Source organism: Streptomyces sp. NPDC047043 (genome assembly GCF_040644055.1).
In the GTDB taxonomy this organism is placed as follows: domain Bacteria; phylum Actinomycetota; class Actinomycetes; order Streptomycetales; family Streptomycetaceae; genus Streptomyces.
In genome coordinates this window covers 56,986-107,106 of sequence record NZ_JBEYVO010000042.1, presented here as the reverse complement: position 1 = coordinate 107,106, position 50,121 = coordinate 56,986, and the positions used below count along the sequence as shown (strand labels likewise).

Annotated in this window: 49 protein-coding genes and 1 riboswitch; of the genes, 25 read left to right on the top strand and 24 right to left on the bottom strand. The window is 71.2% G+C overall.

Translation table 11 applies throughout. The features are described from left to right. Positions 1–91 precede the first annotated feature (91 nt). Positions 92–562, bottom strand: coding sequence for a GNAT family N-acetyltransferase (locus ABZ880_RS46465; protein ID WP_361277014.1), 471 nt, complete (start codon positions 560–562; stop codon positions 92–94). A 77-nt stretch (positions 563–639) separates the two neighbouring features. Next, positions 640–1,224 carry a flavin reductase family protein gene (locus ABZ880_RS46460; protein ID WP_361277012.1) on the bottom strand — a complete coding sequence of 195 codons (585 nt, stop codon included), beginning with the start codon at positions 1,222–1,224 and terminating at the stop codon, positions 640–642. Positions 1,225–1,574: 350 nt separating this feature from the next. Between ABZ880_RS46460 and cdgB the strand changes: the two genes are divergently transcribed. Together cdgB and ABZ880_RS46450 are read left to right on the top strand one after the other, a co-directional pair. After that, a complete protein-coding gene (gene cdgB, locus ABZ880_RS46455; protein ID WP_361277010.1) occupies positions 1,575–3,233 on the top strand; it encodes a diguanylate cyclase CdgB in 1,659 nt (552 codons plus the stop codon). Between the two features lie 132 nt (positions 3,234–3,365). After that, positions 3,366–4,292 (top strand): CBM35 domain-containing protein, encoded by a 927-nt coding sequence (locus tag ABZ880_RS46450; RefSeq protein ID WP_361277008.1) that lies wholly within the window; start codon positions 3,366–3,368, stop codon positions 4,290–4,292. 58 nt (positions 4,293–4,350) lie between these two features. Here the strand turns inward: ABZ880_RS46450 and ABZ880_RS46445 are convergent, their stop codons facing one another. The 4 genes from ABZ880_RS46445 to ABZ880_RS46430 all read right to left on the bottom strand — a co-directional run bounded on the left by ABZ880_RS46445 (position 4,351) and on the right by ABZ880_RS46430 (position 8,185). Further along, the gene (locus ABZ880_RS46445; RefSeq protein ID WP_361277006.1) at positions 4,351–4,707 is read right to left on the bottom strand and encodes a peptidase inhibitor family I36 protein; all 357 of its coding nucleotides are present in this window, start codon (positions 4,705–4,707) and stop codon (positions 4,351–4,353) included. A gap of 258 nt (positions 4,708–4,965) precedes the next feature. Further along, the gene (locus tag ABZ880_RS46440) at positions 4,966–5,886 is read right to left on the bottom strand and encodes a 1-phosphofructokinase family hexose kinase (RefSeq protein ID WP_361277004.1); all 921 of its coding nucleotides are present in this window, start codon (positions 5,884–5,886) and stop codon (positions 4,966–4,968) included. 143 nt (positions 5,887–6,029) lie between these two features. Beyond that, on the bottom strand, positions 6,030–7,244 hold the full coding sequence (gene nagA, locus ABZ880_RS46435; protein ID WP_361277002.1) for an N-acetylglucosamine-6-phosphate deacetylase: 1,215 nt from the start codon (positions 7,242–7,244) through the stop codon (positions 6,030–6,032). After that, positions 7,244–8,185, bottom strand: a complete 942-nt coding sequence (locus tag ABZ880_RS46430) for an ROK family protein (RefSeq protein WP_361277000.1) — start codon at positions 8,183–8,185, stop codon at positions 7,244–7,246. Before ABZ880_RS46430 ends, nagA begins: the two co-directional genes overlap by 1 nt. Positions 8,186–8,352: 167 nt before the next feature. Between ABZ880_RS46430 and ABZ880_RS46425 the strand changes: the two genes are divergently transcribed. The 3 genes from ABZ880_RS46425 (at position 8,353) to otsB (ending at position 10,799) form a co-directional block, all read left to right on the top strand. Continuing rightward, a complete protein-coding gene (locus tag ABZ880_RS46425) occupies positions 8,353–9,570 on the top strand; it encodes an extracellular solute-binding protein (RefSeq protein ID WP_361277022.1) in 1,218 nt (405 codons plus the stop codon). 51 nt (positions 9,571–9,621) lie between these two features. Beyond that, positions 9,622–9,855 carry a DUF3263 domain-containing protein gene (locus ABZ880_RS46420; protein ID WP_266516752.1) on the top strand — a complete coding sequence of 78 codons (234 nt, stop codon included), beginning with the start codon at positions 9,622–9,624 and terminating at the stop codon, positions 9,853–9,855. Between the two features lie 74 nt (positions 9,856–9,929). Beyond that, positions 9,930–10,799, top strand: coding sequence for a trehalose-phosphatase (otsB, locus tag ABZ880_RS46415; protein ID WP_361276997.1), 870 nt, complete (start codon positions 9,930–9,932; stop codon positions 10,797–10,799). On the opposite strand, the gene ABZ880_RS46410 is transcribed toward otsB, so the two are convergent. Both ABZ880_RS46410 and ABZ880_RS46405 read right to left on the bottom strand, forming a co-directional pair. Beyond that, positions 10,787–12,262 (bottom strand): trehalose-6-phosphate synthase, encoded by a 1,476-nt coding sequence (locus tag ABZ880_RS46410; RefSeq protein WP_361276995.1) that lies wholly within the window; start codon positions 12,260–12,262, stop codon positions 10,787–10,789. The genes otsB and ABZ880_RS46410 overlap by 13 nt on opposite strands. A gap of 86 nt (positions 12,263–12,348) precedes the next feature. Further along, complete coding sequence (locus ABZ880_RS46405) at positions 12,349–13,293, bottom strand: glucosyl-3-phosphoglycerate synthase (protein ID WP_361276993.1); 945 nt, start codon at positions 13,291–13,293, stop codon at positions 12,349–12,351. A 161-nt stretch (positions 13,294–13,454) separates the two neighbouring features. Next, positions 13,455–13,610, top strand: a riboswitch (SAM riboswitch). Between the two features lie 18 nt (positions 13,611–13,628). On the opposite strand from ABZ880_RS46405, the gene thrC reads away from it, so the two are divergent. From thrC to ABZ880_RS46365, 8 genes are all read left to right on the top strand, one after another. Continuing rightward, positions 13,629–14,912 (top strand): threonine synthase, encoded by a 1,284-nt coding sequence (gene thrC / locus ABZ880_RS46400; RefSeq protein WP_361276991.1) that lies wholly within the window; start codon positions 13,629–13,631, stop codon positions 14,910–14,912. Positions 14,913–15,024: 112 nt separating this feature from the next. Beyond that, complete coding sequence (locus ABZ880_RS46395; RefSeq protein WP_189186171.1) at positions 15,025–15,300, top strand: MoaD/ThiS family protein; 276 nt, start codon at positions 15,025–15,027, stop codon at positions 15,298–15,300. A gap of 451 nt (positions 15,301–15,751) precedes the next feature. Further along, positions 15,752–15,958, top strand: a complete 207-nt coding sequence (locus ABZ880_RS46390; protein ID WP_019057200.1) for a cold-shock protein — start codon at positions 15,752–15,754, stop codon at positions 15,956–15,958. 377 nt (positions 15,959–16,335) lie between these two features. Further along, a complete protein-coding gene (gene groL / locus ABZ880_RS46385) occupies positions 16,336–17,958 on the top strand; it encodes a chaperonin GroEL (protein ID WP_361276988.1) in 1,623 nt (540 codons plus the stop codon). Between the two features lie 189 nt (positions 17,959–18,147). Then, on the top strand, positions 18,148–19,272 hold the full coding sequence (locus ABZ880_RS46380) for an NADH:flavin oxidoreductase (protein WP_361276986.1): 1,125 nt from the start codon (positions 18,148–18,150) through the stop codon (positions 19,270–19,272). Between the two features lie 154 nt (positions 19,273–19,426). Then, entirely contained in the window at positions 19,427–20,029 is a 603-nt protein-coding gene (locus ABZ880_RS46375; protein ID WP_361276984.1) for a GNAT family N-acetyltransferase, read from the top strand. A gap of 1 nt (position 20,030) precedes the next feature. Next, positions 20,031–20,900: a metallophosphoesterase gene (locus ABZ880_RS46370; RefSeq protein ID WP_361276982.1), complete on the top strand. Its 870-nt coding sequence runs from the start codon at positions 20,031–20,033 to the stop codon at positions 20,898–20,900. A 2-nt stretch (positions 20,901–20,902) separates the two neighbouring features. Then, positions 20,903–22,450, top strand: a complete 1,548-nt coding sequence (locus ABZ880_RS46365; RefSeq protein WP_361276980.1) for a carboxylesterase family protein — start codon at positions 20,903–20,905, stop codon at positions 22,448–22,450. 3 nt (positions 22,451–22,453) lie between these two features. On the opposite strand, the gene ABZ880_RS46360 is transcribed toward ABZ880_RS46365, so the two are convergent. From ABZ880_RS46360 to ABZ880_RS46350, 3 genes are read right to left on the bottom strand one after another with little or no spacing between them, the layout of a single operon-like run. Beyond that, the gene (locus ABZ880_RS46360; RefSeq protein ID WP_361276978.1) at positions 22,454–23,023 is read right to left on the bottom strand and encodes a hypothetical protein; all 570 of its coding nucleotides are present in this window, start codon (positions 23,021–23,023) and stop codon (positions 22,454–22,456) included. A gap of 56 nt (positions 23,024–23,079) precedes the next feature. Next, positions 23,080–23,295, bottom strand: a complete 216-nt coding sequence (locus tag ABZ880_RS46355; RefSeq protein ID WP_361276976.1) for a DUF397 domain-containing protein — start codon at positions 23,293–23,295, stop codon at positions 23,080–23,082. Continuing rightward, a complete protein-coding gene (locus tag ABZ880_RS46350; RefSeq protein WP_361276973.1) occupies positions 23,279–24,118 on the bottom strand; it encodes a helix-turn-helix transcriptional regulator in 840 nt (279 codons plus the stop codon). Before ABZ880_RS46350 ends, ABZ880_RS46355 begins: the two co-directional genes overlap by 17 nt. A 115-nt stretch (positions 24,119–24,233) precedes the next feature. Here ABZ880_RS46350 and ABZ880_RS46345 point away from each other — a divergent pair, with 115 nt between their 5' ends. After that, the gene (locus tag ABZ880_RS46345) at positions 24,234–24,632 is read left to right on the top strand and encodes a hypothetical protein (protein ID WP_361276971.1); all 399 of its coding nucleotides are present in this window, start codon (positions 24,234–24,236) and stop codon (positions 24,630–24,632) included. Between the two features lie 111 nt (positions 24,633–24,743). Here ABZ880_RS46345 and murQ read toward each other — a convergent pair whose 3' ends face one another. Both murQ and ABZ880_RS46335 read right to left on the bottom strand, forming a co-directional pair. Continuing rightward, complete coding sequence (murQ, locus tag ABZ880_RS46340; RefSeq protein WP_361276969.1) at positions 24,744–25,676, bottom strand: N-acetylmuramic acid 6-phosphate etherase; 933 nt, start codon at positions 25,674–25,676, stop codon at positions 24,744–24,746. A 41-nt stretch (positions 25,677–25,717) separates the two neighbouring features. Next, the gene (locus ABZ880_RS46335; RefSeq protein WP_361276967.1) at positions 25,718–26,641 is read right to left on the bottom strand and encodes a MurR/RpiR family transcriptional regulator; all 924 of its coding nucleotides are present in this window, start codon (positions 26,639–26,641) and stop codon (positions 25,718–25,720) included. A gap of 56 nt (positions 26,642–26,697) precedes the next feature. On the opposite strand from ABZ880_RS46335, the gene ABZ880_RS46330 reads away from it, so the two are divergent. Together ABZ880_RS46330 and ABZ880_RS46325 are read left to right on the top strand one after the other, a co-directional pair. Next, the gene (locus tag ABZ880_RS46330) at positions 26,698–27,081 is read left to right on the top strand and encodes a hypothetical protein (protein ID WP_361276965.1); all 384 of its coding nucleotides are present in this window, start codon (positions 26,698–26,700) and stop codon (positions 27,079–27,081) included. Beyond that, a complete protein-coding gene (locus ABZ880_RS46325; RefSeq protein ID WP_361276963.1) occupies positions 27,078–27,350 on the top strand; it encodes a DUF4031 domain-containing protein in 273 nt (90 codons plus the stop codon). Before ABZ880_RS46330 ends, ABZ880_RS46325 begins: the two co-directional genes overlap by 4 nt. Before the next feature lie 29 nt (positions 27,351–27,379). Here ABZ880_RS46325 and ABZ880_RS46320 read toward each other — a convergent pair whose 3' ends face one another. Next, positions 27,380–28,474, bottom strand: a complete 1,095-nt coding sequence (locus ABZ880_RS46320; RefSeq protein WP_361276961.1) for a GNAT family N-acetyltransferase — start codon at positions 28,472–28,474, stop codon at positions 27,380–27,382. Between the two features lie 9 nt (positions 28,475–28,483). Beyond that, positions 28,484–29,146 carry a hypothetical protein gene (locus ABZ880_RS46315; RefSeq protein WP_361276959.1) on the bottom strand — a complete coding sequence of 221 codons (663 nt, stop codon included), beginning with the start codon at positions 29,144–29,146 and terminating at the stop codon, positions 28,484–28,486. A 46-nt stretch (positions 29,147–29,192) separates the two neighbouring features. Between ABZ880_RS46315 and ABZ880_RS46310 the strand changes: the two genes are divergently transcribed. Both ABZ880_RS46310 and ABZ880_RS46305 read left to right on the top strand, forming a co-directional pair. Beyond that, complete coding sequence (locus tag ABZ880_RS46310; protein ID WP_361276957.1) at positions 29,193–29,870, top strand: maleylpyruvate isomerase family mycothiol-dependent enzyme; 678 nt, start codon at positions 29,193–29,195, stop codon at positions 29,868–29,870. Between the two features lie 118 nt (positions 29,871–29,988). After that, the gene (locus ABZ880_RS46305) at positions 29,989–30,699 is read left to right on the top strand and encodes a copper homeostasis protein CutC (protein ID WP_361276955.1); all 711 of its coding nucleotides are present in this window, start codon (positions 29,989–29,991) and stop codon (positions 30,697–30,699) included. On the opposite strand, the gene ABZ880_RS46300 is transcribed toward ABZ880_RS46305, so the two are convergent. Beyond that, positions 30,684–32,762 (bottom strand): ATP-binding domain-containing protein, encoded by a 2,079-nt coding sequence (locus ABZ880_RS46300; RefSeq protein WP_361277020.1) that lies wholly within the window; start codon positions 32,760–32,762, stop codon positions 30,684–30,686. The two genes, ABZ880_RS46305 and ABZ880_RS46300, sit on opposite strands and share 16 nt — an antisense overlap. A gap of 279 nt (positions 32,763–33,041) precedes the next feature. On the opposite strand from ABZ880_RS46300, the gene ABZ880_RS46295 reads away from it, so the two are divergent. Further along, positions 33,042–33,227, top strand: a complete 186-nt coding sequence (locus ABZ880_RS46295) for a hypothetical protein (RefSeq protein WP_361276953.1) — start codon at positions 33,042–33,044, stop codon at positions 33,225–33,227. A gap of 151 nt (positions 33,228–33,378) precedes the next feature. On the opposite strand, the gene ABZ880_RS46290 is transcribed toward ABZ880_RS46295, so the two are convergent. The 3 genes from ABZ880_RS46290 to ABZ880_RS46280 form a co-directional block, all read right to left on the bottom strand. Further along, entirely contained in the window at positions 33,379–35,022 is a 1,644-nt protein-coding gene (locus tag ABZ880_RS46290; RefSeq protein ID WP_361276951.1) for a DNA repair helicase XPB, read from the bottom strand. Between the two features lie 110 nt (positions 35,023–35,132). After that, positions 35,133–36,032 carry a UTP--glucose-1-phosphate uridylyltransferase gene (locus tag ABZ880_RS46285; protein WP_361276949.1) on the bottom strand — a complete coding sequence of 300 codons (900 nt, stop codon included), beginning with the start codon at positions 36,030–36,032 and terminating at the stop codon, positions 35,133–35,135. A 131-nt stretch (positions 36,033–36,163) separates the two neighbouring features. Next, positions 36,164–38,689 carry a helicase C-terminal domain-containing protein gene (locus tag ABZ880_RS46280; protein ID WP_361276947.1) on the bottom strand — a complete coding sequence of 842 codons (2,526 nt, stop codon included), beginning with the start codon at positions 38,687–38,689 and terminating at the stop codon, positions 36,164–36,166. Between the two features lie 189 nt (positions 38,690–38,878). Between ABZ880_RS46280 and ABZ880_RS46275 the strand changes: the two genes are divergently transcribed. Together ABZ880_RS46275 and ABZ880_RS46270 are read left to right on the top strand one after the other, a co-directional pair. Further along, complete coding sequence (locus ABZ880_RS46275) at positions 38,879–39,859, top strand: hypothetical protein (RefSeq protein WP_361276946.1); 981 nt, start codon at positions 38,879–38,881, stop codon at positions 39,857–39,859. A gap of 221 nt (positions 39,860–40,080) precedes the next feature. Beyond that, the gene (locus ABZ880_RS46270) at positions 40,081–40,722 is read left to right on the top strand and encodes an HAD family hydrolase (RefSeq protein WP_361276944.1); all 642 of its coding nucleotides are present in this window, start codon (positions 40,081–40,083) and stop codon (positions 40,720–40,722) included. Here the strand turns inward: ABZ880_RS46270 and ABZ880_RS46265 are convergent. Further along, positions 40,701–40,949, bottom strand: coding sequence for a hypothetical protein (locus tag ABZ880_RS46265; RefSeq protein ID WP_030941140.1), 249 nt, complete (start codon positions 40,947–40,949; stop codon positions 40,701–40,703). The two genes, ABZ880_RS46270 and ABZ880_RS46265, sit on opposite strands and share 22 nt — an antisense overlap. 164 nt (positions 40,950–41,113) lie before the next feature. Between ABZ880_RS46265 and ABZ880_RS46260 the strand changes: the two genes are divergently transcribed. Together ABZ880_RS46260 and ABZ880_RS46255 are read left to right on the top strand one after the other, a co-directional pair. Further along, on the top strand, positions 41,114–41,497 hold the full coding sequence (locus tag ABZ880_RS46260; RefSeq protein ID WP_126393065.1) for a cold-shock protein: 384 nt from the start codon (positions 41,114–41,116) through the stop codon (positions 41,495–41,497). An 18-nt stretch (positions 41,498–41,515) separates the two neighbouring features. Then, complete coding sequence (locus tag ABZ880_RS46255) at positions 41,516–42,010, top strand: hypothetical protein (RefSeq protein WP_361276941.1); 495 nt, start codon at positions 41,516–41,518, stop codon at positions 42,008–42,010. Between the two features lie 19 nt (positions 42,011–42,029). Here the strand turns inward: ABZ880_RS46255 and ABZ880_RS46250 are convergent, their stop codons facing one another. From ABZ880_RS46250 to ABZ880_RS46235, 4 genes are all read right to left on the bottom strand, one after another. Continuing rightward, entirely contained in the window at positions 42,030–42,878 is an 849-nt protein-coding gene (locus ABZ880_RS46250; RefSeq protein WP_361276939.1) for a 1,4-dihydroxy-6-naphthoate synthase, read from the bottom strand. Further along, positions 42,868–43,536 (bottom strand): futalosine hydrolase, encoded by a 669-nt coding sequence (locus ABZ880_RS46245; protein WP_361276937.1) that lies wholly within the window; start codon positions 43,534–43,536, stop codon positions 42,868–42,870. Before ABZ880_RS46245 ends, ABZ880_RS46250 begins: the two co-directional genes overlap by 11 nt. Positions 43,537–43,547: 11 nt before the next feature. Beyond that, entirely contained in the window at positions 43,548–44,063 is a 516-nt protein-coding gene (locus ABZ880_RS46240; protein ID WP_361276935.1) for a DUF2771 domain-containing protein, read from the bottom strand. 61 nt (positions 44,064–44,124) lie between these two features. Further along, positions 44,125–45,549 carry an MFS transporter gene (locus ABZ880_RS46235; RefSeq protein WP_361276933.1) on the bottom strand — a complete coding sequence of 475 codons (1,425 nt, stop codon included), beginning with the start codon at positions 45,547–45,549 and terminating at the stop codon, positions 44,125–44,127. Between the two features lie 323 nt (positions 45,550–45,872). Here ABZ880_RS46235 and ABZ880_RS46230 point away from each other — a divergent pair, with 323 nt between their 5' ends. Together ABZ880_RS46230 and ABZ880_RS46225 are read left to right on the top strand one after the other, a co-directional pair. Further along, positions 45,873–46,799 carry a DUF3027 domain-containing protein gene (locus tag ABZ880_RS46230; RefSeq protein ID WP_361276931.1) on the top strand — a complete coding sequence of 309 codons (927 nt, stop codon included), beginning with the start codon at positions 45,873–45,875 and terminating at the stop codon, positions 46,797–46,799. A gap of 133 nt (positions 46,800–46,932) precedes the next feature. Then, positions 46,933–50,055 (top strand): molecular chaperone Hsp90, encoded by a 3,123-nt coding sequence (locus ABZ880_RS46225; RefSeq protein ID WP_361276929.1) that lies wholly within the window; start codon positions 46,933–46,935, stop codon positions 50,053–50,055. Positions 50,056–50,121: the final 66 nt, after the last annotated feature.

Below are 50,121 nucleotides of genomic sequence, written 5' to 3'. Positions count from 1 at the left end.
TAGTAGCTCCGCTACGAGGGCTTCCGCCCGGCACGCCGAGAGCACGCACCGAACGCCGCTCCTTCTCCCACGGAGATCCATCAGAAGAGCCCTAGCCGAGGTCCAGCACCCCGACCGGCTGGCCGCCGCTCGTCTCCCCGGTCGTACGGAAGCCGAGGCCCAGGTAGAAGCGCTCGGGGCCGTCCGGGCCGGGGTGCCAGGTGACGTAGAGCTGTTTGCCGCCGCGACGGCGGATCTCGGCGGCCACGGACTCGACCGCGAACCGGCCGTATCCGCGGCCCTGTTCCTCGGCCGCGATGTTCAGGCGCCACAGGCCGGAACGGAAGTCGGTGCCGTCCTGGTTCCAGTCGATGTCGAGAAAGGCCATCAGGAAGCCGACGGGCCGTCCCTCGTCGACGATCAGGCGCGGCCAAGCGACACCCGGGGGACGGACGTACGCCTCGGCCAGCGAGTGCGCGACCGGCTCGACCGAGTGTTCCTGGTCGGGGCGGATGCGGATGCCGAGGGCGGCGTCGAGATTGCGGGTGGTGATCTCTTCGAGGCGGGGACCGGTCGTCGTCATGCGCGCACCCTAGGAGGCCACCACGCGCGCGTGCCACGGAATTGGCGCCCACGCGCGCGTGCACGGGAATCGCCGGCTCACCCCAACTGCCGGTACCGGCCCCGGAAATACGTCAGCGGCCCCCCGTCCGCGCTCGGTACCCCCGCCGTCAGGACCCGGCCGATCACCAGCGTGTGGTCGCCGGACGTCACGCGCTGCTCCGTGCGGCACTCCAGGGTGGCCAGGGCTCCGCCCACCAGGGGAGCGCCGGTCGCCCCGCCGCGGACGTACGGGATGTCCTCGAAGAGCAGCCGGTCGCTGATGCGGCCCTTCATCGCGAAGCGGCCGGCGATGTGGCGCTGGCTCTCGGACAGGACCGAGACCGCCCACAGCGGCTGCTCGGCGAGCAGGTCGTCCATGCGGGAGCCCTCGCGCAGGCTCACCAGGACCAGGGGCGGGTCCAGGGACACCGACATGAAGGACGTGGCCGTCATGCCGACGTCCTCGCCGCCCGGCGCGGACGGGTCGTCCGGGTCGAGCGGCAGCTCCTGTGCGGTCACCAGGACCACGCCCGCGGCCAGCCGGGACATGGCGGCGCGGAACTCGTCGTTGCTCACCCCCTCAGCATGCCGGGCAGCGGGCACGGGGACGGTGGGGGACGTGGCGGCAGGAGTGTTCAGCACGCCCGAAACGCTAGTGTCCGGCCCGCGCGGGGCGCATCGGGCCTCGGGCCGAGGCGCGACCTAGGACCACCGACCGAGTTTCTCGACGTATTGTTCTCGGTCCCCGACGTGCCCTTGTGCGGCATCTCCACATACCCACAAAGTTTGCGTTCAGCAAACGCACAGGGAAACCGCAGAAACACCACTCAAATGTTCATCTTTCGCTGTGACTTGAGTCACAAGGGCCATTAATTGTTGACCCTGTGTACCGAGTGGGCAGCGCGCTGTGATTCAGTGGCGGGGAAGCTGCTAGTGACGATACGCCGATGAGAACCCTTGATTCACTGCGAGGTCTCGGGGGGAGGGCGAGCATGGAGACCGAGTCGGAGCCCTACGTCCGTCTTGCGACCCTGCGGCAATTGCACCAGGTCATGGCTGACATGAACACGGCCCGCAGCCTGGCGGACACACTGCAGACCGTCGCCGACGGCGTGGTCAACGGTCTCGGGTACGAGCTGGCGTGCGTCAACCTGGTCCGCCCCGACGGCGACCTGGTCGTCGCCGCCTTCTCCGGCAACCCCGCTGCCGAGGCACTCATCACCGGCCGGGTCGGCTCCCGCGAGTCCTGGGAGCGCCGGCTGAGCATGGGCGAGCACTGGGGCGACCTGGTGTTCATACCGCACACCGAGGGCTGGATCCTCGACGACGACGACGTCCCGCAGTGGTACACCGACGGGCCGGCGCCCCGCTTCGAGGACGAGTGGCACCCCTCCGACCGGCTCTTCGCGCCGATGTACACGCCCGGCAACCCGGGCGGCTCCTGCGGCGAGCTGATCGGCGTGCTGTCCGTGGACCGGCCGCGCAACGGCCGCCGACCGGGCGCATGGGGTCGCGAGGCGCTTCAGATGTACGCGTTCCAGGGCGCGATCGCGATCAGCAACGCGCGTCTACGTGCCAACATGCAGCGCGCACTGGTCAGACTCGAAAGGGAGCAGCAGGCCCTGCGGGCGAGTGAGGAAAGCTTCAGGCAGGCCTTCGAGTACGCCCCCTCCGGCATGGCCATCGCCGAGATGGGCGGCGACCAGCACGGCCGGATCCTGCGGACCAACGACGCCCTGTGCCGCCTGCTCGGGCGCCCCGCCTCCGCGATGCGCCGGTACTCCTTCTCCGACCTCGTCCACCCCGAGGACATCGGCACACTGCTGCGTACGTCCGCCGAGGGCGGCCGCGCCGAGCTGCGCCTGGGGCGGCGTGACGGCACGTACGTCTGGGTCAGCCTGCGCAACTCCGTCGTCGCGGACGCCGCCGACGGCCCGCGCTTCCTGCTCACCCACGTCGAGGACATCGAGGACCGCAAGCGCCGCGAGCTGCAGCTCGCCCACCGCGCCTCCCACGACTCGCTCACCGGGCTGCCGAACTCCGCGGAGCTGCGCTCCCGCCTCTCGTCCCGGCTCTGTTCGCGCGCCACCCATCCGGGCGCCCTGGAGTCCCTGGACGCGGCCTACGGCCACCCCGCCTACGACGCCAACGGGCACGGCTTCGACTTCCGTCCGGGCGGCGGCGTCGAGGTCTACGACGGCTTCGATCACCATGTGCACACCGTCGCCCCCGAGAACGAGCGCGACGACGGCACCAAGGGCCTCGCGGTGCTCTTCTGCGACCTCGACGGCTTCAAGTCGATCAACGACCGGTTCGGGCACAACGCCGGTGACGCGGTCCTCATCGAGGTCGCCCGGCGGCTGTCCCGAGCCGTGCGCGACGGCGACACGGTCGCCCGGCTCGGCGGCGACGAGTTCGTGATCCTCGCCGACGGGCTCGGCCGTGCCGACGCCGCGGACCTCGCCGTACGTCTGCGCAACGAGATCATCCAGCCGATCCGGGCCGAGGGACGGGCCGTCCGCGTGGGCGCCAGCTTCGGCATCGGCTGGGCACACTGCGGCATGACTGCGGACGAAGTGTTGAAGTCCGCCGACGAGCGGATGTACGTAGAGAAACGATCTCGTCCCAAACAGCACAGACGGGCCGGTTGATTCCCTGGTCAGGGACCGGAGCCGCGGAACGATGCGATCCGAGTCACCCGTTTGGGGCAGCAGGAGCGGGTAGGCTCGCCATTCTGACCCCACGTATCGCACCCGACCCGCACCGCTGAGGAGTACCAAGGGATGACGTCCGGCAACAACGGCGCCAGCACGCCCGAGGACGACGACCCGTTCGGCTACCTCTACGCCGACGGGCAGGCCAACGGCGCCCAGCCGCCGTCCGGCGGCTACGGCTACCCGAACTCCGTCAACCGGGTCCGCTCGGTCGGCCAGCGGCAGTACGGCCAGCCCGCCCAGCCTCAGCAGACGGCCGCGTACGGCCAGATACCGCAGCAGCAGGGCGCGCACGGCCAGCCGAGCGCGCACTACGCCGCGCCGGAGACGTTCCCCGGCGGTCCTCCCACGGCTCCGCAGCAGCCGAGGTACAGCGGAGGCGGCGGTGGTCGCCGCGGTCCCAACACCAAGGGGCTGCTGATCGGTGCGATCGCGGTGGTCGCCGCGGTCGTGATCGGCATCGGTGTGGCGATGCTGGGCGGCGACTCGTCGGACGACAAGGCGGGCGGCGACGCCTCGACCACGCCGTCCACTTCGCAGAGCTCCGAGCCGAGCCAATCGGCGAGCGCCAGCGCGGCCAGCACCGACCTGCCGAAGACCGACGCCAAGGACCTCCAGCTGGGCGGCGGCGCGACCAAGGCCTCGGACGTCGAGGGGGCCAAAGCGGACGGCGGCGTCTATGTGACGGGCTTCAACAACGTCGGCGCTTCGATCACCTGGACCGTTGACATCCAGAAGGCCGGCTCGTACCGCCTGTACGTGCAGTACAGCATTCCCGCCGTGGATGCCAACGCGACGCTGACGGTCAACGGCAAACCCAACCAACAGCCGTTGGGCATGAAGAACTTCATCAAGTCGTCGGACACCGACCTCGCGAAGAACTGGCAGTCCACCTGGGCTCCGGTGAAGTTGACCAAGGGCAGCAACACGCTGACGCTCTCCTGCGGCCAGGGGAATCAGTGCAATGCCCTCGTGGACCAACTGTGGCTGCAGTAGAGGGCGGATAGCCGAACGGTCCGCCGGTCGTTACCGGCGGACCGTCGTAAGGCCGGTACTAACTTGCCCAGACCTCAATCCCCGTAACGGTGCCATGGGTGTTGTCCGAGTAGGTGTGCGGCTTCAGAGTGAGTAGCTTGGTGCCGACGCCGCAGCCGGTGCCGGGCGTGATGTGCCAGAACTCGATCCGATAGGACGTCTGGTTCGAGACGGACCGGGCAGTGGTGAACGGATAGCAGCCGGGCGTCACGGACATGACGGTCCTGGTTCCGGTCCTGTTCGCCTTGGACCATCCGCAGACCTTCCCTTGCGGGCAGGTATTGGGATCGGCCGCCGCTGCCGGTGAGGCAAAGGCGCCGCCCAGCAATACGCCGGCCACAGCCACTGTCGTCAGGCTTTTCCTGAGCATGCTCATATGAGGTTCCCCCTTTGTCTTTCGCTACTGGTCATGCAGCGAACGGGTGATCATCTGATCATCCGGCCCGGCGTGAAGGGAAGGGCGTTTCTCGGCCAAGCCGAGGACAGCGGTGTCGGCTCAATGTTGGAACGTCACGAATAGCCGACCATAAAGGCAAAGCATGCCTACGACCATCCCCCCCGGAAAAGACAAGCGAAACGGCGCGGCAAATCGGGTGGCGAGGGCGCCGGTTTTCCCGCCGTTTACTGCCGAGTGTCATGCCGACGCCCTCATGTCGACCTGAGGCAGTAGCTCCTCGTACGCCGCGCGCCTGAACTCCCCCGCCACCGGCGCCAGCACGGTCGCCGCCGACAGGGCCACCGCGCGGGCCAGGCGGTCCGGCCAGGGCAGGTCCTCGACCAGGCCCGACAGGAGGCCTGCGACTGCCGAGTCGCCTGCGCCGGTCGGGTTGCCGTGGACGTGGGTGGGTGGGGTGGCGCGCCAGCGGCCCTCGGGGGTCACCGCCAGGAGGCCGTCCGTGCCGAGGGAGGCGACCACCGCGTGGGCGCCGCGGCGGCGGGCGTCCTGGGTGGCGCGCAGCGGCTCGTGGGAGCCGGTGAGTTCGGCCAGTTCGTCGGCGTTCGGCTTGATGATGTCCGGGCGGGCGGCCACCCCGCGGCGCAGCGGTTCGCCGCTCGTGTCGAGGAGTACGGGGACTCCGGCCGCCCTCGCGGTCCGGACCAGGCCGGCGTAGGCACCGACCGGCACGCCAGGTGGCAGGCTGCCGCACAGGGCCACCGCGTTGGCCGACGGGAGCAGGTCCTCGTAGGCCTCCTGGAAGGCTGACCACTCGGTGGGGGTGACGACCGGGCCGGGCTCGTTGAGCTGGGTGGTGTCGCCGGTCCGCTCGTCGACCACCGCGATCGTGCGGCGGCTGGCGCCGGTGACGGGGACGAGGGCGTCCACCACCTGCGGTACGGCGGCGAGTTGTTCCTGCACGGCGCGGCCGGTGGCGCCGCCCGTGAAGCCGGTGACCGTCACCTCGTGGCCGAGGGCCGCGAGGACGCGGGCCACGTTCAGGCCCTTGCCGCCCGGCCGTTCCGTCACCTCGGTGACCCGGTGGGTGGTATGCGGCCTGAGCGCTGCGACCCGATAGGTGATGTCGAGAGCGGTGTTCAGCGTGACCGTGAGGATCACCTGGGCCGACCTCCCCCGAAGAAAGTTCCAGCGACAGTACGGAATGCGCTTGCTGTCTGTCCGCTCGGAAGGGTGATCATGCCAAACGGACGACGGCCGTCCCAGTTTTGCAGGACAACCGCCGCCCTCAACAGCCGGACAGATCACCCCAGTTGGGGATCGACCACCCATTCACCCCGGCGCATCACGCCCTTGAGGGCGAATTGATGGTCAAGAACCACCAGGTCGGCGTCCTTTCCGGGCTCCAGGGAGCCGATCCGGTCGTACATGCCGAGCAGCTTGGCCGGGTTGGCCGAGATGGCCGCGACCACGTCCTCCACCGGCAGTCGGTCGATCGTCACCGCCCGCTTGAACGCGCGGTCCAGCGTGAGCGTCGATCCCGCGATGGAGCCGCCGTCCACCAGGCGGGCGACGCCCTCGCTGACCTCGACCTCCAGCGGTCCGAGCATGTACCTGCCGTCGCCGAAACCGGCCGCGTCCATCGCGTCTGTGATGAAGGCGACCCGGCCCGCGCCCGCGTGATGGAACGCCAGCTGCAGGGAGGCGGGATGCAGGTGGGTGCCGTCGTCGATCAGCTCCACGGTGATGCGGTCGTCCTCCAGGAGGGCGGTGATCGGACCGGGGGCGCGATGGCCTATCTGCGGCATGGCGTTGAAGAGGTGCGTCGCGACCGTGGCGCCGGCCTCGATGGCCTCCACCGTCTGCTCGTACGTCGCGTCGGTGTGCCCGATCGCCGCGATGACGCCGTGTTCGGCGAGCAGCCTCACGGAGTCGATTCCGCCGGGGAGTTCGGTGGCGAGGGTGACCATCTTCGCCCTGCCGCGCGCCGCGTCGATCAGTTTGCGGACCTCCGCCGGTTCGGGGTCGCGCAGCAGCTCCTCGGAGTGCGCGCCCTTGCGGCACGGCGAGATGAACGGCCCCTCGAAGTGGATGCCGGCGATGTCCCCCTGCTCGGCGAGCTCGCTCAGCAGCCCCGCCCGCTGGGCGAGGAAGTCCATGTCTCCGGTGACCGTCGAGGCGACGAGGGTGGTGGTGCCGTGGAGCCGGTGGGTGTGGATGCCCTTGAGAACGTCTTCGACCGTGCCGGACGTGAAGGAGGCGCCGCCGCCGCCGTGGTTGTGGATGTCGACGAAGCCGGGCACCACGTAGTGGCCGGTGACGTCGATGACCTGGGCGTTCTCTGGCGCGGAGCCGGCGATTCGGGTGCCCTCGACGATGACGCGACCGTCGGTGACCGTCCCGGTGGGCAGCACCACCCGGCCGCCGGCGAGTACCTGCGGGTGTGTCGTGGCTGGTCGCGCCAACGCGGCGGTAGCCGCAGATTCAACAGGGACCCGCGCCCCTGGGGGGGTTGCCATCAGGGCGTTACCTCCATGCGGTCAGTTGTGGTGAGGAGGTCCCAGGCCATCAGCCCGGCACCGAGACAACCCGCCGTGTCCCCCAGCGCCGCGGGGACGATCGACGGCAGCTTCTGGAAGGTGACCCGGCGGTGGACGGCCTCCCTCAGCGGTGTGAACAAGGTTTCCCCCGCCTCCGCCAGGCCGCCACCGATGATCAGGGTGCGCGGGTCCAGCAGGGTGAGGGCGGTGACCAGGCCGTCGGCCAGGGCGTCCACCGCCTCCTGCCAGACCCGGACGGCGTTCGGGTCGCCGGACACGACGGCCTTCGCGCAGTCGGCCGCGTCGGCGTCCGGGGCGCCGGAGGCCGACGCCCATGCCTCGCTGACGGCGGCCGCGGAGGCGTATCGCTCGAGGCAGCCGACCTGGCCGCACGGACAGGGGGTTCCCCCGGGCCGTACGACGATGTGGCCGATCTCTCCCGCGAAGCCGTGCGCGCCCGCCTCCACCCGGCCCGCGATGCCGATGGCGCCCGCGATGCCGGTGCCGAGGGGGACGAACAGGAAGCGGTCGGCGCCCTGTCCGGCGCCGATCCGGCCTTCCGCGAGCCCGCCGGTGCGCACGTCGTGGCCGAGGGCGACGGGGGCGTCCAGTACCGAACCCAGCAGGTCGCGCAGGGGTACGTCGCGCCAGCCCAGGTTGGCCGAGTAGGCGGCGACGCCGTGCTCCTCGTCGACGATGCCGGGGACCGCGACGCCGGCGGCGGACGCGGGCTCGCCGAAGTGCTCGGCGCCGTACGCGCGCAGTTCGGCGGCGAAGTCGAGGATGCCCTCGACGACCGCGTCCGGCCCGCGCTCGCGCCCGGTCGCACGGCGGGACTGGTACAGCAGCTCGCCGCCGGCCGCGACCAGCGCCGCCTTCATCCCGGTGCCGCCCACATCGAGGGCGATGACATGTCTCACGGATGACAGTGTGACCCCAGGACCCTTAAGAGGTCTAGTCCACTTACGTGGTGTAGACCTATGCTGTCCACATATTGAACGACGAGACAGCAAGGGTTGGGGCGGAAGCGGTGCAGCGGTGGCAGCGGCGTAGGACAGGAACGATCGCGGGAGTGTCCGTGCTGGGCATGACGGCGGTCCTCGGCGGCTGCGGCCTCACCGGCAGTTCGGGAGACGTCACCCTGAAGCTGGTCGCGGCGGACTACGGGGACTCGGCCGCCAACGGCTCCCAGAAGTACTGGGACAAGCTGGTCGAGGAGTACGAGGCCAAGCACCCGGGCGTGAAGGTCGAGGTCAGCGTCTACTCCTGGAACGACGTCGACCGCAAGGTCAAGGAGCTGGTGGACGCCGGCAAGGCGCCCGACATGGCGCAGATCGGCGCCTACTCCGACTACGCGGCCAAGGGTCTGCTCTACTCGGCCGACGATCTGCTCTCCATCACCACGCAGGCCGACTTCGCCTCCCAGCTGGTGACCGCGGGGCAGGTCAAGGACGTTCAGTACGGGCTGCCGTTCGCCGCCTCCACGCGGCTGCTCTTCTACAACAAGACCCTCTTCAAGGCGGCCGGCCTCACCCCGCCGAAGACCTGGAACGAGCTCGCCGCCGACGCCAGGGTGCTCAAGGCGCGAGGCGTGAAGTACCCGTACGCGCTGCCGCTCGGGCCGGAGGAGGCGCAGGCCGAGACGATGCAGTGGCTGCTGAGCGGCGGGGGCGGCTACACCGACACCGTCGGCACCTACGGCATCGACTCCGCGCAGAACGTCGCCACCTTCAGCTGGCTCAAGGACGACCTGGTCGGCAAGGGCCTGACCGGGCCGGTCGCACCCGGCAGGTTCAACCGCGCCGCCGCCTTCGCGGCCTTCGCCAAGGGCGATGTCGGCATGCTCAACGGGCACCCCTCGCTGATGAAGATCGCCGCGAAGAAGGGTGTGAAGTTCGGCATGGTGCCGATGCCCGGTGTGGACGGCGAGACCAAGAACTCCATGGGCGTAGCCGACTGGATGATGGCCTTCAAGAAGAACGGTCACGCCGAGCAGGTCGGCGATTTCCTCGACTTCGTCTACGACGAGAAGAACGTGCTCGCCTTCTCCCGCGAGTACGACCTGCTGCCCGTCACCAACTCCGCCTCGCAGGCCATGACCGACGACAAGCAGGACGCCGACCTCAAGCCGTTCCTCGAGGAACTGCCGGTCTCCGAGCTGTATCCGGTCGGCGAGACCTCATGGGCCGCGGTCAGCGCGGCCGTCAAGAAGCGCATAGGCCAGGCCGTCGCCCCCTCCGGCAGCCCCGCGGCCGTCCTCGCGCAGCTGCAGGCGACGGCGTCCACGGCGCAGAACGCGCAGTAGCCGCCCGCCGGTCGACGGCCGTTGTCGGTGCCGGGAGCTACGGTTCGGAGCATGGACCAGGAGCAGTTGGGCGACCGCGAGCAGGCCATCCTCGCCCTCGAGCGCCGGGGCTTTCCGGGCCCCGGCGCCAAGGAGCGCGCGATACGCGAGGAGCTGGGCCTGGCCCCCGTGCGCTACTACCAGCTCCTGAACGCCCTGCTGGACGACGAGCGGGCCCTCGCCCACGACCCGGTGACGGTGAACAGACTCCGCAGGGTCCGGGAGACCCGCCGGGCGGAGCGCTGAGCCGGGCGGAGCGCTGACGGGCATGCGCCGATGAGCCATGGGTGCGCCGGGCTGCTCGCGGTTAAGGTCGCCGTATGGGCACCCATACGGACACGGACTCGACGCACTCCATGGACCCCCTGCCGACACCCGCCACACAGGCCGGTCGTGACGGGCTCGCCGCGATCCTCGCGAACCCCGGGAAGACGGTGATCGGCCTCGACTTCGACGGCACCCTCGCCCCGATCGTCCCGGACCCCGAGCAGGCCCGCGCCCACCCGGCCGCGGTCCCCGCGCTCGCCGTCCTCGCCCCGAAGGTCGCCTCCGTCGCGGTGGTCACCGGCCGCCCGGCCGGCGTGGCCGTGCGGCACGGGGGCTTCGCGGGCGTCCCCGGCCTGGAGCACCTCGTCGTCCTCGGCCACTACGGCGCCGAGCGCTGGGACGCGGTCAGCGGCGAGGTCAGCGCGCCCGCCCCGCACCCCGGCGTCGCGGCCGTCCGGGCCGAACTGCCCGGTTTCCTCGACCGGATCGGCGCCTGGCAGGGCACCTGGATCGAGGAGAAGGGCCGCGCCGTCGCCGTGCACACCCGCAGGGCCGCCGACCCCCAGGCCGCGTTCGAGGCCCTGCGCGAGCCCCTCACCGACCTCGCCACGCGGCACGGCCTGATCGTCGAGCCGGGCCGCATGGTCCTGGAGCTGCGCCCGCCGGGCATGGACAAGGGCGTGGCCCTGCTGGAGTACGTCCGCGAGATCTCCGCCGAGGCCGTCCTGTACGCCGGCGACGACCTCGGCGACCTGCCCGCCTTCGCCGCCGTGGACAAACTCCGCTCGGACGGCGTACCGGGCCTGCTGGTGTGCAGCGGCAGCGACGAGGTGACGGAACTGCGGGAGCGGGCGGACATCGTGGTGGACGGCCCGGAGGGTGTCGTACGACTGCTGCGGGGACTGGCGGCTCAGGCGGGCTGATCGGTCAGCTCGCGCAGGGCCTGCAGCTGGTCCAGGAACCACTGTGCCGGCGGCAGCGCGGTCGCCGCTGCCGCCAGCCGCTTCGTCCGCTCCGCCCGCTCCTCCGCCGGCATCGTCAGCGCCTCGTGCAGCGCCCGCGCGGTGCCGACCACGTCGTAGGGGTTCACGGCGATCGCGTCCTTGCCCAGCTCCTGGTACGCCCCCGCCTCCCGCGACAGCACCAGCACGCACCCGTGGTCGGAGACGACCGGCACCTCCTTCGCGACCAGGTTCATGCCGTCCCGGATGGGGTTGACGAGGGCCACGTCGGCGAGCCGGTACGCGGCCAGGGAGCGCGCGAAGTCGTCCTTGACGTGCAGCACCACCGGGGTCCAACCCGGGGTCCCGTACTGGGAGTTGATCTCCTCCGCCAGCCGCTGCACCTCGGCCGTGTAGTCCCGGTAGACGGCGAGGTCCTGGCGGGAGGGGTAGGCGAAGGCGACGTGCACGACGCGCTCGCGCCACTCGGGGTGGTCGTCGAGGAGCTGCCGGTAGGCCAGCAGGCCGCGCACGATGTTCTTCGACAGCTCCGTCCGGTCGACCCGGACGACGGCCTTGCGGCCCTCGCCGATCTCCGCGCGCAGGGCACGCATGCGCTCCTGGACGTCCGCCTCGCGGGAGCGGGCCTGCAGGAACTCGGCGTCGGCGCCGAGGCCGTGGACGCCGATGTACGTGCGGCGGTCGATCCGCTCGTCCTTGAGGTGCTCGATCGACCTGGGGGCGCCCGACGGCCACGCCGAGAGCCAGCGACGAGTGTCGACATCTCCCGCGCACTCCTGGAACGCGGTCGCCCACGGCCAGGTCAGAAAGGCCACCCGGTCGGCCCCGAGCATGCCCTCCATCAGCCGCGTCCGGACATCGTCCGGCAGCATCCGGAAGTACTCCACCGGCGCCCACGGCGTGTGCGAGAAGTGGCCGATCCGCAGGTCCGGCCGCAGCTCCCGCAGCATGCCCGGCACCAGACACAGGTGGTAGTCCTGCACCAGCACCGCCGCGCCCTCGGCCGCCTCCTCGGCGAGCGCCTCGGCGAAGGCCCGGTTGTAGGTCTCGTACGACGCCCACTGGCGCCGGAACTCCGCGTCGAAGACCGGCTCCAGAGGCGTCTGGTACAGCATGTGGTGGACGAACCAGAGGACCGAGTTCGCGATGCCGTTGTACGCGTCCGCGTGCACGTCGGCCGGGATGTCCAGCATCCGCACGCCGTCCTCGCCGACCCCGCGCCGCACGGCCTCGCGGTCGCCGTCGGACAGCGCCGAGCACACCCACAGGGCGCCCGCGTCGGGCCCGATCGCGGACAGACCGGAGACCAGCCCGCCGCCGCCGCGCTTGGCGGCCAGCGAGCCGTCCTCCTGCACTTCGTACGAGACCGGGCCGCGGTTGGACGCGACCAGCACCTGATGAGCAGCGCCGTGCGTGGAAGCCATACGCCTCAACCTAGCCCGGCCCGGAAACGCTCAAACGTTTGGTCGCCCTCAGCGGATGCACCGTATACGGCACGTAACGTGCGCCCTCAGGCGACCTTCCGCGAGGCGTACTCCGCGATCTCCGCCATCGGCGGCCGCTCCTCCGTGTCCACCGAGTAGGTGCGCGGCTCGAAGCCGTCCTCGCCCCGTTCGAACTGGGTGAGGGAGGGGCGGATGAGGTGCCCGCGGGCCAGCCGCAGCTGGGCCGTGCGGTAGATCGCCGCCGCCATCCGGCCGAGCGCCTGCCCGTCCTGGTGGCGGTGCTTGCGCACGCCGACGTCGACCTGGGCGAGGGCGTCGAGGCCCACCAGGTGCAGCGCGTCGACGAGCATGCCCAGCTCGACGCCGTATCCCACCGGGAACGGCAGCTGCTCCAGCAGGCTGCGCCGGGCCGCGTACTCGCCGCCGAGCGGCTGCACGAAGCCGGCCAGCTGCGGCCAGTGCATGTTCAGCAGCGGGCGCGCCATGAGCTCGGTGACCCGGCCGCCCTGGCCCGCGGTGCCGGCCAGCGGGCGGTCGTACATGCCCTTGACCAGATCGATCCCGGGGTTCGTGAGCAGCGGGCCGACGATGCCGGAGACGAAGTCGGAGGAGAACTCCTTCAGGTCGGCGTCGATGAAGCAGACGATGTCCCCGCTCGTGACGAGCAGGGAGCGCCACAGGACCTCGCCCTTGCCGGGGACGGTCGGGATGCGGGGCAGGATCTCGTCACGGTGGACGACCCTCGCCCCGGCCGCCGCGGCGACCTCGGACGTACGGTCGGTGGATCCGGAGTCGACGACGACGATCTCGTCGACCAGCGGGACCTGCTGCATGAGGTCGTGACGGATGATCGCGACGATGTCGCCGACCGTCTCCTCCTCGTTGAGCGCGGGCAGCACGACACTGACCGACTGGCCCGTGCGCTGCTTTGCGGCCAGGATCTTGTGCAGCGGGCGATCGGTCAGCGACCAGGAGCGGGTGCTCAGCCAGCGCTCGACTTCTTCCAGCACGTAGGCGGCTCCTCTGCGTTCTCTCGGCGATACCGGATCATCATGTGATCCATCTCGCGGTTCGGACGGCTATCTCAACTGTCCTGGCCTTCGGTTACAGTCTTGAACAACGCTGGTGACCATCGCATGTCGGGGGTCGGCCCGCGTTTACAACCGCATACCGCTCATCCAGAGGGGCAGAGGGAAACGGCCCGATGAAGCCCCGGCAACCCTCCAGTCGGCTCTCGTAGATCAATGTTGATCATTCCGCGAGGCTCCCGGCTAGGGAAGGTGCCAAATCCGTCTCACGGCGAGATGCGTCGTGAGGAAGATGAGGAGAAAGGGCCTCGCCTCACATGGCTGTGCAGACTGTTGCAAGCAACACGGATTCCACCGTCGACCTCGGTCCCGCCGCGGCGCTCTCCTGCCGCGAGTGCGGTCACCGGGTACCCCTCGGACCGGTCTTCGCCTGCGAGGAGTGTTTCGGCCCGCTCGAGATCGCGTACGACTTCTCGGCCTACGACACCGAGGAGCTCCGCAAGCAGATCGAGGCGGGACCCGCGAACATCTGGCGTTACGCGCCGCTGCTGCCCGTCCCGGCGGACGTGGCCGACAAGCCGAACATCAACCCCGGCTGGACCAAGCTCGTCAAGGCCGAGAACCTGGCGCGCGAGCTCGGTGTCACCGGTGGTTTGTATGTGAAGGACGACTCCGGTAACCCGACGCACTCCTTCAAGGACCGCGTCGTCGCCCAGGCGCTGGAGGCCGCGCGGGCCTTCGGCTTCACCACCCTCTCCTGCTCCTCCACCGGCAACCTGGCCGGTGCGGTGGGCGCCGCGGCGGCCCGCGCCGGCTTCCGCTCCTGCGTGTTCATCCCGCACGACCTCGAGCAGGGCAAGGTCGTCATGGCCGCGATCTACGGCGGCGAGCTCGTCGGCATCGAGGGCAACTACGACGACGTGAACCGCTTCTGCTCCGAGCTGATCGGCGACCCGGCCGGCGAGGGCTGGGGCTTCGTCAACGTCAACCTGCGGCCGTACTACGCCGAGGGCTCCAAGACCCTGGCGTACGAGATCTGCGAGCAGCTCGGCTGGCAGCTGCCGGACCAGCTGGTCGTGCCGATCGCCTCCGGCTCGCAGCTCACGAAGATCGACAAGGGGCTGCAGGAGCTGATCAAGCTCGGGCTCGTCGAGGACAAGCCGTACAAGATCTTCGGCGCCCAGGCGGAGGGCTGCTCGCCGGTGTCGGTCGCGTACAAGGCGGGCCACGACGTCGTACGGCCGCAGAAGCCGAACACGATCGCCAAGTCGCTGGCGATCGGCAACCCGGCGGACGGTCCGTATGTCCTCGACATCGCGCGGCGTACGGGTGGTGCGGTGGAGGACGTCAACGACGAGCAGGTCGTCGACGCGATCAAGCTGCTTGCGCGGACCGAGGGCATCTTCGCGGAGACCGCCGGGGGTGTGACCGTCGGCGTGACGAAGAAGCTGATCGAGAACGGTCTGCTGGATCCGACGCTGACCACGGTCGTGCTGAACACCGGCGATGGGCTCAAGACGCTGGACGCGGTGGCCGGCACTGGGCTTACGGCGACCATCCGCCCCAACCTGGACTCGTTCCGTGAGGCTGGGCTCGCCTAGTCGTTTTCGTCTGCGGGCCGGTGGGGGCTGGTCGCGCCCACGTGGCGGTAGCCGCACATTCAACACAGCCCCGCGCCCCCGAAAGCCCGATACCTGACCCGGAGGTTCCATCGTGAGCGTCAACGTCCGCATCCCCACCATCCTGCGTACCTACACCGGTGGCCAGGCCGAGGTGACCGCCGAGGGTGGCACCCTCGCCGAGGTCATTGCCGACCTGGAGAAGAACCACACCGGGATCGCTGCCCGGGTTCTCGACGACCAGGGGAAGCTTCGCCGCTTCGTCAATGTGTACGTGAACGACGACGACGTGCGGTTCGAGCAGGGGCTGGAGACGGCGACTCCGGACGGTGCGGGCGTCTCGATCATCCCGGCCGTCGCCGGAGGCTGACGGAGCGTACCGGCCGCCCCGATTATTACCGTCGGTAACGCCGGTTACCAAGAGTTCACTGAATTGCCCCCTCCGTGAGAGAAGCGGAGGGGGCAATTCTGCATGGTTGAGCACGGTACAGTTGGGGAACCTGCTGCTTTCTGCATGCCGGATGCATATGAGTACTGACTTCGGATGCGATGAGAAGCAGCCAAAGTGTGCAGGTCTTTTGCGTCTTATGCTCCTTTTATGGGGCCCGACTTGCCCTGAATTCAGGCGAATTCTCCGTAAATTCCCGACCGGTCTTGCCCGGAATTCTCGTCCGATTGACCTGTTGCAGACGGCAGTTGGGCAGATACATTCAGCCGCGGTCGACGCGTTCCGGCGCACGCCCCCAACCGTGGGGGGTGAGGTCTGACCCGGATCCGCGAAGTGTGGATCTGTGCAAGGGCCAGTAATAGGGGAGTTAGGCATGGCTCAGGGCACCGTCAAGTGGTTCAACGCGGAGAAGGGGTACGGCTTCATCGCGGTCGACGGTGGTGCGGATGTTTTCGTCCACTACAGCGCGATTCAGATGGACGGCTACCGCACCCTGGAAGAGGGTCAGCGGGTCGATTTCGAGATCTCGCAGGGCCAGAAGGGGCCGCAGGCGGACATGGTCCGTCTGGCGACCAGCTGAAGCACGCGCCGGGTTAACTGCAGCGACGTTCTTCTTCGAGGGGCCCGCACCAGCAGGTGCGGGCCCCTCGGCATGTCCGGGGGCGGGTTGGGAGCCGAGCCCGGGGGTGGGCCCGGCCCGTGAGGGGCGCTTGCGCCCACCCGTCGCCCGACCACCACCCCTCAACGAGCCCGCTCCGCGGGCGCACCTTGCACTCGGGAGGGGCGAGTGCTAATCATTGGCGTTAGCACTCTGAAGGTGAGAGTGACAAAGAAGGACCGGGTCGGTGAGGCCCGCAGGCCGGGTGGGGCAAGGAACCACGAGGTGTGCGAGCCGTCCGTCGCGGGCGCGGGCGCGGTCCGAAGGAATCACCCCCAGTCCTGGAGGGACCACTTCACATGGCCAAGATCATCGCGTTCGACGAGGAGGCGCGGCGCGGCCTCGAGCGCGGCATGAACCAGCTCGCGGACGCCGTGAAGGTGACGCTCGGCCCCAAGGGCCGCAACGTCGTCCTCGAGAAGAAGTGGGGCGCCCCCACGATCACCAACGATGGTGTGTCCATCGCCAAGGAGATCGAGCTCGAGGACCCGTACGAGAAGATCGGCGCCGAGCTGGTCAAGGAAGTCGCCAAGAAGACGGACGACGTCGCCGGTGACGGTACGACCACCGCGACCGTTCTCGCCCAGGCCCTCGTGAAGGAAGGCCTGCGCAACGTAGCCGCCGGCGCCAACCCGATGGCCCTCAAGCGCGGTATCGAGAAGGCCGTCGAGGCCGTCTCCGGTGCCCTGCTCGAGCAGGCGAAGGATGTCGAGACCAAGGAGCAGATCGCTTCCACGGCCTCCATCTCCGCCGCCGACACCCAGATCGGCGAGCTCATCGCCGAGGCCATGGACAAGGTCGGCAAGGAAGGCGTCATCACCGTCGAGGAGTCCCAGACCTTCGGTCTGGAGCTGGAGCTCACCGAGGGTATGCGCTTCGACAAGGGCTACATCTCGGCGTACTTCGCCACCGACATGGAGCGTATGGAGGCCGTCCTCGACGACCCGTACATCCTGATCGCCAACTCCAAGATCTCCTCGGTCAAGGACCTGCTCCCGCTGCTGGAGAAGGTCATGCAGTCGGGCAAGCCGCTGCTGATCATCGCCGAGGACGTCGAGGGCGAGGCCCTGTCGACCCTGGTCGTCAACAAGATCCGCGGCACCTTCAAGTCCGTCGCCGTCAAGGCCCCGGGCTTCGGCGACCGCCGCAAGGCCATGCTCAACGACATCGCCATCCTCACCGGCGGCGAGGTCATCTCCGAGGAGGTCGGTCTCAAGCTCGAGAACACCTCCCTGGACCTCCTGGGCAAGGCCCGCAAGGTCGTCATCACCAAGGACGAGACCACCATCGTCGACGGTGCCGGCTCCTCGGACCAGGTCGCCGGCCGGGTGAACCAGATCCGCGCCGAGATCGAGAACAGCGACTCGGACTACGACCGCGAGAAGCTGCAGGAGCGCCTGGCGAAGCTCGCCGGCGGTGTCGCGGTCATCAAGGCCGGTGCCGCCACCGAGGTGGAGCTCAAGGAGCGCAAGCACCGCATCGAGGACGCCGTCCGCAACGCGAAGGCCGCCGTCGAGGAGGGCATCGTCGCCGGTGGTGGCGTCGCGCTCATCCAGGCGTCCACCGTCTTCGAGAAGCTGGACCTCGAGGGTGACGAGGCGACCGGCGCCCAGGCCGTGAAGCTCGCGCTCGAGGCCCCGCTGAAGCAGATCGCCGTCAACGCCGGCCTCGAGGGCGGTGTCGTGGTGGAGAAGGTGCGCAACCTGACCCCGGGCCACGGCCTGAACGCCGCGACCGGCGAGTACGTCGACCTGGTCAAGGAAGGCATCATCGACCCGGCGAAGGTCACGCGCTCTGCCCTGCAGAACGCCGCCTCCATCGCCGCGCTCTTCCTCACCACCGAGGCCGTCATCGCCGACAAGCCGGAGAAGGCCGCCGCGCCCGCCGGTGGCGGTATGCCGGGCGGTGACATGGACTTCTGATCGACCGGTTCGGTTGATCAACGTCCTTACCGAGGGCGGCACTTCCTGTCTGTCACAGACGGGGGGTGCCGCCCTCGGGCGTGTCCGGCCCGGCATGTGAGGCAGCGCATAGGCGGTTGCTTAAGAAGGTGCAACAATGCGTGTGCACATACCCCCCGGTTAACACTGCCTTCATGAGGAGTCCCCCAGGTGACCGTCACCACGCCCGCCTCCCGAGCGGCCCAGATCCTGTCCCGCCCGATCACGCTCGGCGGTCTCACCGTCCCGAACCGCATCGTGATGGCGCCGATGACCCGGATGTTCTCCCCGGGCGGCGTCCCCGGCGAGGACGTGCGCTCCTACTACGCGCGCCGTGCTGCCGCCGGTGTCGGGCTGATCGTCACCGAGGGCACGTACGTCGGCCATGACTCGGCCGGCAACAGCGACCGCGTACCGCGCTTCCACGGTGAGGAGCAGCTCGCGGGCTGGGCCAAGGTCGCCGAGGACGTGCACGCGGCGGGCGGCACGATCGTCCCGCAGCTGTGGCACATCGGCATGGTCCGCGAGCAGGGACAGGCGCCGTACGCCGACGCCCCCGCCGTCGGCCCCTCCGGCCTGGTGAACGCGGGCGCCGAGCCGACCGGCAAGGCGATGACCCAGCAGGACGTGGACGACGTCATCGGCGCGTTTGCGGAGGCCGCTGCCGCCGCCGAGCGCATCGGCTTCGACGGCGTGGAGCTGCACGGCGCCCACGGCTACCTCCTCGACCAGTTCCTGTGGGCGGGCACGAATCGCCGTACGGATGCCTACGGTGGTGACGCCGTCGGCCGCGTCACGTTCGCGGCGGAGATCGTCGCGGCGGTCCGTGAGGCGGTGTCTCCCGAGTTCCCGATCATCTTCCGTTACTCGCAGTGGAAGCAGCAGGAGTACACCGCGCGGCTCGCCGAGACCCCGGAGGAGCTGGAGGCGATCCTCACGCCGCTGGCCGCCGCCGGTGTCGACGTCTTCCACGCCTCCACCCGCCGTTACTGGCTGCCGGAGTTCGACGGTTCGGACCTGAACCTGGCCGGGTGGACCAAGAAGCTCACCGGCAAGCCGGTCATCACCGTCGGCTCGGTCGGCCTCGACGGTGACTTCCTCAAGGGCTTCCAGGGCGAAGGGGCGCCGGTCAAGGGCATCGACAACCTTCTCGACCGGCTGGAGGCGGATGAGTTCGACATGGTCGCGATCGGTCGGGCGCTGCTGCAGGATCCGGAGTGGGCGGCGAAGGTTCTTGCGGGGCGGGTGGATGAGCTGGCGCCGTATGACGCGGCAGCGCTGCGCTCGCTGAGCTGAAAATTGTGCGGGGCGGTGGGGGTTGCTGTCCCTGGGGGCTGCGCCCCCGGCCCCCCATCGGCCTTCGGCCTCGTCCTCAAACTCCCCCAGAGGGGGTATCCCCGGACGGGCTGGAGGGTGCCGGGCGGGTTGGATGAATGCGTACTGTGAGGCCATGCCTCACGTCTCCGCCCGTCTCGCCTCTCCCGCTGACATCGACTCCATCGTCTCCACTTTCACCAGCGCCTTCTTCCACGATCCGGTGTGGGGGTCCGCGTTCCCCGACGAGCGGCGGCGGGCCGCCCAGGCAGCCGTCATGTGGCGGGTCTACGTGACCTCCGCCCTGCGGTATCCGTGGACGTTCGTGACGCCCGACGCCGAGGCCGCCGCTCTTTGGATCCCGCCGGGTGGGGTCGAGCTCCTTCCGGAGGAAGTGGCCGGGCTGGAGCGGAACTTGGCGCGGGTCACGGATCCCGACACGGCTCGGGCGATCATGGCTGTCGGGGAGCAGTTCGAGGCGGTCCATCCCGCCGAGCCCTTCTTCTACCTCACCATCCTGGGCACCCACACCGACCACCGCGGCAAGGGGCTCGGCATGGCGCTGCTGGCCGAGAGTCTCGCTCGTATCGACGAGGTCGGCGCACCCGCGTACCTGGAGTCGACCAATCCCGCCAACCTCAAGCGGTACGAGAGCGTGGGCTTCGCCGTCCGTGACGAGATCGTCCTCCCCACGGGGCAGGTGGTGACGACGATGTGGCGGGCCGCTAGCGTTTCGTGACATGCGGATACTGCATCTGTCCGACACTCATATCGAGCGCACCGACACCCCCGACAAGCACGGCGTCAACGCGACCGACTCGCTCCGGCTCATGCTCCACGAACTGCGGCACCAGCGCGGTGTGGACGCGATCGTCGTCACCGGGGACCTCGCCAACGACGGGGCGGTGGAGGCGTACACGACCGTGCGCGACCTGATCGGCGAGTTCGCGAGGCGTATGGACGCGCCCGTCTTCTGCACCACCGGCAACCACGACGAGCGCGAGGCCTTCGCCAAGGTGCTCGGCAGCGGGCATCTCGCCGTCGACGGCAGCGACCGTGCGCACACCACCGGCGCCGAGCGGTGTGCGGTGAGCACGGTGGGCGGGTGGCGCTTCGTGACGCTGGACTCGCTCGTGCCGGGGGAGGTGTACGGGCGCTTGGGTGCGGCCCAACTGGAGTGGTTGCGGGGTGTGTTGAGTGAGCCTGCTGAGCGGGGCACCGTCCTCGCCTTTCATCATCCGCCGATCGCCCTCGGCATCTCGGCGACCCAGCCCGTCTTCGGGCTGCGCGAGCCGGGCGAGTTGGCGGAGGCGGTCCGGGGGAGTGATGTGCGGGTCGTACTCTCCGGGCACTACCACCTCCAGCTCTTCGGGCTGTTGGAGTCGGTGCCGGTGTGGGTCACGCCGGGGATCGTCAACCGCATCGACCTGACCACCGCGCCCGGGACCGAGCGGGCGGTGCGCGGGGCGTCCGCCTCGCTGGTGGAGCTCGGTGACGGGTCGGGCGGGCCGATGTTCCATACCTTCCACGCCCGTGACCCGCGCGCCCACGAGACCGTGTACGAGCTGGACGAGGAACGGACTCGGGACCTGATCGAGAGGCTGGGCTGAGGATGACGACAACCGAGGCGCGGGATTCGGCTGCCGAAAAGCTCGTCGTGCGCACCGCCGCCGGTGCCGTGCGCGGGCGGCGGGAGGACGGGCTGACGGTCTTCCGCGGTATCCCGTTCGCCGAACCGCCGGTCGGGGAGGCCCGGTTCGGGGCGCCGCGGCCCGTACGGGCCTGGGAGGGGACTCGGGAGGCGTACACCTTCGGACCGCCGCCTCCGCAGGAGTCCGCCTTCATGGGCAGGACGGGCGTGCTCGACGTGCCCGAGGGCGACGACTGGCTGACCGTCAACGTCTGGACCCCGGAGGCCGATTCGGCGTCGCTCCGCCCGGTGATGGTGTGGATCTACGGCGGCGCCTACAAGCTGGGCCACTCCGGCAGCCCGGGCTATGACGCCCAACGCATGGCTCGGGACGGCGACTTGGTCGTCGTCACCCTCAACTACCGAGTCGGCATCGAAGGATTCGCGCGTATCGACGGGGCGCCCGCCAACCGGGGGCTGCTCGACCAGGTCGCCGCGCTGGAATGGGTGCGGGACAACATCATCGCGTTCGGCGGCGACCCCGGGCAGGTCACGGTTTTCGGGGAGTCGGCGGGCGCGGGGTCGGTGGCCTCGCTGCTGGCGATGCCGAGCGCGCGGGGGCTGTTCCGGCGGGCGATCGCGCAGAGTGTGCCGGGAACGTACTTCTCCGACGAACTGGCCCGGGACATCGCCCGGGCGATCGCATCGCAGGCGGGTCTGTCGCCGACCGCGGCCGACCTGGCCACGGTCGATCCGCGCCGGCTCACGGCGGCGGGCGAGGCGGTGGGTGCGAAAATGCGGGCGTACGCGGACCGGTGGGGGCAGGTGGCGCCCACGGCCACTCCCTTCTCGCCCGTGGTGGACGGCGAGGTGCTGCCGGCCCCGCCCTGGCTGGCGGTGGCGGCGGGCGCGGCGAGGGACGTGGAGTTGCTGGTCGGGCACAACCGCGACGAGTTCCGGCTGTTCCTCGTCATGGGCGGGCAGCTCGGGAAGATCGGGGAGGAACAGGCGGCCTGGGCGCTCCGGACATTCGCGCCGGGAGGCGCGGAGGGGGAGCTGTCGTATCGTGCCGCCTTCCCGGAGGCGACGCCCGGTGAGCTGTTCGAACGGGTGCAGACGGACTGGCTGTTCGGGATGCCGACGCTCCGGCTGGCCGAGGCGCAGATCGCGGCCGGCGGCCGGGCGCACGTCTATGAACTGACCTGGCCGGCGCCCGGGAGCGGCGGGGTCCTCGGGGCGTGCCACGCCCTGGACGTCCCCCTGCTCTTCGGCACGTTCGAGGCGGATCTGGGGCTGCTGCTGTTCGCCGGGAGCGGGGTTCCGGCGGAGGCGGAGGAGCTGTCGGCGCGCTTCCGGGCGTCGTGGACGGCGTTCGCGCGGACCGGGGAGCCGGGCTGGCCGGCGTACGGGAACGAGGAGCGGCTGGTCCAGGTGCTGGATGCGAAGCCGGAGGTCAGGCCGTATCCGGAGGAGGCGTCGCGGCGGCTGTGGGAGGGGTACGAGTTCGGTGAGCTGCCGTTGCTGAAGTAGCCGCTAGAGATTGCCGAGGGGCTCGATGTCGACCTTCACCGGCGTACCCCAGACGCGCAGCACCTCGTAGTCGGTGAACTCATGGACGAGCCGGTACGCCATCGCCGGCCTCGGTCCACGCCTCTGCGCGGCAAGGTAGAGCTCGGCCTCGCGTCGGTCCCGGCGCGGAGTGCCGCACAGCTGCCACGCCTGGCCGTTCCACGCCTCCGGCAGCCAGCGCTGCTGGGGCTGGGGGCGGTCGGCGCTGACGCCGTAGCGGGAGGGGACGGTCTCGGTGGCGTGCGAGGGGACGGGACCGCCGTTGTACTCGGCGCGGCGGGCCGCGCGGCGGCGGGTCTCGCACAGCAGACAGAGGTCGTGGGCGTTCTCGTCGACCGGGCCGTTCGGGTGCTCGGGGCAGCGGGTGGCGGGCGCGGCGGAGGTGACGCTCTCGTCCAGCAGGTCCAGGGCGCGGCGGAGATCTGCCTTGACCTCGTGGAGCCTGGCGTCCGGGGTGTCGGCGGTGAGGGCCTCGCCGTGCTCGCCCAGAAGGCGGAGGGCGCGGCCCAGAGCGGTGAGCTGGGCGTGGTTCATGAGTATCAGTCTGCGTAATCCTCGAGCTTTTCGGTGCTCTGTAGGTCAAGCCCCCGTCATCGACTTGCCGTCGCCTTCACGCCCTCCACAAATGCCGACCAGGCCTCCGCCCGGAACGTGAGCTTCGGGCCGTGGGGGTTCTTGGAGTCGCGGACGGGGACGAGGGTGGGGTGGCCGTCGGACACTTCGAGGCAGTTGCCGCCGCTGCCGCCGCTGTAGCTGGACTTGTGCCAAACGGCCGCGTCCAGGTCGTACTCAGGAATGCTCCTCATGGGCGTAATCCTGCGCTATGGCCTCGATCAAGACCAGGGAGTTCTCCGGAGAGAGCGCGCAGGCCGCGAGGCGATCGAAGGTGTATCGCCGCTGCTTGACGGTAGCGGGGTCGTCCTCCAGGCGCCCGGTGCCGACACCCTCGAAGTAGACCAGTGGAGGGGCGGCCTCGAAGTCCATCAGTTTGATGGCGCCCTCCATTGCTGCGTGTGCTCCTGCCTCGAACGGCAGGACTTGCACGATGACCCGGTACAGGCGGATCAGACCGGCGATGTGGCTCAGCGTCTTCGTCATCACCCCGCGCCCGCCTGTCACTCGACGCAATGCCGCCTCGTCAAGTACCGCCCACAACAACGGGCATGTTGGACCGTCGAGGATGCGAGCCCGCTCCACACGGGCCGCCACGAGCTTCTCGATCTCCTCGTCCGGCGCTGTCGGCTGGTACGCCCGGCACACGGCCCTTGCGTACTCGGGCGTCTGGAGCAGGCCAGGGATGAGGAGTGGCGCGTACTCCCTGATCTCCGTGGCGTTCTCTTCTGCCTCCGCCGCCTCCGCGAAGTGCTCGGGGTACTTGGACTTGTTGGCTGCGCCGCAGTTCCGCTCGAAGAAGCCGTCCGTGCCGAGGAGCTTGTCGAGCAGTGGAGCCATGTCTGCCTGCAAGCGCCGCGTACCCGCCTCCAGCTGCCCGATGAACGTGCCGCTCACGAACACCTGGGCGCCCAGGGCCTCCTGGCTGAGCCCCTTCTTCTCGCGCGCATGGCGCAACTCCGCCCCCAGCAGCGCGCGAGGCGATGACGACGGATCGAGGTCCTTCGGTCCTGGCATGTGCAACTCCCGGTCTAACAGCAGGGGTTGTTCGGCCGCCCCGTATGGCCAGGTTAGGCATCTGGCCGACACGCTGTGTTGCGAATCGCAAACTCAGCGTGGAGGTACGAGCAACGTGCGGTCGACCGAAGAAGTCGTCGAAACCCTGCGGGAGGCCCTCGTGGGTGTCGGCGTCGTCCTGCCCTCTCTCGCCGTCGACCCCGTCACCGGCGCGAGCGACGAACCCTTCGCCCTCGTCGACCTCGGCCGCTGCAACACCCGCACCGCCGAACGCCTCGCCTCCGTCCTGCGCGGCGAACAGCCGGCCGTCGGGGAGCACGTGACCGACGTACGGGACGGCCGGATCGGCGAGGTCATGGGCCACGTCGGCGGCAGAGTGCAGTTGCGGCCGGTCGGCGGAGGCCGGGAGTGGGACTGCCCGCCGGGTTCGGTCGGGCCGGCGCCACCGGAGGAGGTGTTGCGGGCGCGGGCGCGGGTGCGGGAGGTCAACCGGCAGAGGCGGCTGCCCTGTTGACCGCCGAGACCGCGCTCGTCCGGCGTCCAGGAGAATTCCGGCAAGATTGCTGACAGGACCCGGGCGACTTCATCAAGTGGATCGCCGCGGTGAGTGGTTACCGGAAGTAGGTCACCGGGCCTCCGCCAGTGCCGCGCGCAGATGGCCGCCCGAGTCCTCCAGGAGGCGGGCCGCCGTGGGGCCGTCGACGCCGGCCAGGAGGGTGAGGATCGCGTTCTTGACCTCTCCGTCGGTGGCCGCGAGGGCCCGCTCGATCTCGTCGTCCGACGCTCCCGTGGCGAGGGCGACGATACGGCGGGAACGGGCCCGCAGCTTCTCGTTCGAGGCGCGTACGTCGACCATCAGGTTCCCGTACGTCTTGCCGAGCCGGATCATCGTGATCGTCGAGAGCATGTTGAGGACGAGCTTCTGGGCGGTGCCCGCCTTGAGGCGGGTCGAGCCGGTCAGCAGCTCCGGGCCGACGACGATCTCGATGCCGTGATCGGCGGCCGCCGCGAGCGCGCTGTCGGCGTTGCAGGCCAGGCCGATGGTCAACGCGCCCTGCGCACAGGCGTGTTCCACGGCTGCGATCGCGTACGGCGTGCGGCCGGAGGCGGAGATGCCGACCACCGTGTCGGCGGCGATGAGGCGCAGGGCGTCGAGGTCGCTGCGGGCGAGTTCCGCGGAGTCCTCGGCGCCCTCGACCGAGGTGACCATGGCGTCGGGGCCGCCCGCGATCAGGCCGACGACCTGCTCCGGGTCCGTGTTGAAGGTCGGCGGGCACTCGGAGGCGTCCAGGACGCCGAGCCGACCGGCGGTGCCGGCCCCGGCGTAGATCAACCGGCCGCCCCGCGCCATGCGTTCCGCCACGGCGTCGATGGCGGCGGCGATCTCGGGCAGCCGCCGGGCGACGGCGGCCGGGACGGACGCGTCCTCCGTGTTCATGAGCCGGGCGATCTCGAGGGTGGGGAGCCGATCGATGTCGGCGAGGTCCTGACGAAACGCCTCGGTGGTCAGCGCTTCCAACTCGGCGCGGAGGCCACGGGGGTTGGAGGTGGAGGTCATGGGGGGCGGCTCTTTCAGGTGTGCGGTTCCGGTGGATGCTTCTAACGGCGGTGCCGATGCGCCAGCGCTTCGTAGGACGCGGCCAGCGCGGGCGCCGCCGTCTCGTACGTCTTCTGTGCCACCCCCACGAACAGGCAGTCCACGACCAGGAGTTGGCTGGTCCGGGAGGACATCGCGGCCGGCCGCAGCTCGCTCTCCCGCGCCGTGGACGTCGTCAGCACATGGTCGGCGTACTGGGTGACCGCCCCGTCCGGCCGTCCGGTGATCGCCACCGTCGTCGCCCCGTGCTCGAAGGCCACCCGGAGCGGTTCGATGACATCGCCGGTCGACCCGGAGTGCGTGATGGCGATCGCGACGTCCCCGGTGCGCAGCTGCACCGCGTTCGTGACGGCGAGGTGCGGATCGCTGTGCGCCTGGGCTATCAGTCCTATTCGCAGGAGCTTCTGCGTGAGGTCCTGGGCGACAAGGCCGGACGCCCCCACCCCGTACACGTCGATGCGCCGCGCCACCGCAGCCGCGGCGACCGCCGCCCCCAACTGCACCGTGTCGAGCCCGGCCGCCGTGTCGGCGAGGGTCTGCTGCTCGTCGTACGCAAGTTTCGCCACGACGTCGGCGATCGGGTCGTCGACCGCGATGTCGGTGGTGATGGCGGGCGCGCGGCCGGACTGCTGCTGGGCGGCGAGTCCCGCGAGGGCGAGCCGCAGGTCCCGGTAGCCGGGGTAGCCGAGCAGCCGGGCCGTCCGTACGACCGTCGCCTCGCTGGTGCCGGTGAGTTCGGCGAGCCCGGTGACCGTGAGGGCGGCGCAGCCGGCCGGATCGCCCGCGACGGCCTCGGCGACCCGCTGCATGGAGCGGGTCATGGAAGGGGCGAGGGTGCGCACCTTGGCGGCGAGGGCGGCGGGCGCGGGGGGTGCGGCCGCCTGGCTCCCCGGCGCTGCGAAAATTTCCTTCACGTTCTGGGTCACGTATGAAAGATATTTTCGGCTCGGTGTCTTGGTCAAGAGTGCGCACAATGGGGGGCATGCACCCCATCAGTCCCCTGGAGCAGGCGTTGCACGCGGCGCGCGCCCTCGTGCTCGCCGACCTGGCCGCGGGCGAGGTCGCCGCGGCCGACGTGGTGTCCATCGTCGAGGAGTCCGTGGTGCAGCGGCGCTGGTGGGTCGAGCAGTGGCCGGAGGGCGCGGAGTACGTGGCCGGGCTGGTCGCACAGGACGTCCAGGACGCGCTGCTGGAGGCGTACGGCCGCTGGCCGCTGTGCCCGGTGTGCGGCTCCGGCGACCCGCACGCCCTGGACGTCGAACCGGAGCTGGGCGCCGACCCGCACTGGGTCTGTCACAAGGCGGGCGTGAAGGTCGCGGCGGTGGGGGCACTGCGGTCGGCCACCGGCGGGATGTCCTCGTCGTGACGGTGTACATCGACCCGCCGACCTGGCCCGGGCACGGGCGGATGTGGTCGCACCTGATCAGCGACGTCTCGTACGACGAACTACGGCTGTTCGCCGACGAGTTGGGCGTGCCCCGGCGCGCCTTCGAGCGCGACCACTACGACATTCCGTCGCATCGGTACGCGGACGCGGTGCGGGCGGGGGCGGTGGAGGTCAGCAGCCGTGAGGTGGTGCGGTTGCTGACGGGGGCGGGGCTGCGCAGGCCGAAAGGGCGCCCTGCGCAGCCGTAGGACTGAAGTGGGCCTCCGGTCCCGGTCCCTCAGTCCTTGAGCACGTACAGCCGCAGATCCGTCTCCAACTCCCCGTGCGACTTCTCCTCTTCGACGGTCGCGCGGGTGAAGCCGGCCCGGGCGACCACGCGTTGCGAGGCCGCGTTCTCGTGGTCTATCGCTGCGAAGAGCACGTGTACGTCGTCCCGGGCGAGTGCCCAGTCCGCCAGTGCGCGCAGGGCCTCGGTCGCGTAGCCGTTGCCGCGGGCGGGCTCGGCGAGGTCGTAGCCGATCTCTACCCGCCCCTCCTCGTCGGGGACGCCGTGGAAGCCCATGCCGCCGATCGCGCGGCCGTCTTCCCTGCGTACGAGGGCGAACACGCCGAACTCCGGGCGGTGGACGCCTCCTTCGTACGCCTTGAGCATGAAGCCCGAGGCCTCGCGCGTGCCCTCGAACGGGCCGCCCTCGATCCACTCGAAGCCGCCGTCGCCGCCCGCCACCAGGTCGCGCGCGGCCGCGGGTGTGATGCCCTGCAGGGTGAGGCGGTCGGCGGGCAGGGCGAGGTTGTTGTTCCAGCGCCACTCGGTGAGGCGGGCGCGGCCGGGGAGTTCGCCGCGGCCGGTGGCCCACAGGAACGTGCGCCAGTGGTCGGGGCCGGGCTGGACGTGCGGGAAGATCCGGGTGAGGACGAACTCCGGGAGCTCGGACGGGGGTTCGTACTCCAGGCCCAGACCGCCCGCGATGTCGTGGGTGTGGGCGAGGACCTCGGCGATGCCCATCGCGGCGAATCCCTCGCGGTTCGCGCTGCGGAAGGGGTACGGGTGGAAGGCGCGGACCTCGCGCGGTGCGGTGCGGACGGCCGCGGCGAGCAGGGCGCCGGTCGTCTCGATCACATGCAGCAGGCCGGCGTTGTCGGTGCCTTCGTCGAGGGTCAGCTCGAAGGGGACGTAGGCGTCCTGGGCGCGTCCTGCCAGGTTGGCCGCGTACGCGATGAGGTCGTCCGCGACATGGACCGCCGTCTGGTGGACGCTCCACTCCAGCCCCGCCGCGTTCACCGCTCTCCAGTCCCGGTCCACCGCCGGCCGCAGCGCCGCCACACAGCCCGCCACGGCCTGATCCACCTGGTCCCCGCCCCACGCATACATGGGCGCAGACTATGCGGCCGGGTCCGTGGGCGGCGACAGCATTTCCAGCTCGGCGCCGAGGTTGTACCGAGCCGTTGCCTCCCACTTCTCCTGGCCGTACGGCGTCCTGAACAGCCTTGGGAGATCCAGGAGTTGGCGCAGGATCGCGGAGCGGCCCTCGCGGAAGGCGTCGCTGGGCACGAAGTGGTATTCCTCGCGGACGGCGGCCGTGTACGCGGCGTACGCGGACGGGGGCGAGGCCAGGATCGCGAGGTCGGCGTCGCACAGGACCTGGCCGTTGCGGTCGTCGTCGGCCGGGTCGTGGGTGACGGTGAGGCGGACCAGGCGGGCGACCTCGGCGGTCCTGTCCTTCGGGATCCCGGCTTCGGGGAGGGCGCGTTCGGCGAGGCGGGCGGAGCGTTCCTCGTTCTCGGAGCGGTCGGGGAAGTACACGGCGTCGTGGAACCAGGCCGCGAGGCGTACGGCGTCGGGATCGTCCGCGTGCTTCTCCAGTACGTCGATGTGGTCCAGGACCGCCGTGAGGTGCGCGAGCGTGTGGTACCGGCGCTGCGGCTCCTGCCAGCGGACCAGCAGATTGTCGGCGTACGGTGCCGGGTCGGGGCCGGCGCCGGGGGAGCGGGCTCCTTCCAGGGCGCGGGTCCAGCGGGTGCGCAGGGCGTCGAGATCGGCCATGTCCTCATTCTCCCGCCGATCACCGGGCGCCCATAGCGTGGAGCCCATGACGACTGCAGACCTGCACGACGTACGCGACCCCGAACTGCCCGGCCGGCTCCTGACCACCGAACGCGATGCGCTGATACCTCTCCTGCGCTCCCGTCCCGACGCCGACTTCGCGCTCCCGACCGCAGCGTGTCCCGGCTGGAGCGTGCGGGACGTGCTCGCGCACTGTTCGTCCGCGCTGATCCGGGTGGTGGAGGGCCGCTTCGAGAAGGGAGTCTTCTCGCCCGAGTCGAACGACCGGGACATCGCCGAGCGCACCGGCTGGACGAACGCGCAGGTCGTCGACGAGCTGGAGCGCGGGATGACCGAGGCCGGGCCGCTGATCGCCAAGGCCGGCGGGGTGCTGGACGTGATCGCGCTGGGCGAGTGGGTGCACGCGGGGGATGTGCGCGACGTCTTCGGGGAGCTGGGCGCGTACGCGGGCGCGGGGCTGCCGGACGCGCTCACCCTCCTCGCGCGGATCACCCGGGAGAAGGGGCACGTGCCGCTGCACGCCGACCTCGACGACATGGACGAGCCGCTGCGGCTGGGCGAGGCGAGCGGGGAGCGGACGCCGGCCCGGTTCATCGGCGACGCCGCCACGCTCGTACGGCTGTATGCGGGGCGACCGGTGGCGCAGGGGGCGTCGTACGAGCTGGCGGGGGTGGCGGCGGGGGAGTTGAACATCTTTCGGTGACCGGCTGAACATCTCCGGCCGGCCGGGGGCGATCTCGCGCCCCTCGCCCCACCGTCGTACCCTGAGATTGGACTAGACCTGTTAGCCGCTCCAGGGGAACACCGATGGAAGGGGTCCTATGAGCACGCGTGCAGTCCTGGAGGTGATCGCCCTCGACGTCGTGGATGCGGTCGCCGCCCAGGCCGGAGGCGCGGACCGCCTCGAGCTCGTCACCGACATGGCGGCCGACGGGCTCACCCCGCCGGTCGCCACCGTCGCCGGGATCCGAGCCTGCGTCGACATCCCGCTGCGCGTGATGCTGCGGTTGGCGGACGGCTTCGCGGCGGGGGACGTGGGGCGGCTGGTGCGGCTGGCTCGGGACATGCGGAGCGCGGGGGCCGAGGAGTTCGTGCTGGGGTTCCTCGATGCCGACGGGGGTGTCGATCTGGGGGCTGTGGAGCGGGTTGTGGAAGAGCTGGACGGGTGCCGGTGGACGTTCCACCGCGCCATCGACCACGCGGCCGACCGGGACGCGCTGCGCAAGCAGCTGGACGGGCTGCCGGGCCTCGACACCTTCCTCACGGCCGGTTCGGCCGCGGGGGTCGACGACGGGCTCCCCACGCTGCTCGCCGAGGCGGCAAGAGGCGGGGAGCCGGGTTACGAGCAGCAGCTCCTGGTGGGTGGTGGGCTGCGGCTGGAGCACCTGCCGCGGCTGAGGGCCGCCGGGGTCGATGCCGTTCACATCGGCGGGGCCGCGAGACCGGGCGGCTGGAGCGGACCGGTGTCGGCGCAGGCGGTGCAGGAATGGCGCCGGGCCCTGGACCTGCAGCCGACTCAGCTCTCCAGCTGAGCCGGCAGCGGGGCCGCATGCGTGACGATCAGGCCTGAGACGGCTCGGGTCAGGGCCACGTACAGGCGGCGCAGGCCCGTTCGCTCGTCCGGCTCGCCGTCGACCACGGCCTGCGGCTCGTCGAGGACCACGTAGTCGTACTCCAGGCCCTTGGCGAGTGACGCCGGGACCAGGGTGAGGCGGGTCTCGGCCGTCGTCTCCTCGCCGGGGGCGAGGTAGGTGATGCCCGCCGCCGTGAGGGCCTCGGCCAGGTCCGGGATGCGGGCGTCCGCCGCGATCAGACCCGTCGAGCCCTCGTTGCGCAGCAACTCCTCGCAGGCGGCGACCACTTCGGTGGTGGCGGTGGTCGGGCGGAGGGCGAAGAAGCCGGGGTTCTCGCGGACCGACGCGACCGGGGTGAGGCCCGGGGCGATGTGCGGGAGGAGCCGGGAGGCGTAGGTGATGACGTCCGTCGGGACGCGGAAACCGGCCGTGAGCTCCTCGATGACACCGTCCGCCTTGCCGAGGTGGGTGAGCGCCTCGTCCCAACTCCTCGTCGCCCAGGGTGTGGTGCCCTGCGCCAGGTCGCCGAGGACGGTCGCGCTGCCGGTGGTGCAGCGGCGGCCGACCGCGCGGTACTGCATGGGGGAGAGGTCCTGCGCCTCGTCCAGGACGACATGGCCGAGGGAGTGCGTGCGCTGCACGATGTCCGTCGCTTCGTCGATCAACACGGCGTCCGCGGCGGACCACTTGGCGGACTTCACCGAGCGGACCGCCCTTTTGCCAGATCCAGGCAGCGCCCACAGGATCGTCTTCTGCTCGTCCTCGTCGAGGATCCCCTCCGCGTGCACGGCGAGGAAGTCCGCGTCCGTGAGCAGGCGCAGGACGAGTTTCGCCGGGTCGACCGGCGGCCAGACCTGCTTCACCGCCGCCTTGACCGCCGCGTTGCGGGCCACCGCGTCCTGCACCCGGTCGTCCGGCGCCTCGCCCGACCGCTCCATCTGCACCAGCACGGCATGCGCGATGCGCTGCGGCAGGGCCTCGCGGGCGGCGCCGTAGCGGATGTCGCGGCCCTGCAACTCCCGGACGATCTCCTCGAGTTCGTACGCCGGGACCCGCCAGCGACGCGAACCGCGCACCACGACCACCGGCTCGGTCGGCATGGTGACGTGCGAGTAGACGGCGCGGCGCAGCACCTCCGCCATCCTCGCGTCGCCCTTGATGATCGCGGCCGCCGCGTCGTCGGCCCCCCTGACCTCGACATGGCCCACCAGGTCGTCGACCGTGGCCTGCCTGACGGTCAACTCGCCCAGTGCGGGCAGCACTTGCTCGATGTAGTGCAGGAAGGACCTGTTCGGCCCGATGACGAGGGTGCCGGTGCGGGCGAGGCGGTCGCGGTGGGCGTACAGCAAGTACGCGACCCGGTGCAGACCGACGGCCGTCTTCCCGGTCCCCGGGCCTCCCTGCACGCACACGGTGCCGCCCAGACCGCTCCGTACGATCTCGTCCTGCTCGGGCTGGATGGTCGCGACGATGTCGCGCATCGGACCCACGCGCGGGCGCTCGATCTCCTGCTGGAGCAGCTTGCTGGTGCGGGCCGCCTCGGCCGGGTCGGAGAGGTGCTCGTCCTCGTACGCCGTGATGTCGCCGCGGGTGTACCCGAAGCGGCGGCGCAGCGCGATGTCCAGCGGGTCCTTCTTGGACGCCCGGTAGAACGGCTGCGAGACCGGCGCCCGCCAGTCGATCACCATCGGGTCGCCGTCGTGGTCGTGCACGTGCCGGCGCCCGATGTAGAAGCGCTCGCCCTCCGCGCCCTCGGCCCGGTCGGCGCCCGGCGCGTGCAGGTAGTCGAGGCGGCCGAAGAACAGCGGGGTGTCGCTGAGGTCGGCCAGCGCCTTGATCCGCTCGTCGATCTGGCGGGCCAGGACCTCGGCGTTGACCCAGTTCGCGGTGACATCGCTGATGTCGAGCGACTCGACGTCCTCGCGCATGGCGCGGAGCGCGGCGCGGGAGTCGGCGAGGTGGGTGCGCTCGCGGGAGAGGGGGTCGTCGAGAGGGGCGGGGTCGTCGACGGGCGTGGACAAGGGGGTGCCTCCGGAGGTGCTGCGGGCCGAGGTCTGCGAGGTGCCGGCCGGTTTCCGTCCGGTCGGCGGCGCTCCGGGGAGGGAGGCGGGCAAGAGCGGAAATTCTAGGCGAGCGGGAGAGGGGGAGGCCAACGGTTTTCCCACCGCCGTCCGACCCCTAGGGGACGGCCCCCTAGTCCCCGGGAGGGACGGACTCTTCCCGTAGTCGTACACGGCGACGACGGAGGTTCGGCCCGGAGGCCGATGCCCTCCTGACGCCTCGCGAGCAACCATGGATACATGAGCGCAGCAACCTTCACCCCGGCCCCCGGCAGTCCGCGCCCGCCCGGCGCCACTCCCGTCCTCGGCAGCCACCGCCACCGCCTCGGCGACGCCCTGCGCGCCGTGAAGGTGTTCGCGGGCGCAGCGTTCGACGTGATCGTCCTCGGTGAGTACGGCGAGGAATCGGGCGTACGCCGCAAGTAACGGCACAGGTTCAGAGCAGCGGCACAGGTTCAACCGGCCTGGTGGGAGCAGCCGTTGACGGCGCCCCCGGCCCCCTCATCACGCCGGCGCTCAGCTTGCGAGGACCAAGGGCTGGTTCGACGAGTACGCCCGGTGGACCGCTCGTACAGCGTCAGTCCTCCGCCAGCAGTTCGTCCGCGTCCACGATCCGGTACGCGTACCCCTGCTCCGCAAGGAACCGCTGGCGGTGGGCGGCGAAGTCCTGGTCGATGGTGTCGCGGGCGACGACGGAGTAGAAGTGCGCCTGGTGACCGTCGGCCTTGGGACGGAGCACCCGCCCGAGCCGCTGTGCCTCCTCCTGGCGTGAGCCGAAGGTGCCGGACACCTGGATCGCCACCGTCGCCTCCGGCAGGTCGATCGAGAAGTTCGCGACCTTGGACACGACCAGGACGCTGATCTCGCCCTCCCGGAAGGCGTCGAAGAGCTTCTCGCGCTGGGCGTTGGACGTCTCGCCCTTGATCACGGGGGCGTTCAAGTGCTCGCCCAGCTCGTCGAGTTGGTCGATGTACTGCCCGATGACGAGGATCTGCTGCCCGGCGAAGCGGCGGACGATCGCCTCCGTGACCTTGCGCTTGGTCGCCGTGGTCGCACAGAAGCGGTACTTCTCCTCCTGCTCGGCGGTGGCGTACGCGAGCCGCTCGGAGTCGGTGAGGTTGACCCGCACCTCCACGCAGTCGGCGGGCGCGATGTACCCCTGCGCCTCGATCTCCTTCCACGGTGCGTCGAACCGCTTGGGCCCGATGAGCGAGAAGACGTCGGACTCCCGTCCGTCCTCGCGCACGAGGGTCGCGGTCAGCCCGAGCCGCCGCCGGGCCTGCAGATCGGCGGTGAACTTGAAGACCGGCGCGGGCAGCAGGTGCACCTCGTCGTAGAGGATGAGCCCCCAGTCCCGGGAGTCGAAGAGCTCCAGGTGCGGGTAGACACCCTTCCGCTTCGTCGTCAGCACCTGGTAGGTGGCGATGGTGACCGGCCGGATCTCCTTCTTCGTCCCGCTGTACTCACCGATCTCGTCCTCGGTGAGCGAGGTCCGCTTCACCAGCTCGTGCTTCCACTGCCGGGCGGAGACGGTGTTGGTGACGAGGATGAGCGTGGTCGACTTGGCCTGCGCCATGGACCCGGCGCCGACGAGCGTCTTACCGGCACCACAGGGCAGCACCACGACACCGCTGCCGCCGTGCCAGAAGTTCTCCACGGCCTGCTTCTGATACGGCCTGAGCGCCCACCCGTCCTCGACCAGCTCGATCGGGTGCGCCTCGCCGTCGACGTAACCGGCGAGGTCCTCGGCGGGCCAGCCCAGCTTGAGCAGCGTCTGCTTGATCTGCCCGCGCTCGGAGGGATGGACGATCACGCTGTCCGGGTCGATCCGGGCCCCGACCAGCGGCGCGATCCGCTTGGACCGCAGCACCTCTTCGAGCACAGGCCGGTCGGTGGTCGTCAGGACGAGGCCGTGCGCGGGGTGCTTGCTCAGCGTCAGCCGCCCGTACCGGTCCATGGTCTCGGCGACGTCGACGAGCAGTGCGTGCGGCACCGGATAACGGCTGAACTGCACGAGCGCGTCCACGACCTGCTCGGCGTCGTGCCCGGCCGCGCGCGCGTTCCACAGCCCGAGCGGCGTCACCCGGTAGGTGTGGATGTGCTCCGGCGCCCGCTCCAGCTCGGCGAACGGCGCGATGGCCCGACGGCACTCGTCGGCCTGCTCGTGGTCGACCTCCAGGAGCAGGGTCTTGTCCGACTGCACGATCAGCGGTCCGTTCACGTACGCCCATCCCTTCCGCACGGCCAAACGTCAAGTGTGCCTCATGTGCAAGTGATCAAGCGGGCCGTGCGACGGCGCCCTACCGCTTCCGCGACCTGTCGACCAGGGCGTCAGGGGCGGTCCTCGGTGAGCTCGGCCAGGCGGCGCAGATGCGGTCCGTACTCCGGGTCGGCGAGGGCGGCCGCGAACTGTGCGGTCAGGTAGGCCAGCGGGTTGCCGGTGTCGTACCAGCGGCCCTGGATGACCTGGCCGTACACCGCCTTGGTGCCGGCGTAGGCGTTGATGGCGTCGGTCAGGTAGATCTCGCCGGTCCGGTGCTCGTACCAGGCCTTGGTCTGCTTCCGCAGTTCCTCGACGATGCCCGGCGTGATGACGTAGCCGCCGATGGCCGCGTACGCGGAGGGCGCGTCCTGGGGCTCGGGCTTCTCGACCAGGCCGGTGATGCGGAGGAGGCCGTCGCCGAGGTCCTCCTTGACCCGGGGGACGCCGTAGCGCTGCGAGTCGGCCGGGTCCATCGGGAGGAGGGCGAGGACCGGGCAGCTGGTCGCCTCGTAGGCGCGGATCAGCTGCTGGGCGCGGGGGACGTCGGCGACGAAGACGTCGTCCGGCCACAGCACCAGGATCGGCTCGTCGCCGACGTTGCGGGCGGCGTTCAGGACCGGGGTGCCGTTGCCGTACGGGCCGTGCTGGTCGAGGTAGGTGATGTGGCCGAGCCGGGAGAGCTCGCCGACCTCCTCCACCGCGTCCGCGTAGGCCGTCTTGCCGTCCGCCCGCAGCTGGGCGACGAGCGCCGGATTCGGCCGGAAATGGTCCTGGATCAGCCCCTTCCCACCGGACACGACGATCGTGATGTCGGTGATCCCGGACGCCACGAGCTCGCGGACGGTGTGCTCGACGACGGGTTTGTCACCGACGGGCAGCATCTCCTTCGGGATCGCCTTGGTGAGGGGGAGGAGCCGGGAGCCCAGGCCGGCGGCGGGGATGACTGCGCGGCGGATCGTCGTGGCCATGGGGCCCCTTTCGTCGAAAAGCCGGTCTCGGTTCCGGTCCCGTTCAGGAAACGCTTTGCGCGAGCCCGCCCCGGAAGCCCTGGGTGAACAGTTCCAGAAGCGCAGGTGGAGCTGTTACGAAGCGGATGGATTCAGGCCTCGTCCGCCAGCTCCGCCACTCCCGTGACCCGGTGCAGCGGGTACGTGCGCACCTCGTCCGCCGTGTGGTCGTACGCCGTGACGAAGCCGCCCTCCACGCGGATCGGGGCGATGACGCGTTGGCTGGCGGAGCCCTCGGCGTTGACGTAGCCGATCCAGAGGGCCTCGCCGGTGAGGACGGCGGCCTGCATGGTGGCGAGGGTCTCGGCGGAGCTGGTCCGGGGGAGACCGCCGGGCGCCAGGGGGGCGGCCGCGTCGGTCGGTTTGCGTGGGGTCGTCGAGGCCAGGTCGCCCGCCCTGATGGCGCGGATCGCGGCCGCGAGGAGCGTCGCGTCGGGGGTCGGGGGGCCGTCCGGGACCGGCTCGGGGGCGGTGCGGGGCGGGGTGCGGTGGGCGTCGACGCGGGTGATCAGGACGTCGCCCTCCGCCGACTCGGCGGCCGGGGCGAAGCCCATCGTGCGCAGACCGTCGAGGAGGGTCGCCGGGTCGGCCTGGGTGGCGAGCACGGTGGGCGCCAGGCGCCGCAGCCGCAGGCCCGCGGCGCGCTTGTCGGCGAGGATCTCGTTCAGCAGGGCGTCGTCGTCGCAGCGCACGTACGCCGAGGCCGCCCCGACCCGCAGATGGCCGTGCTTGCGGGCCACGTCGTCGATCAGATACGCCAGCGGCTGGGGCACCGGGGTGCGGGAGTGGGTGGCGAGGAAGGCCTGCAGGTCGGAGGCGGTACGGCCGGCGTCCAGGGCCCGCCGTACCGAACCGGGCGTGAAGCGGTACACCGTCGCCCCGCCCTTCGACTCCACGTCCGCCAGCACCCCCAGCATGTCGGCCAGCGGCCGCTGGAGCGGGCCGGGTGCCACCGCCGTCAGGTCCGCCTGGAGCAGGACGTGGTCCAGGGGTTCGGGGAGGAGCGGGGTGAGGAGGCGGGTGGCCGCGGCCGAGGCGGTGGCCTGTTCGGCGGAGGAGAGGGGCTCCAGGACGACCGGTACGTGGTGGACGGGGAGCTTGTCGCCGGGGCCCTCCTTCGAGTGCGCGGGCTTGGCCGGCGCCGGCGCCCCCAGCAGCGCCCGGCCGTGCGCCGACAGGGCGCCCCGCCCCGTCACGCCCAGCATCTCCGCCTCCGACAGCGCCCACTTGGCGAGCCTGCCGCGCAGATCGTCGTCCTGCTGCGGACCGCGCAACGGCCGCTCCCACTTCAGCCGGGCCAGCACCGACTCGGCGGACGGCGACGCCCCCTCCGGCAGCCCGGCCAGCAGCGTCAGCACCCGGTGCCGTATCTCCGGCGCGGCGCTGCGGTCGAGGCCCGGCCCGAGCGCCGACAGCGTCCGGTCCTTCGCGTCCCGCCCGCCGACCACCCCCGCCGTGCGGGTCGCCGTCAGCCAGGCCTCCGCGAGCCGCGTCCAGCGCTCGGCGGCGGGCCGCTCCAGCCACTCGTCGTAGGCCGGGGTCGCCGCGTACCGCTCGTCGGCCTCGCCGTCGGACGCCAGCAGCCCGGCCGCGTAGGCGAGTTCGACCCAGAAGGCGGCGACGGGCTCGGACACGTCGAGCGCGACCGCGGTCCGCTTCAGGTCCCGCACGCTCAGCCCGCCGGCCCGCAGCACGGTCGGCCCGCCCTCGTCCCAGTCCTTCAGCAGCTCCTCGACGGTCGCCAGCGCGGTGTACGCCTGCCCGGCCGCCGTCGTGTCCACAACCTGTGGACGGTGCACGGCCGTCGGCTCCAGCGCGGGCGGCATCGGCTCGGTGGCCCGGTGCGCACGGCCGCCGCGCAGGTGCAGCGCCACTTCACGCGGGAGTACGACGGTCCCGGGCGCCGTCGGCAGCAGCAGCCCCCGGTCCAGCAGCCAGCGCAGCCGGGGCGCCGGATCGGCCGTGACCTGGCCGTACGGCGGCCCCCACACCAGCCGCTCCAGCACCTCCCGCGACTCCGCGGGCGCCCCGGCGAGCAGCGCGCCCATCCGCCTGCGGTCGGCGAACAGGCCGGTCAGCGCGGCCGCGGCGGACACGGAGTCGTGCGTCGAGGACAGCCCGGCGGCGCCGACGATCTCCTGGATACGGCCCGGCGACATACCCGCGGTCGCCTCCTGCACGCTCGGCCCGAGCCCCGTCGGCGACGGGTGCTGCGGCGACGGGGCGAGCAGCTCGCGGGCGGTGCGCACCAGCCGCAGCCGGTCGTCACCGCCCCACACCAGCGCCTGCTCACGCAGGGTGCCCAGGGCCCGGGGGAGCGCCGTGACCACCGCCGGATCCCCCTCGTCCCCGCTCATCAGCCCGTGCAGCTCCTCGTACGACGCCGGGTCCGCCGCCACGGCCAGCGCTTCCGCGGTCTGCAGCGCGAAACGGTCCAGCCGCTCGAGGGCGCGGACCACCGAGGCGCGGGTGCCGGCGCGGGTGGCGAGCTGGGTGAGGTCGGTGGGGACCGGGGTGATGAGATCTGGGCGCGCGCGGAGCAGCTCCGCGAGGGAAGCGTCGTCCCTGATGCGGAGCGCTTCCGCGAGGGAGCGTGGCGGGGTGGCCGGGGTGCTCATCTGACTCACGGTAGCGGGTGGGCGCGCGTACCCGGGGGCTCCGCCCCCAGACCCCCGTCGGCCCGAAGGGCCTCGTCCTCAAACGCCGGACGGGCCGGTCGTCGCGGACGGCGCTTCGGCTGTACCGCACCCCCACGCGGTACCTTCGTCCAACCGGGTATGCAACGCACTGGCCCCGGAGGGGACTTCGTGGGTATCGAAAGCGACAAGGTCGTCTACGAGTATCTGAGCCGCGTCGGTGACGTGGCGCAGCAACGGCAGCTGCCGTCCGCCGCGCGCATGCGCCTGGTGTCGGAGTTGCGCAACGAGATCGACCGCCGCCGGGCCAAGGCCACCGTCGACAGTCCCGCCGCCGTACGCCGCATCCTCTCCCGGCTCGGCACCCCCGACGAGGTCGTCGCCGCCGCGGGAGGCACCGCCGACACCCCGCGGGCGACCCCGACCCACGTGCCCGTACAGCGCGACGACGAGCCGGACGACGGCAAGCGGCTGCCGAAGAGCCTGCGCCGGGTCGTACCGCGCCCGCGTCCCGCCCAGCCCGAGACGCCCGCCCCCTCCGACGCACCCTCCCCGCCGCACCTCGCCGGCGCCGCGGAACTCGGCGGCAGCGCCACCCAGCCCGACTGGTGGCGGGTGGACAGCACCCCGTTCGGGGAAAGCGTCCCGGGATTCACCGGCGGTGTGGAGATCCCGGAGCTCCTCAGGCCGCCGCGGCCGAAGGAACCGGAGGAGGAGAAGCAGCCACCGGCCACCGAGAAGGCCGTGGAGGCGGAGGAGGAGGTCGTGCCCGAGGCACCGGCCAAGGAGCGCCGCCGCCTCGTCCTCCCAGCCGGCGGCCGGAGCAACCCGCTCCTGCTGATCGCCGCCGGGCTGCTCGTCGTCGGCGCGATCCTCGGCAACTGGTTCGCCCTGCTGCTTGGCTGGCTCATCGCCTACGCCTCCCGGCGGCTGACCCAGAACGAGTCGAAGTGGGCGGTCATCGGCATGCCGAGCGTGGCGGTCGCGGCCGGAATCGTGTGGCTGTGGGGCAGGAGCGAAGGCCGCTGGGGCGACCCCATCGCCCAGGGCCACATGAGCGACGCCGTCGCCCAGACCTGGCCATGGGTGGTGCGGGGCGCGGCGGTGGCATCGGCGCTGTTCATCGTCTGGCGGTCGCAGCGAAAGGTGTAGGCCCCCGATGAGGAAGATAGCGAAGGCCGCTGGGGCGACCCCATCGCCCAGGGCCACATGAGCGACGCCGTCGCCCAGACCTGGCCATGGGTGGTGCGGGGCGCGGCGGTGGCATCGGCGCTGTTCATCGTCTGGCGGTCGCAGCGAAAGGTGTAGGCCCCCGATGAGGAAGATGTAGCTCACACCGGTCGGGCGACTTCCCGTTGTACGGGGTGGGCACAATGGCCCATATGGCCTCTACGACTGCGCCCGCCCTGACCGTCGGCTTCGACCTCGACATGACCCTCATCGACTCCCGGCCCGGCATCCACGCCTGCTACCTGGCGCTGTCCGAGCGGACGGGGACGTACATCGACGCCGATCTCGCGATCACCCGGCTCGGGCCGCCGCTCGCCGACGAGCTGGTCAACTGGTTCCCCCAGGAGCAGATCGAGGTCATGGCCGATCTGTACCGGTCGATGTACCCGACGATCGCCATCGCCGCGACGCCCGCGATGACCGGCGCCCGTGAGGCGATCGACGCCGTGCAGGCGGCCGGCGGGCGGGCGATCGTGGTGACCGCAAAGTACGAGCCGAATGCCAAGCTGCACCTGGAGCACCTCGGCATCCACCCCGACGAGGTCGTCGGCGACCTGTGGGCCGAGCAGAAGGCGGAGGCGCTGCGCGAGCACGGGGCCGGGGTCTACGTCGGCGACCACATCGGGGACGTGCGCGGTGCGCGCAAGGCCGACGCGCTGTCCGTCGCCGTGGCGACCGGTCCGTGCAGCGTGGAGGAGCTGAGCACGGCCGGGGCGGACGTGGTGCTCGGAGACCTCACGGAGTTCCCGGGCTGGCTCGCGGACTACCGTCCCGCGCGCGCCTGACGGCGGCCCGCCGCAATCGAACGCAGCACTCCGGCACCGGCGATCAGGAAGCCGACTCCCATGAGCATGCTCAGTCCGAACATGTACGTCGGAAATGGCTTCGCGTGGAGGAACAGCGGAGCCACTGTGACGAGTGTGGCCAGGGCACCGAGGAAGAACACGATGGCACCGGCACGGATCAGTCGGTCACCGGGCTCGGCGGAATTCGTTTGGGTTTTGTCACGCACCGGACCAGGGTAGTTCCCAGCCCGAAGGAACAACCCGGCGACGTCTTGTCACCGGCCTGAAGACCATTAGCCTTGGTACCGGCGGGTCCGCGACGACCCGCCCCAGTGCTATCAAGAGCCGTTTCCGAAGCAGTTTTCCGACGAGTACGAGGACGAGGACAGACGTGCCTACCGGCAAGGTCAAGTGGTTCAACAGCGAGAAGGGCTTCGGCTTTCTCTCCCGGGACGACGGCGGTGACGTCTTCGTTCATTCCTCGGTCCTCCCCGCCGGAGTCGAGACGCTCAAGCCGGGCCAGCGCGTGGAGTTCGGCGTCGTCGCCGGACAGCGCGGCGACCAGGCGCTCTCGGTCACCGTCCTGGACCCGACCCCTTCGGTCGCGGCGGCCACCCGTAAGAAGCCGGACGAACTGGCCTCCATCGTCCAGGATCTGACGACCCTCCTCGAGAACATCACGCCGATGCTCGAGAAGGGCCGCTACCCCGACAAGGCCTCCGGCAAGAAGATCGCCGGCCTGCTCCGTGCCGTCGCCGACCAGCTCGACGTGTAACTCCTCGAAACAGCCGACGTGACCGACATACGCACCGACCCCGGGGGCGGGGCCAGGAACAAGGCCCCGTCCACCGAACTGCTGGAGCGGATCCGGCGGCAGCGTCGGCACACCCTGGAACTGCTCACCGTCTCCGCCGTGGGCCTGGTCCCGTGGACGGTCCTGCTGTGGTTCACGCTGCCCAGCGGCTACACGGTCCGCCAATATCGCACGGCCTGGGTCGGCTTCGACGCCCTGCTCGTGCTCGCGATGGCGTGCACCGCCCTGCTCGGCTGGCGCCGCCACCGCGCCGTCGCCGTGGCGGCCACCGCGACGGCGGCCCTGCTGCTCTGCGACGCATGGTTCGACGTGTCACTCGCCCTCGGCACCCCGGACGTGTGGCTGTCGGCGGCGCTCGCCGTGGCCGTCGAACTCCCGCTGGCCTGGTTCCTCGTCCGCAGGGTGCTGGGCATGCTGTCCCTGGCCCAATGGCCGCCCCGCACACCCCTGGCCGACGGCGACGAGGACTGCTGACCCGACCGGACCGTCCGGATCAGGGGAAGTCGAGCGCCTCCGGTCCGAGCGCCGGTACCAGCCCCTCGGCCGCCGCCCGCGTCAACAACCCCCGGATCGCCGCATACCCGTCGTCCCCCAGATCCGCGGTGAACTCGTTGACGTACAGCCCGATGTGCTGGTCGGCGACGGCCGGATCCATCTCCTGCGCGTGCTCCATGACATAAGGCCGGGAGACCTCGGGCTCGTCCCAGGCGGCGCGCACGGAGGTGCGGATGGAGTCGGCCAGCCCCGTGAGGGCCTCGGCGCCCAGTGACCGCTTGGCGATGATCGCGCCCAGCGGAATGGGCAGGCCCGTGGTGTCCTCCCAGTGCTCGCCCATGTCCGCGAGCTTGTGCAGGCCGTAGTTCTGGTACGTGAAGCGCGCCTCGTGGATGACGAGCCCCGCGTCGACCTTCCCGTCCCGCACGGCGGGCATGATCTCGTGGAAGGGCATGACCACGATCTCGCCGACCCCGCCGGGGACCGTGTCCGCCGCCCACAGCCGGAACAGCAGATACGCCGTCGACCTCTCGCTCGGCACGGCGACGGTACGACCGGCCAGATCTCCGGGTTCCCGGGTGAGCACCAGCGGCCCGCAGCCCCGCCCCAGCGCGCCCCCGCACGGCAGCAGCGCGTACTCGTCGAGGACGTACGGCAGCACCGCGTACGACACCTTCAGTACGTCGAACTCGCCGCGCTCGGCCATGCCGTTGGTGATGTCGATGTCCGCGAAGGTCACGTCGAGCGCGGGCGCACCCGGGACGCGGCCGTGCGCGAGGGCGTCGAAGACGAAGGTGTCGTTCGGGCAGGGCGAGTACGCGATCTGCAGCGGCTGCTCACTGGTCATGGCTGTTCCAACCCTCCAGTACGGGCTCGAGCTTCCCGAAGGCGTCCGTCAGGGCCGCGAGCGCGTCGCCGATGCGCCACGCGGCGCGGTCGCGCGGGCCGACGGGGTTGGAGACCGCGCGGATCTCCAGCACGGGCAGGTCATGCGCGGCGGCCGCCTCGGCGACCCCGAAGCCCTCCATCGCCTCGGCGAGGGCACGGGGGTGGCGGGCACGGAGCTCCGCGGCACGCTCGGCGGTGCCGGTCACCGTGGAGACGGTCAGTACGGCGCCGGGGCGAGCTCCGGTGGCGGCCACGAGGTCTCGTACGAGTGATTTTGGCGGACGGTGGGTGACGGTCCCGAAGCCGAGCTCGGTGACCGGTACGAACCCCTCGGCCGTCTCGGCGCCCAGATCGGCCGCGGTGATCTCGTCGGCGACGACGAGCGAGCCGACGGGCGCCTCCGGCTGGAAACCGCCGGCGATCCCGGCGGAGACGACGAGGCCGTACGGTGCGCCCTGCAGGGCGGCGGTGGTGAGGGCGGTCGCGGTGGAGGCGGCGGCCAGGGCGGGGCCCACACCCGCGGCGATCACCGTGATGCCGGCCCCGGTGAACGCCCGTGCCACCGCGTCCCGTTCGGCGGGAACCGCGGTGGCCACCAGGACGCGTACGGACGACATGGAAGCCGTGGTCAGTCGTCCTTCTTGAGCTTGAAGGACCACAGGCCGGTCGCGGCGCTGCTGCTCTTCTTGCCGTCGCCCGCCTTGATGGTGACCAGGGTGGAGTTGCCCTGGGCGCCGTACTGGGCGTTGAAGAAGACGCTGCCCGGGATGGTGCGGTAGGTCTTGTCGCTGTCCTCGACGAGCGGCTGACCGTTCATCAGGATCGTCCACCGCTTGTCGGCGATGTCGGGGTCGACGCCGAAGCGGACGGTCTCGTCGGGGTCGACCTTGATGGACTTGATGTCGTTGTCCTTCAGGCACTTCGCGAGGTCCGCGGTCTGCAGGGTCTTGCCCTCGCCGCCGCAGGTGGCCTCCGAGCTGACCGAGGAGCGGCCGACCGTGATCGTGGACAGCGGGGTCGGCTTGTCACACGCCGACAGGACGAGCAGTCCGGCGGAAACGGCGCCGGCGGCGGCGACGGCGCGGCGGCGTCGCACAGCAGCGGCGTTGACATCAGCGGCTCCGCCGCGTGGCATCGAGGTCATGGCGGAAGGCTATAGGGCGCCTTCGACGGTCTCTTTACGCGGGGTACGGCGTGCCTGTGTGTTACGCCACGCGAGGCTTCACGCCGCCCCCGCGGTGGGCCGAGCCGATCAGGCCGCGGACGGTGGTGACCCAGCCGAGGGCGATGACCGCGGCGGCCACACACAGGCCCGCCGTGCCGTTGAGGGGCATCACGATGCCGATCGCGCCGCCCAGCACCCAGGCCATCTGCAGCATGGTCTCGGAGCGCGCGAACGCCGACGGGCGCACCGTCTCGGGCACGTCCCGCTGGATCAGCGCGTCCAGGGACAGCTTGGCCAGCGCCTGGGAGAACCCGGCGAACGCGGCCAGACACGCCACGAGGAACGCACCGAAGAAGATCGCGGCCGTGATCGCCACGCCGAGCACGATCGGCAGGACCGTCACGATGATGATCTCCGGCGCCCGCTGCCGCAGCCCCGCCCCGACCGCCGTACCGAGCGCGTTGCCCGCGCCCGCCGCGACGGCCACTATCCCCAGTGAGACGGCCGCGCTGGAGCCGGTCAGCGGGTGCTCGCGCAGCAGGAAGGCGAGGAAGAAGGTCAGGAAACCGGACAGCCAGCGCAGGGCCGCGTTGGCGCCGAGCGCGTGGGTGACCGCGATGCCGACCGTCCTGAGGCCCGGCCGCTTGACCGGTTTGAGGTGCGGACCGTGCAGATGCTCGGCGTCCGCCGCGAGCAGTGCGGTGTCCTCGCCCTTGGCCGAGTCGACCTTCGGGGCCAGGGTGAAGGACAGGAACATGCCCCAGATGTAGATCACGAAGGCGCCGTAGAGCGGCCAGCGCGGCCCTATCGCGTGCAGCCCCGCCCCGATCGGCGCGGCGACACCGGTGGCGAGGAGCCCGCCGAGCGTGACCCGTGAGTTGGCCTTGACGAGGGAGAACTTGGGCGGGAGCAGCCGGGGCACGACGGCACTTCTCACCACGCCGTACGCCTTCGACGCGACCAGCACGCCCAGCGCGGCCGGATACAGCTGGAGGCTGCCGGTGCTGACGGCGCCGGCGATGATCAGCGCGAGCAGCGCCCGGGCGAGCATCGAGCCGGCCATGGCGGCGCGGCGGCCGTGCGGGAGCCGGTCGAGGAGCGGCCCGATGACGGGGGCGAGGACGGTGAAGGGTGCCATGGTGATGGCGAGATAGAGCGCGACCCGCCCCCGCGCCTCGTCCGTCGGCACGGAGAAGAAGACGGTCGAGGCGAGGGCGACGGTGATCATGACGTCGCCGGCACCGTTGACCGCGTGCAGTTCGATCAGCTTGCCGAGGCCGGACTCGCCGGCTCCGTGCGCATGCGTGGCCTTCCTGATGCCGCGGGCGGTTCCGGTCACCGGGAAGTGCAGGGCACGGCCGACCGCGCGGACGGACCCGCCGAACCGGCCCGAACCGCCACCACGACTGCTGCCCTTGACCCCACCGACCCCGGTGGCTCCTTGGGGTGTCCTTGCGGCTGCCACTCCGTCATAGTGCCCCGAGAAAGCTGTGTGTAGTGCGGTTACCGCGCGTATGGGCGCGTACTTGGCGAGTCGATCGCCTCGAGGTGATGGGGAAACGTCCCGTCGGTGTAGGCCGAGCGGTCGCGAGAAGGTAGCGTGCGTAGCGCGCCGTGGCGAACGTTCTCGGCCGCGCGCCTCACGGACATCCCGCAGAATGGATGTATGAGGTGCGCCCGAGCGCGATCGGGCGCGGACGTCGACGCGGTCCTTTTGTCCGCTCCGTCCGCACCCACCGCCTTCAGGCCGGCGCACCCGAGTGACGGCGTAGGAGAGAAGCGATACCTGTGAGCGCAGCGACAACGCGAAGCCGCACCCCCGACCGCCTGTGTGCCGAGGCCGTCGACCTCGCCCGCGCCGCAGCCGAGGAGGCCGCCGCGCCCGGCGTGGTCGGCGAGCACGCGGGGCACGCGTCCGAGGGTGACCGCGTTGTCACGCACTTCTTCGAGTGCAAGGAGCTCGGGTACCGGGGCTGGCGCTGGGCGGTGACGGTGGCGCGAGCGTCGCGGGCGAAGGTGGTGACGCTGGACGAGGTCGTCCTGCTGCCGGGCCCCGATGCCCTCCTCGCCCCGGAGTGGGTGCCGTGGAGCGAGCGTCTGCGCCCCGGTGACATGGGCCCGGGGGATCTTCTCCCCACGGACGCCGAGGACCTCCGCCTGGAGCCCGGCTACTCCGGCGAGGACGAGCCGTCCCCGGCCTCTCCCGTCTCCGAGGAGATGGCGGAGCTGGTGGAGGCGGAGGACGCGGAGGTCACGGCGGGCGCCCCCGCGAACCTTCCCGTCGTGCCGACCCGCGGCTCGATCGCGTCGGTCGCCGAGGAACTGGGCATGCGCAGGGCCCGTGTTCTGTCGCGCTACGGCCTGCATGTCGCCGCGGACCGCTGGGAGGAGTCGTACGGCTCGAAGACACCGATGGCACAGGCGGCGCCCGCGTCCTGTGTGAGCTGCGGCTTCCTGCAGCCGATCGGCGGTTCGCTGGGCCAGGCCTTCGGCGTCTGCGCGAACGAGTTCTCACCGGCCGACGGTCGTGTGGTCTCCCTCGCCTACGGCTGCGGGGGCCACTCCGAGGCCGCGATCATGCCGAAGCCGCCCCAGCCGGCCCCGCCGGTGATCGACGAGACGAAGGTGGACCCCTTCCCGCTGCGACCGGCGGCGGACTCGGGTTCGGTGTCGGCGATCCCGGACGAGGAGTCCGCGGAACTGGGCCACTCGTAAGGGCACTTCCAGACCCTGCGGTATTTCCGGCCCGTCCGGCGATTGAGGACGAGGCCGGGTAGGGAGGCAGGGGCGGCGGGGGCGAAGAACATCTCGCGGTACCTTCGTGCTCACGTCGACGAGGAGAGCCAACGTGAGCAAGTTCGTGCGGCCGGCAGCCGAAGGTGCGGACCCCTTCGGGACCGCCCGCCTCAGGCGAGGCGTACTCGACGCCTGGGCCACCAGCCCCGCCCGCTTCCGTGAGGACGCCAACGCCGAGGAGGACCTCGTCCTCGGCGGCTACCGCGACCGCCTCGTCGTAGAGCTCGCCCAGAACGCCGCCGACGCGGCCGCCCGCGCCGGCGTCCCCGGCCGCCTCCGCCTCACCCTCCGCGACGGCGTCCTCGTCGCCGCCAACACCGGCGCCCCCCTCGACGCGACCGGCGTCGAGTCCCTCGCCACCCTCCGCGCCAGTGCCAAACGGGACGCCGACGACACGACCGTCGGCCGCTTCGGCGTCGGCTTCTCCGCCGTACTCGCCGTCACCGACGAGCCCGCCGTCGTCGGCCGCCACGGCGGTGTCCGGTGGTCCCTCGCCGAGGCCCGGGTGCTGGCCGCCGACACCGCCCGGCACAGTCCGGGGCTGGGGGACGAGATCCGGCGGCGCGACGGGCATGTCCCGCTCCTCCGCCTCCCCTTCGCCGCCGAGGGCACCGCTCCCGACCCGTACGACACGGCCGTCATCCTCCCGCTGCGCGACGCGGCCGCCGCCGACCTTGCGGAGCGCCTGCTCGACGCCGTCGACGACGCCCTCCTCCTCGCCCTCCCGGGCCTGGAGGAAGTGGTCGTGGAGACCGGCACCGTCCGCACCCTCCGCCGCACGGCCGACGGTCCCCTCACCGTCGTGGAGGACTCCCTCGACGGCATCACCCGCTGGCGTACCGTCTCCGCGCACGGCCCCCTCACCGCGGACCTCCTCGCCGACCGGCCCGTGGAGGAGCGGCTGCGTCCCCACTGGTCCGTGACCTGGGCGGTGCCGGTCGACTCCGACGGCGGCGGTCCGGCCCGCCCCCGCACCAGTCCGTACGTCCACGCGCCCACCCCCAGCGACGAGCCCCTCGGCGTCCCCGCCCTGCTCATCGCCTCCTTCCCGCTCGACACCACCCGCCGGCACGCGGCCCCCGGCCCGCTCACCGACTTCCTGGTGCAGCGAGCGGCGGACGCGTACGCCGAACTCCTCGCCGAGTGGCGGCCGGTGGGTGAGGGGATCATCGGTCTCGTGCCCGGGCCGCTGGGCAAGGGGGAACTGGACGGAGCCCTGCGGCAGGCGATCCTCGAGCGGCTGCCCCGCACCTCCTTCCTGCCGCCCGCCGCCGAGCCCCACGGGGACGACGACGAGCTGCCGGAGTCCCTGCGCCCGCGGGACGCCGAGGTCGTCGAGGGCGCGGGCGCCGACACCGTGCGGGTCCTCGCCGAGGTGCTGCCCACCCTGCTCCCCGCCGGGCTCGAACGGCGGGTGGAGCTCAGGACGTTGGGCGTCGCCCGGGTCCCGCTCACCGACGCCGTGGACCGGCTCGCGGGGCTGGAGAAGGAGCCCGGCTGGTGGCGGCGGCTCTACGACAGCCTGGCGGGAGTGGACCCGGAACGGCTCTCGGGCCTCCCCGTCCCGCTCGCCGACGGGCGTACGACCATCGGGCCCCGGCAGGTTCTGCTGCCGACCGCGGATGCCGCCCGTATCGACCCCGAGGTGCTCGCCCGCCTCGGCCTCAAGGTCGCCCACCCGGACGCCGCCCACCCCCTCCTGGAGAAGCTCGGCGCCCTCCCGGCGACGCCCCGCGCCGTCCTCACCACCCCCCAGGTGCGCACCGCCGTCGCCGCCTCCCTCGACGAGGACGGCGGGCTCGACTGGGAGCAGGACGCGCCCGACGCCGAGGAGCTGGCCGACACGGTCCTCGCGCTGGTGCGGGACGCGGGTCTGGAGCCCGGTGACGAGCCGTGGCTCGGGGCCCTGGCCCTTCCCGACGAGGACGGGGAGCTCGCCCCGGCCGGCGAACTCGTCCTCCCCGGCAGCCCCTTCCACCAGGTCATGCGGGAGGACGAACTCGCCACCGTCGACGGCGACTTGGCCGACAAGTGGGGGCAGCAGCCCTTGGCCGCCTGTGGTGTGCTCGCCAACTTCGCCCTCGTCCGGGCCACCGACGTCGTCCTCGATCCCGACGAACTGGAGCCCCGCGAGGGCGACTTCGCCGAGCCCGACGACGCCGGGCTGCTGGACGCCGTGGACGTGTGGAGCGAGGACGTCCTCGACCGCTTCCCGGACACCCCCGTACCGCCGGTCGCCACCGAGCTGATCGCCGTACGGGACCTGGACCTGGTGGACGACGACAAGTGGCCGCAGGCCCTCGCCCTGCTCGCCCAGCCGCCCCTGCGCGACGCCCTCACCCAGCCGGTACGGATCCTGCTGCCCGACGGCACGCACGAAGTCGTACGGCCCTACACGGCATGGTGGCTGCGCGGGCACCCGGTGCTCGACGGCCGCCGTCCCGCCGGGCTGCTGGCCTCCGGCGGCGACCCGCTGCTGCGCGGCCTGTACGACGAGGCCGACGCCACCGGGTTCGACGACGAGCAGGTGCTGCGGGCGCTCGGTGTGCGCACCTCCGTGGCCGCGCTGCTCGACGAGCCGGGCGGGGCCGCCGAGCTGCTCGACCGCCTCGCCGACCCGGACCGCCGGGTCACCGGCGCCCAACTGCACGCCCTCTACGGCTCCTTGGCCGACCTCGATCCCGAGCAGGTGACCCTGCCGGACGAGCTGCGTGCCGTCGTCGACGGGCGCGTCGAGGTCGTGGACGCCGCCGACGCCGTGGTCGTCGACTCGCCCGACCTGCTGCCCTTCACCGAGGGTGTCCCGCTGCTGCCGGTGCGGCCCGCGCGGGCCGCCGAACTGGCCGAGCTGTTCCAGGTGCGGCGGCTGAGCGAGTCCGTCACCGGCGAGGTGGACTCCGAGGGCGCCGAGCACGACGTGCCGGACTCGGTACGGGTCCTGCTCGGCTCTCGCACCCCGTCGACGTACGTCGAGCACGAGGAGCTCGTCGTCGACGGCGTGGAGCTGGACTGGCGGCTGACCTCGGACGGCGTGCTGCACGCCGCCACCCTGGAGGGCGTCGCCGCCGGGCTCGCCTGGGCGGCGGGGCAGTGGCCGCGGCGGTTCGAGGTGGCGGCCCTGCTGGAGGACCCCTCGCGGACGGAGGAGCTGGCGCGGGACCGGTGGTTCGACTGACGGCTGACGTGCGGGTTCCTTGATCTCAAAATTTCCCGCACGAATTATTCACCTGCCGTACAACCA

Coding starts and splice junctions, on each gene's coding strand:
- ABZ880_RS46355 (WP_361276976.1), bottom strand. CDS start 23,295: ATGAGGAGCATTCCTGAGTACGACCTGGACGCGGCCGTTTGGCACAAG.
- ABZ880_RS46315 (WP_361276959.1), bottom strand. CDS start 29,146: ATGGCCGATCTCGACGCCCTGCGCACCCGCTGGACCCGCGCCCTGGAA.
- ABZ880_RS46425 (WP_361277022.1), top strand. CDS start 8,353: ATGACGGCGGTCCTCGGCGGCTGCGGCCTCACCGGCAGTTCGGGAGAC.
- ABZ880_RS46310 (WP_361276957.1), top strand. CDS start 29,193: ATGACGACTGCAGACCTGCACGACGTACGCGACCCCGAACTGCCCGGC.
- ABZ880_RS46250 (WP_361276939.1), bottom strand. CDS start 42,878: ATGACCAGTGAGCAGCCGCTGCAGATCGCGTACTCGCCCTGCCCGAAC.
- ABZ880_RS46270 (WP_361276944.1), top strand. CDS start 40,081: ATGGCCCATATGGCCTCTACGACTGCGCCCGCCCTGACCGTCGGCTTC.
- nagA (WP_361277002.1), bottom strand. CDS start 7,244: ATGGCAACCCCCCCAGGGGCGCGGGTCCCTGTTGAATCTGCGGCTACC.
- murQ (WP_361276969.1), bottom strand. CDS start 25,676: ATGACCTCCACCTCCAACCCCCGTGGCCTCCGCGCCGAGTTGGAAGCG.
- ABZ880_RS46330 (WP_361276965.1), top strand. CDS start 26,698: ATGCACCCCATCAGTCCCCTGGAGCAGGCGTTGCACGCGGCGCGCGCC.
- thrC (WP_361276991.1), top strand. CDS start 13,629: ATGGCTGTGCAGACTGTTGCAAGCAACACGGATTCCACCGTCGACCTC.
- ABZ880_RS46285 (WP_361276949.1), bottom strand. CDS start 36,032: ATGGCCACGACGATCCGCCGCGCAGTCATCCCCGCCGCCGGCCTGGGC.
- groL (WP_361276988.1), top strand. CDS start 16,336: ATGGCCAAGATCATCGCGTTCGACGAGGAGGCGCGGCGCGGCCTCGAG.
- ABZ880_RS46245 (WP_361276937.1), bottom strand. CDS start 43,536: ATGTCGTCCGTACGCGTCCTGGTGGCCACCGCGGTTCCCGCCGAACGG.
- ABZ880_RS46365 (WP_361276980.1), top strand. CDS start 20,903: ATGACGACAACCGAGGCGCGGGATTCGGCTGCCGAAAAGCTCGTCGTG.
- ABZ880_RS46375 (WP_361276984.1), top strand. CDS start 19,427: ATGCCTCACGTCTCCGCCCGTCTCGCCTCTCCCGCTGACATCGACTCC.
- ABZ880_RS46445 (WP_361277006.1), bottom strand. CDS start 4,707: ATGAGCATGCTCAGGAAAAGCCTGACGACAGTGGCTGTGGCCGGCGTA.
- ABZ880_RS46280 (WP_361276947.1), bottom strand. CDS start 38,689: ATGAGCACCCCGGCCACCCCGCCACGCTCCCTCGCGGAAGCGCTCCGC.
- ABZ880_RS46420 (WP_266516752.1), top strand. CDS start 9,622: ATGGACCAGGAGCAGTTGGGCGACCGCGAGCAGGCCATCCTCGCCCTC.
- ABZ880_RS46370 (WP_361276982.1), top strand. CDS start 20,031: ATGCGGATACTGCATCTGTCCGACACTCATATCGAGCGCACCGACACC.
- ABZ880_RS46360 (WP_361276978.1), bottom strand. CDS start 23,023: ATGAACCACGCCCAGCTCACCGCTCTGGGCCGCGCCCTCCGCCTTCTG.
- ABZ880_RS46295 (WP_361276953.1), top strand. CDS start 33,042: ATGAGCGCAGCAACCTTCACCCCGGCCCCCGGCAGTCCGCGCCCGCCC.
- ABZ880_RS46465 (WP_361277014.1), bottom strand. CDS start 562: ATGACGACGACCGGTCCCCGCCTCGAAGAGATCACCACCCGCAATCTC.
- ABZ880_RS46240 (WP_361276935.1), bottom strand. CDS start 44,063: ATGACCTCGATGCCACGCGGCGGAGCCGCTGATGTCAACGCCGCTGCT.
- ABZ880_RS46320 (WP_361276961.1), bottom strand. CDS start 28,474: ATGTATGCGTGGGGCGGGGACCAGGTGGATCAGGCCGTGGCGGGCTGT.
- ABZ880_RS46450 (WP_361277008.1), top strand. CDS start 3,366: ATGACGTCCGGCAACAACGGCGCCAGCACGCCCGAGGACGACGACCCG.
- otsB (WP_361276997.1), top strand. CDS start 9,930: ATGGGCACCCATACGGACACGGACTCGACGCACTCCATGGACCCCCTG.
- ABZ880_RS46410 (WP_361276995.1), bottom strand. CDS start 12,262: ATGGCTTCCACGCACGGCGCTGCTCATCAGGTGCTGGTCGCGTCCAAC.
- ABZ880_RS46350 (WP_361276973.1), bottom strand. CDS start 24,118: ATGCCAGGACCGAAGGACCTCGATCCGTCGTCATCGCCTCGCGCGCTG.
- cdgB (WP_361277010.1), top strand. CDS start 1,575: ATGGAGACCGAGTCGGAGCCCTACGTCCGTCTTGCGACCCTGCGGCAA.
- ABZ880_RS46305 (WP_361276955.1), top strand. CDS start 29,989: ATGAGCACGCGTGCAGTCCTGGAGGTGATCGCCCTCGACGTCGTGGAT.
- ABZ880_RS46390 (WP_019057200.1), top strand. CDS start 15,752: ATGGCTCAGGGCACCGTCAAGTGGTTCAACGCGGAGAAGGGGTACGGC.